At 71.6% G+C, this 57,671-nt stretch carries 47 protein-coding genes (2 of these 47 only partly in view); 32 read left to right on the forward strand and 15 right to left on the reverse strand.

Features of this window, described 5'->3' with window-relative positions:
- Positions 1 to 108 carry the end of a GNAT family N-acetyltransferase gene (locus AMIS_RS15650; RefSeq protein WP_014443300.1) on the forward strand. It extends 393 nt beyond the left edge of the window, so 108 of the gene's 501 nt are visible here — the last part of the coding sequence; its start codon lies off the left edge, out of view; the stop codon is at positions 106 to 108.
- On the opposite strand, the gene AMIS_RS15655 is transcribed toward AMIS_RS15650, so the two are convergent.
- The gene (locus AMIS_RS15655) at positions 83 to 1,228 is read right to left on the reverse strand and encodes a hypothetical protein (RefSeq protein ID WP_014443301.1); all 1,146 of its coding nucleotides are present in this window, start codon (positions 1,226 to 1,228) and stop codon (positions 83 to 85) included. The two genes, AMIS_RS15650 and AMIS_RS15655, sit on opposite strands and share 26 nt — an antisense overlap.
- Positions 1,225 to 2,322 carry a transcriptional regulator gene (locus AMIS_RS15660; RefSeq protein ID WP_063711217.1) on the reverse strand — a complete coding sequence of 366 codons (1,098 nt, stop codon included), beginning with the start codon at positions 2,320 to 2,322 and terminating at the stop codon, positions 1,225 to 1,227. Before AMIS_RS15660 ends, AMIS_RS15655 begins: the two co-directional genes overlap by 4 nt.
- Positions 2,323 to 2,500: 178 nt before the next feature.
- Between AMIS_RS15660 and AMIS_RS15665 the strand changes: the two genes are divergently transcribed.
- Positions 2,501 to 3,370, forward strand: coding sequence for a hypothetical protein (locus AMIS_RS15665; protein WP_014443303.1), 870 nt, complete (start codon positions 2,501 to 2,503; stop codon positions 3,368 to 3,370).
- 249 nt (positions 3,371 to 3,619) lie between these two features.
- Here the strand turns inward: AMIS_RS15665 and AMIS_RS15670 are convergent, their stop codons facing one another.
- Complete coding sequence (locus AMIS_RS15670) at positions 3,620 to 4,489, reverse strand: S1 family peptidase (RefSeq protein WP_157434881.1); 870 nt, start codon at positions 4,487 to 4,489, stop codon at positions 3,620 to 3,622.
- Positions 4,490 to 4,602: 113 nt separating this feature from the next.
- Between AMIS_RS15670 and AMIS_RS15675 the strand changes: the two genes are divergently transcribed.
- Together AMIS_RS15675 and AMIS_RS15680 are read left to right on the forward strand one after the other, a co-directional pair.
- Entirely contained in the window at positions 4,603 to 5,259 is a 657-nt protein-coding gene (locus AMIS_RS15675) for a response regulator transcription factor (protein WP_014443305.1), read from the forward strand.
- Complete coding sequence (locus AMIS_RS15680) at positions 5,259 to 6,350, forward strand: HAMP domain-containing sensor histidine kinase (protein ID WP_014443306.1); 1,092 nt, start codon at positions 5,259 to 5,261, stop codon at positions 6,348 to 6,350. Before AMIS_RS15675 ends, AMIS_RS15680 begins: the two co-directional genes overlap by 1 nt.
- On the opposite strand, the gene AMIS_RS15685 is transcribed toward AMIS_RS15680, so the two are convergent.
- Positions 6,344 to 7,945, reverse strand: coding sequence for a methyl-accepting chemotaxis protein (locus AMIS_RS15685; protein WP_014443307.1), 1,602 nt, complete (start codon positions 7,943 to 7,945; stop codon positions 6,344 to 6,346). The genes AMIS_RS15680 and AMIS_RS15685 overlap by 7 nt on opposite strands.
- A gap of 531 nt (positions 7,946 to 8,476) precedes the next feature.
- Here AMIS_RS15685 and AMIS_RS15690 point away from each other — a divergent pair.
- Positions 8,477 to 8,980, forward strand: coding sequence for a MepB family protein (locus AMIS_RS15690; protein ID WP_014443308.1), 504 nt, complete (start codon positions 8,477 to 8,479; stop codon positions 8,978 to 8,980).
- 167 nt (positions 8,981 to 9,147) lie between these two features.
- Here the strand turns inward: AMIS_RS15690 and AMIS_RS15695 are convergent, their stop codons facing one another.
- On the reverse strand, positions 9,148 to 9,627 hold the full coding sequence (locus tag AMIS_RS15695) for a MarR family winged helix-turn-helix transcriptional regulator (protein ID WP_014443309.1): 480 nt from the start codon (positions 9,625 to 9,627) through the stop codon (positions 9,148 to 9,150).
- Between the two features lie 42 nt (positions 9,628 to 9,669).
- On the opposite strand from AMIS_RS15695, the gene AMIS_RS15700 reads away from it, so the two are divergent.
- Positions 9,670 to 10,608, forward strand: coding sequence for an alpha/beta fold hydrolase (locus AMIS_RS15700; protein ID WP_231859317.1), 939 nt, complete (start codon positions 9,670 to 9,672; stop codon positions 10,606 to 10,608).
- A 111-nt stretch (positions 10,609 to 10,719) separates the two neighbouring features.
- Here AMIS_RS15700 and AMIS_RS15705 read toward each other — a convergent pair whose 3' ends face one another.
- Positions 10,720 to 12,171, reverse strand: a complete 1,452-nt coding sequence (locus AMIS_RS15705; protein ID WP_014443311.1) for a cryptochrome/photolyase family protein — start codon at positions 12,169 to 12,171, stop codon at positions 10,720 to 10,722.
- A gap of 782 nt (positions 12,172 to 12,953) precedes the next feature.
- Between AMIS_RS15705 and AMIS_RS15710 the strand changes: the two genes are divergently transcribed.
- On the forward strand, positions 12,954 to 13,496 hold the full coding sequence (locus tag AMIS_RS15710; RefSeq protein WP_014443313.1) for a hypothetical protein: 543 nt from the start codon (positions 12,954 to 12,956) through the stop codon (positions 13,494 to 13,496).
- Positions 13,497 to 13,511: 15 nt separating this feature from the next.
- On the opposite strand, the gene AMIS_RS15715 is transcribed toward AMIS_RS15710, so the two are convergent.
- From AMIS_RS15715 to AMIS_RS15740, 6 genes are all read right to left on the reverse strand, one after another.
- Positions 13,512 to 14,654, reverse strand: a complete 1,143-nt coding sequence (locus AMIS_RS15715; RefSeq protein WP_041830909.1) for a serine hydrolase domain-containing protein — start codon at positions 14,652 to 14,654, stop codon at positions 13,512 to 13,514.
- A gap of 48 nt (positions 14,655 to 14,702) precedes the next feature.
- Complete coding sequence (locus AMIS_RS15720) at positions 14,703 to 15,779, reverse strand: ABC transporter ATP-binding protein (RefSeq protein ID WP_014443315.1); 1,077 nt, start codon at positions 15,777 to 15,779, stop codon at positions 14,703 to 14,705.
- On the reverse strand, positions 15,776 to 16,759 hold the full coding sequence (locus tag AMIS_RS15725; protein ID WP_014443316.1) for an ABC transporter ATP-binding protein: 984 nt from the start codon (positions 16,757 to 16,759) through the stop codon (positions 15,776 to 15,778). Before AMIS_RS15725 ends, AMIS_RS15720 begins: the two co-directional genes overlap by 4 nt.
- Before the next feature lie 5 nt (positions 16,760 to 16,764).
- The gene (locus tag AMIS_RS15730; protein WP_014443317.1) at positions 16,765 to 17,706 is read right to left on the reverse strand and encodes an ABC transporter permease; all 942 of its coding nucleotides are present in this window, start codon (positions 17,704 to 17,706) and stop codon (positions 16,765 to 16,767) included.
- Positions 17,703 to 18,710 (reverse strand): ABC transporter permease, encoded by a 1,008-nt coding sequence (locus AMIS_RS15735; protein WP_014443318.1) that lies wholly within the window; start codon positions 18,708 to 18,710, stop codon positions 17,703 to 17,705. The genes AMIS_RS15730 and AMIS_RS15735 overlap by 4 nt, the downstream gene beginning before the upstream one ends.
- A gap of 63 nt (positions 18,711 to 18,773) precedes the next feature.
- Positions 18,774 to 20,432: an ABC transporter substrate-binding protein gene (locus AMIS_RS15740; RefSeq protein WP_014443319.1), complete on the reverse strand. Its 1,659-nt coding sequence runs from the start codon at positions 20,430 to 20,432 to the stop codon at positions 18,774 to 18,776.
- 355 nt (positions 20,433 to 20,787) lie between these two features.
- Here AMIS_RS15740 and AMIS_RS15745 point away from each other — a divergent pair, with 355 nt between their 5' ends.
- Positions 20,788 to 21,240: a pyridoxamine 5'-phosphate oxidase family protein gene (locus tag AMIS_RS15745; protein WP_014443320.1), complete on the forward strand. Its 453-nt coding sequence runs from the start codon at positions 20,788 to 20,790 to the stop codon at positions 21,238 to 21,240.
- Positions 21,241 to 21,277: 37 nt separating this feature from the next.
- Entirely contained in the window at positions 21,278 to 21,880 is a 603-nt protein-coding gene (locus tag AMIS_RS15750; RefSeq protein ID WP_041829810.1) for a TetR/AcrR family transcriptional regulator, read from the forward strand.
- A gap of 183 nt (positions 21,881 to 22,063) precedes the next feature.
- Here the strand turns inward: AMIS_RS15750 and AMIS_RS15755 are convergent, their stop codons facing one another.
- Positions 22,064 to 22,672 carry a helix-turn-helix domain-containing protein gene (locus AMIS_RS15755; protein ID WP_083888644.1) on the reverse strand — a complete coding sequence of 203 codons (609 nt, stop codon included), beginning with the start codon at positions 22,670 to 22,672 and terminating at the stop codon, positions 22,064 to 22,066.
- Positions 22,673 to 23,037: 365 nt separating this feature from the next.
- On the opposite strand from AMIS_RS15755, the gene AMIS_RS15760 reads away from it, so the two are divergent.
- The 5 genes from AMIS_RS15760 (at position 23,038) to AMIS_RS15780 (ending at position 27,450) form a co-directional block, all read left to right on the forward strand.
- Positions 23,038 to 23,274: a hypothetical protein gene (locus tag AMIS_RS15760; protein ID WP_014443323.1), complete on the forward strand. Its 237-nt coding sequence runs from the start codon at positions 23,038 to 23,040 to the stop codon at positions 23,272 to 23,274.
- A 104-nt stretch (positions 23,275 to 23,378) separates the two neighbouring features.
- Positions 23,379 to 24,314 (forward strand): LLM class F420-dependent oxidoreductase, encoded by a 936-nt coding sequence (locus tag AMIS_RS15765; RefSeq protein ID WP_014443324.1) that lies wholly within the window; start codon positions 23,379 to 23,381, stop codon positions 24,312 to 24,314.
- A gap of 41 nt (positions 24,315 to 24,355) precedes the next feature.
- Entirely contained in the window at positions 24,356 to 25,558 is a 1,203-nt protein-coding gene (locus AMIS_RS15770) for a MalY/PatB family protein (RefSeq protein WP_014443325.1), read from the forward strand.
- On the forward strand, positions 25,552 to 26,769 hold the full coding sequence (locus AMIS_RS15775; RefSeq protein ID WP_014443326.1) for an amidohydrolase family protein: 1,218 nt from the start codon (positions 25,552 to 25,554) through the stop codon (positions 26,767 to 26,769). The genes AMIS_RS15770 and AMIS_RS15775 overlap by 7 nt, the downstream gene beginning before the upstream one ends.
- A gap of 36 nt (positions 26,770 to 26,805) precedes the next feature.
- Positions 26,806 to 27,450 (forward strand): mycothiol-dependent nitroreductase Rv2466c family protein, encoded by a 645-nt coding sequence (locus tag AMIS_RS15780; protein WP_014443327.1) that lies wholly within the window; start codon positions 26,806 to 26,808, stop codon positions 27,448 to 27,450.
- 24 nt (positions 27,451 to 27,474) lie between these two features.
- Here AMIS_RS15780 and AMIS_RS15785 read toward each other — a convergent pair whose 3' ends face one another.
- Positions 27,475 to 27,975: an Lrp/AsnC family transcriptional regulator gene (locus tag AMIS_RS15785; protein ID WP_014443328.1), complete on the reverse strand. Its 501-nt coding sequence runs from the start codon at positions 27,973 to 27,975 to the stop codon at positions 27,475 to 27,477.
- 93 nt (positions 27,976 to 28,068) lie between these two features.
- Here AMIS_RS15785 and AMIS_RS15790 point away from each other — a divergent pair, with 93 nt between their 5' ends.
- The 15 genes from AMIS_RS15790 (at position 28,069) to AMIS_RS15860 (ending at position 44,053) form a co-directional block, all read left to right on the forward strand.
- Complete coding sequence (locus tag AMIS_RS15790; RefSeq protein WP_014443329.1) at positions 28,069 to 29,298, forward strand: MFS transporter; 1,230 nt, start codon at positions 28,069 to 28,071, stop codon at positions 29,296 to 29,298.
- Positions 29,299 to 29,535: 237 nt separating this feature from the next.
- A complete protein-coding gene (aroB, locus tag AMIS_RS15795; protein ID WP_197538027.1) occupies positions 29,536 to 30,693 on the forward strand; it encodes a 3-dehydroquinate synthase in 1,158 nt (385 codons plus the stop codon).
- On the forward strand, positions 30,690 to 31,367 hold the full coding sequence (locus AMIS_RS15800) for an HAD-IA family hydrolase (RefSeq protein ID WP_014443331.1): 678 nt from the start codon (positions 30,690 to 30,692) through the stop codon (positions 31,365 to 31,367). Before aroB ends, AMIS_RS15800 begins: the two co-directional genes overlap by 4 nt.
- On the forward strand, positions 31,361 to 32,308 hold the full coding sequence (locus AMIS_RS15805) for an SDR family oxidoreductase (RefSeq protein ID WP_051042019.1): 948 nt from the start codon (positions 31,361 to 31,363) through the stop codon (positions 32,306 to 32,308). The genes AMIS_RS15800 and AMIS_RS15805 overlap by 7 nt, the downstream gene beginning before the upstream one ends.
- Positions 32,305 to 33,324, forward strand: a complete 1,020-nt coding sequence (locus tag AMIS_RS43675; RefSeq protein WP_014443333.1) for a BadF/BadG/BcrA/BcrD ATPase family protein — start codon at positions 32,305 to 32,307, stop codon at positions 33,322 to 33,324. The genes AMIS_RS15805 and AMIS_RS43675 overlap by 4 nt, the downstream gene beginning before the upstream one ends.
- A complete protein-coding gene (locus tag AMIS_RS15815; protein ID WP_014443334.1) occupies positions 33,315 to 34,268 on the forward strand; it encodes a sugar phosphate isomerase/epimerase family protein in 954 nt (317 codons plus the stop codon). Before AMIS_RS43675 ends, AMIS_RS15815 begins: the two co-directional genes overlap by 10 nt.
- The gene (locus AMIS_RS15820; RefSeq protein WP_014443335.1) at positions 34,262 to 35,770 is read left to right on the forward strand and encodes a glycosyltransferase; all 1,509 of its coding nucleotides are present in this window, start codon (positions 34,262 to 34,264) and stop codon (positions 35,768 to 35,770) included. The genes AMIS_RS15815 and AMIS_RS15820 overlap by 7 nt, the downstream gene beginning before the upstream one ends.
- Positions 35,755 to 36,510: an SDR family NAD(P)-dependent oxidoreductase gene (locus AMIS_RS15825; RefSeq protein WP_041829811.1), complete on the forward strand. Its 756-nt coding sequence runs from the start codon at positions 35,755 to 35,757 to the stop codon at positions 36,508 to 36,510. The genes AMIS_RS15820 and AMIS_RS15825 overlap by 16 nt, the downstream gene beginning before the upstream one ends.
- A complete protein-coding gene (gene mca / locus AMIS_RS15830) occupies positions 36,507 to 37,394 on the forward strand; it encodes a mycothiol conjugate amidase Mca (protein ID WP_014443337.1) in 888 nt (295 codons plus the stop codon). The genes AMIS_RS15825 and mca overlap by 4 nt, the downstream gene beginning before the upstream one ends.
- On the forward strand, positions 37,394 to 38,458 hold the full coding sequence (locus tag AMIS_RS15835; protein WP_014443338.1) for a glucose 1-dehydrogenase: 1,065 nt from the start codon (positions 37,394 to 37,396) through the stop codon (positions 38,456 to 38,458). Before mca ends, AMIS_RS15835 begins: the two co-directional genes overlap by 1 nt.
- Positions 38,459 to 38,524: 66 nt before the next feature.
- Positions 38,525 to 39,925, forward strand: coding sequence for a cytochrome P450 (locus AMIS_RS15840; RefSeq protein ID WP_014443339.1), 1,401 nt, complete (start codon positions 38,525 to 38,527; stop codon positions 39,923 to 39,925).
- A gap of 1 nt (position 39,926) precedes the next feature.
- Positions 39,927 to 40,550, forward strand: coding sequence for a class I SAM-dependent methyltransferase (locus AMIS_RS40580; protein ID WP_014443340.1), 624 nt, complete (start codon positions 39,927 to 39,929; stop codon positions 40,548 to 40,550).
- Complete coding sequence (locus tag AMIS_RS15850) at positions 40,547 to 42,019, forward strand: FAD-dependent monooxygenase (protein WP_014443341.1); 1,473 nt, start codon at positions 40,547 to 40,549, stop codon at positions 42,017 to 42,019. The genes AMIS_RS40580 and AMIS_RS15850 overlap by 4 nt, the downstream gene beginning before the upstream one ends.
- 84 nt (positions 42,020 to 42,103) lie before the next feature.
- Positions 42,104 to 42,538: a nitroreductase/quinone reductase family protein gene (locus AMIS_RS15855; protein WP_041829813.1), complete on the forward strand. Its 435-nt coding sequence runs from the start codon at positions 42,104 to 42,106 to the stop codon at positions 42,536 to 42,538.
- 81 nt (positions 42,539 to 42,619) lie between these two features.
- A complete protein-coding gene (locus tag AMIS_RS15860) occupies positions 42,620 to 44,053 on the forward strand; it encodes an MFS transporter (RefSeq protein ID WP_014443343.1) in 1,434 nt (477 codons plus the stop codon).
- Positions 44,054 to 44,132: 79 nt separating this feature from the next.
- On the opposite strand, the gene AMIS_RS15865 is transcribed toward AMIS_RS15860, so the two are convergent.
- Positions 44,133 to 46,583 carry an excinuclease ABC subunit UvrA gene (locus tag AMIS_RS15865; protein WP_014443344.1) on the reverse strand — a complete coding sequence of 817 codons (2,451 nt, stop codon included), beginning with the start codon at positions 46,581 to 46,583 and terminating at the stop codon, positions 44,133 to 44,135.
- Between the two features lie 275 nt (positions 46,584 to 46,858).
- Between AMIS_RS15865 and AMIS_RS15870 the strand changes: the two genes are divergently transcribed.
- The 3 genes from AMIS_RS15870 to AMIS_RS15880 form a co-directional block, all read left to right on the forward strand.
- The gene (locus AMIS_RS15870) at positions 46,859 to 48,142 is read left to right on the forward strand and encodes a helix-turn-helix domain-containing protein (RefSeq protein WP_014443345.1); all 1,284 of its coding nucleotides are present in this window, start codon (positions 46,859 to 46,861) and stop codon (positions 48,140 to 48,142) included.
- Positions 48,143 to 48,369: 227 nt separating this feature from the next.
- Complete coding sequence (locus tag AMIS_RS15875) at positions 48,370 to 48,948, forward strand: YceI family protein (protein ID WP_014443346.1); 579 nt, start codon at positions 48,370 to 48,372, stop codon at positions 48,946 to 48,948.
- A 271-nt stretch (positions 48,949 to 49,219) separates the two neighbouring features.
- Positions 49,220 to 57,671 carry the 5' portion of a non-ribosomal peptide synthetase gene (locus AMIS_RS15880; protein ID WP_014443347.1) on the forward strand. The gene runs 131 nt beyond the window's last position, so only the first 8,452 of its 8,583 coding nucleotides appear in the window; it begins with the start codon at positions 49,220 to 49,222; its stop codon lies beyond the right edge, outside the window.

Here is a 57,671-nt window from a genome sequence, read left to right on the forward strand (position 1 = left end):
CTGTACACGTCCCTGGGTTTCCGCTCCACCAAGGTCACCCAGTGGCTCGCCGCCCTGAACCGGGTCGAGGAGCAGCTGCGATTCAACGGCGGGCACCCGCGAGACTGAGCGGGGCGTGCCCGAAGCTGGCCTCCCGCCATCGGGTGATCCCGAGTTCCGTGAAGGCCTCCGGGTAGTCGCACCGGTTCTCGCGGGCGTCCTGGGCCCGGGCGGCGAACGCGGTCTGGTCCTCCGCCCAGGCCCGCAGGAACGCGACGCAGTCCGCCGGCCGGATCCGGTCGAGCTGGTACAGCGCCTCGTTCAGCGACTTCACGGCCTGGACGTGTTCCCGGGCGCCGTGCTGCCGGCGGATGTCCATGATCAGCTCCGCCCGCTCCTCGATGAAGCCCTCCCAGTAGTCGGCGGTCGCCCGGGACGCGTCGAACCCGTCGTTGAAGAGCCCGTAGAGCCCCTCGGCGACCAGATCCCCGAACTCCTCGAAGGCGGCCCGCTGCGGATCGTCGAACGGATCGAACTCCAGCTGCCGCACCTCACCCACGTCGGCGACGCCGTTGCGGCGGGCCTCACCGGCGAGCGCGAACCAGTCCTCGTTGTAGGCGTCCGGGAAGACGTCGAGCAGGTCGGCCCCGACGTTCACCCCCAGCGCGGCGCCGCTGACGAAGATGCCCTGCGGCCGGCCGATCGCGCGGATGGCGTGGCAGACCACCGAGTTGTCCGGGAAGCTGACCGTCCGCAGGCCGGCGTACCTGTTCCCGTCGAGATGGTGCGCGACCCGGGCGACGAGGTGCGGGGTGAGCCGGATGATGTCGTCGTCGACGAACATGATCTTCTGCCAGCCGAGGTGACGGGCGAGCAGCAGGCCGAGGTTGCGTTTCAGGCTGAGGTTGCTCGACCGGCCGGCGCTGAGCGCCCGGAACCGTTCCGCCGAGGTGGCCGGGGTGAGCCGGCCGGCCCCGTCGTCCGGGATCGCCGCGAGCAGCGCCCGGCAGCCGGGGATGCGGGCCACCTCGGCCGCCGCCTTGTCCAGGTCGCAGTCGTGCGAGGCGAGGACGACCAGCACGGCGCCGCAGTCGGCGGCCAGCTCCGCGACCGTACGCAGGCGGTGTGCCCGGCGTGCGGCGGGCACCACGATGGCCTCGATCGGGCCGCCGTTCGGGCGCAGGCCGGGCTCCCAGGCGACGCGGCGGAGCAACTGGTTGTGGTGCGCCCGCTGTCCAGCGCGGCTCATGAGCGGTCCTTCCGGGATTTCGGCGCCACGGCGGGCTCGTCCGGCCAGGTGAAGAGGATGTTCCGGGGGTCCTGCAGGTCGGGGGAGAGGGCGCGGCCGTGGAAGACGGGCACCCGGATCAGCAGGCCGTAGACGCTCTCCGGGAAGCGACGGGCGAGGAAGGCCTCGTTGGCCTCCCGCACCTGAGCGTCGGTGAGCGTGCGGACGGCGCCCAGCACGCCGCGGCTGTGGATGCCGTTGCACAGCGTCAGGGTCCGGCTGGAGTTGAACGGGTTGGGCACCCGCGCCAGCAGCGCCACGTCCTCCTCCAGCTCACGGGTCTGCTCGTCGCCCTCGGACCAGACCGGCAGGAAGCGTCTCTCGTCGGCGCCGTGACCGACCGCGAAGATCTCTCCGGTCGTCAGCTCGGGTGTGTCGATCTGCCGGACCGGGAGTTCCTCCAGCATCCGCAGCAGCCGGCGGGTGACCGGGTTCCAGCCGATGCCACCGATCAGGACCAGGTGCCCGGAGAGGTCGTCGGCCTCAACCTTGGACGCCGGTTTGAAGAACACCGGAAGCGTCGGGTCGTTCTCGGCCCGGATGTGACCGTGCAACTCGATCAGGGCGTCCAGGTCGGCGAACTGATGAGCCGCGGTGTGGTTCGGATGGGCCTCGTCCGCGAACGGTCCGATCGCGGCCAGCCCGGCGTCCGGCACGACGATCACGACCGGGCCGCCGTCGGCGAAGAACCAGGAGCGGTGCGAGGCGGCACGGGCCGCGTCGGCGGGGGCCGGCCCGACGCGGGCCTGGTCGATCAGCTCGGTCAGCTCGGTGAGAACCTGCCGGCGCTCCTGCTCCTGCTCGGGGGAGAGCCGGGAGGCGGGGAGCAGCCGCCGGGGCGTGCCGGTCAGCGTGTGCAACCGGGCGTACGGCTCGGCCCGGTTCTCCGGCAGCAGGACCGGCTCCTTCGGACGCTCCCACGAGGACACCGCCGCGGCGCTGACCTGTTTGCCGTCCTCGGTGAAGACCGCGGCTAGCTCGCTCTGGGTGAGCCGGACCTGCTCGCGGAGCCCGCGCAGCCGCTGAGCCAGCTGGATCGCACCTGGTGTCGCCACGAGCGCCACCTCCCGGATTCTGTTACCCGTGATTCAAGTGAGGCCTTGTTGACAGCGAGTGGTCAGAGTAGATTCGAGTTGTCTCGAATCGATTGAAGTTGACTAAACTTTAATCTACTTGAGACAACTTGAGTCAACGAGGGTAGCATAGCGCGAAAGCACACCGAGGGTGGCCGGTATGCGAAGCGACACGCCCCAGCCGCTGGAGACGAAGGAGCGGCTGATCGACGACGGACTTCAGGCCGTGACCGTGAAGTACCGTCAGAAGCTGGCGCGCGACCTTTTGCTGGTGCCGGCGCGCTTGCCGATGGAGTGGCTGACCCCCCGCCAGCGCGCCTTCCTCGCGCTCCGCAAGGACGCGGTGATCACCGCTACCGCCCACGCGGCGGGCGTCGAGCTGGTCCACCACGTGATCCACCTCTGTGACGGCCTTGTCCCCGCGCTCGTCGACGACTTCCTGGCCGGGCGTGACATCGACGGGCCGGCGCGTGCCGGGCTGCGCCAGCGGGCGCCGGCGATCGTCCGCGACGTGCTGCTCCGGTCCTGCCCCGCCTGGCCGGCCTACGGCATCGAGGCGTTGACCCCCGAGGTCCGGGCCGCCATCGACGAGGCGCTCACCGACCAGCTGGCCCGCAGTGCGAACCCGGACCCGCCGATCATGGCGCTGCCCGACGCCGGGCCTGCCGACCAGCGGCACCACGAGGAGCGGGTGCTCTTCCTGACCTCCAGCACGCACGACCGGCACCGGCGGGTCCAGGGCCATCTCTGGGAGGAGCAGGCCCGCCACGGTGTCAACGTCGCGATCACTCTGGTGTCGTGCGGAGCTGTCGCGGTGCTCTATCTGGTGATCGTCCTGGTCGCGCGGACCGTCGACCCGACCATGACGGTCAAGGAGGCCATGATGCTGGCCGGCGCCGCACTGACCAGTGGCGGGCTCGGCATCCTCGGCGCGAGCCTCAAGGAGAAGGTGACCCGTGGCCGGTCCGGGACCGAGTCGCCGCCTGCCCGATCCGGCGACGCAGACCAGGCCCGGCCAGAGCCCCGCTGACCAAGCCGCAGAGGACTGTCGCGGTGAGCGCGACGGCGAACGACCCGCCGGCCCCGGGAAGGCGGGCCGCGAGCAGGCCCACGCCGGCCGCCACCGAGCCGATGACGGCGACGGCCAGAATCACGTAACCCACCGCGGCCGCCGGGTAAGGGCGGGCGGGGCGATGCGTCCGGGCTGCCACGATTCGTAACTTACGGGGTTGCCGGCGACGGCGGCACCACCGAACGGCCCATGCCGCATCGAGGAATGTCACCCACGAGGTGACCGCCGGCGTACGGCCAGCGCCCCCACCAGCACAGCGGCCAGGCCCACGCCCCCCAGCACGACCGTCGAACCCGGTCCCGTGTCCTTCGCTGCCACGCTCTCGTTCACCCAGCCGGCGAGGGAGTCGACCCGGGCGCTGAAATCCGGGCCGGTGTGCGGGCAGCTCGGCCCGGAGCTGACCACCGCCACCAGGGTGACCCGGCCGCCCGGCTCCTGGCGGAAGTACGGCCCGCCCGAGTCGTGCGGGCACGGGCTGGTGTCCGCCCGCGGCGAGCGCCCGGACGCCTCGATCAGCGTGTCGCCGACCGCGTCCACGGTGAACGTCCCGGTCTGCAACACCTTCGGCGGCCGGGTCCCGTCGCCGTCGCCGGTCAGCCCGAACCCGGCCAGCCGCAGCACCTCACCGGGCCGCGGCGCCCGGTCGGCCAGCGGGATCGGCGGGACGTCGGTGATCGCCTCGGCCAGCTCGGCCAGGGCCACGTCGGCGCCCTCGGCCTGCACCGCGTCGACCACCTCGACCTCGTGACCGCCCGGACCGCCCGGTTCGGCGCGCCCGACGATGGCGGTGGTCCGCTCGGCGACGGTACGGCCGATCCGCCGCCCGCCCGCGTCCCGGAAGCAGTGACCCGCCGTGATCACCCAGCGGGGCGCGATCAGGGCGCCGGAGCACCAGCTGTCCCGGGTGCCGCCGCCCTCGGCCGGCAACCCGGTCATCGTCAGCATCACCGCGAACCGGTAGGCCCGGTCGGGAGCGTCGTCGCCGTACGCGATGGCGGCGGCCGGTCCCGGATGCCAGGGCACGGCGGCGGCAGAGGCGGCGAGGACGACGAGCAGGTTCCGAAGAGACACGAGCATGCCGCCCATGCTCGGCGCCGGGCGGTCGGGTGAGCGTCAGCGCCGTCTTTATGAGCCGCTTACGGTCGGCGTGCGAAGCTGACGACCGGTACGCCGGACGGGGGAGGACAGGCATGCGGGTGCTCGTGGCGGACGACGAACGTCTGCTCGCCGACGCCGTCGCGCAGGGACTCCGCCGGCTGTCGATGGCCGTCGACGTGGTCTACGACGGCGACAGCGCCCTGGAACGCGTCGCGGTGAACCGGTACGACGTCGCCGTCCTGGACCGGGACATGCCCGGATGCGGGGGAGACGAGGTGTGCCGCCGGGTCGCCGCCGCGCAGCAGGGCACCAAGGTCCTGATGCTGACCGCCGCGGCCGGCATCCGCGACCGGGTCGAGGGGCTGGGGCTGGGCGCCGACGACTACCTGACCAAGCCGTTCGCGTTCGCCGAGCTGGCCGCGCGGGTGCAGGCGCTGTCCCGCCGATCCGGCGTCGCGCTGCCGCCGGTGCTCGACCGGGCCGGCATCGTCCTGGACAGCACCCGCTACACGGTCACCCGGGACGGGCAGCTGCTGTCCCTGTCGTCGAAGGAGTTCGCCATCCTGCACGTGCTGATGCGTGCCGAAGGTCGCGTGGTCAGCACCGAGGAGCTGCTGGAACAGGCCTGGGACGAGCACGCCGACCCGTTCACCAACACGGTCCGGATGACGGTCATGACGCTGCGCCGCAAACTCGGCGACCCGCCGGTGATCCACACCGTCCGCCGGGCCGGCTACCGGATCGGCTGATGAACCGTTCCGCCGCCCGCCGGGTGCTGCTCGTCTGCGCGATCCTGCTGGTCGCGGCGCAGGCCGTGCCGGCGATCGCGGACCAGGTCCTCGCCCTGTGGCGCGAGTTCGGCCCCGGCTGGTGCACGTTGCCGATCGGCCGGGCCCCGGACGCGAACACCTCGTTCGTCTGCACCCAGATCTTCCGGCGCCCGAGCATCCCCGGCCTGCTCGCCCGGCTGGTCGTCCTCGCCGCCGCGCTGGCCGCCTGCTACCCGCTGGTCCGCTGGTGCCTGCGCCCGGTCCGGGACCTCGCGGCCGGCATCGACGCGGTCGGCCCGCAGAACCTCGGCCACCGGCTGCGTCCCGGATCGGGCCGCGACGAGGTCGCCGTGCTGGCCCGCGCGATCGACGACATGATGGACCGGATCGCGGTCGGTTACGAGGCGCAGCGCCGGTTCGCCGCCGACGCCTCCCACGAGCTGCGCACCCCGCTCGCCGTGCAGCGGACGCTGATCGAGGTCAGCATGGCCGACGAGCTCACCACCGAACAGCTGGAACTGCTCACCGAGCAGCTGCTGGTCACCAACGAGCGCAACGAACGGCTGATCGAGGGGCTGCTGGTGCTCAGCGAGAGCGACCGCGGGCTGATGACCCGCACCCCGCTGCGCCTCGACGAGATCGCCGCCGCCGTCGTGGACAGCCACCGCAAACGGGCCGCCGAGGCGGGTGTCACGATGTCGAGCACACTTCGGCCCCGTACCGTGGTGGGGGAAAAGGTGTTGCTGGAACGGCTGGTCACCAACCTGGTGCAGAACGCCGTCAAGTACAACCGGCCGGGCGGGACCATCGACGTCCAGGTCGGCGACGAACCGGCCCTGATCGTCCTGAACACCGGCGACGACGTGCCACCGGAGGACGTGCCCGCGCTGTTCGAGCCGTTCCGGCGCAAGAGCGCCACCCGCATCGACCACAGCGGCGGCGCCGGTCTCGGGCTGGCCATCGCCCGCTCGATCACCCAGGCGCACGAGGGCCTGATCTCGGCGTCCTCCACCGGCCACGACGGGCTGCGGGTCGAGGTGACGTTCCCGCCCGTGCCCCGGAGTCAGTAACGGAACGCCGACACCAGGCCGCTCAGCTCGGTGGAGAGCCGGGCCAGCTCCCCGGTGGTCTGCTGCGACCGGCCGGCGCCCTCGCTGGTGTCGCGGGCGGCGTCGGCGACACTGACGATGGTCTGCGCGATGCTGGACGTGCCGGCGGCGGCCTCGGCCACACTGCGGTTCATCTCGGCGGTGGTGGCGGTCTGCTCCTCCACGGCCGAGGCGATCGTGGTCTGGAAATCGCTGATCCGGGCGATCACCCGGGAGATCTCCTCGATCGCGGTGATCGCCCCGGAGGTGTCGGCCTGGATCGTCTCCACCCGGCGGGAGATGTCCTCGGTGGCCCGGGCCGTCTCCTGGGCCAGATCCTTGACCTCGGAGGCCACCACCGCGAAGCCTTTCCCGAGCTCACCCGCCCGCGCCGCCTCGATCGTCGCGTTGAGCGCGAGCAGGTTCGTCTGCTCCGCGATCGCGGTGATCACCTTGATCACGTTGCCGATCTCCGCCGACGAGTCGCCCAGCTTGCCCATGGTCCGCGAGGTGGTCGACGCCAGCTGCACGGCCTCGCCGGCGACCTGAGCGGCCTCCGTCGCGTTCTGCGAGATCTCCCGGATCGAGGTGCTCATCTCGTCGCCGCCGGCCGACACCGTGCTGACGCTGCGGGAAACCTCCTCCGCGGCGTCCGACACGTGCTGCGCGACCCCCGCGGTCCGCTCGGCGGACGCGGCGATCTGCGCGGACACGCTCGTCATCTCGTCGCTGGCGGCCGCCAGCGACGTGGCCGAACCGTCGATGGTGGCGACCGTGCCGCGCAGCCGGACCATCGCGGCGTCGAGCGCCCGTCCCATCTGGCCGGGCTCGTCGGCGCTGCTCAGCCCACTGGTACGGGTGAGATCGCCGGCGGCGAGCGCCTCGCACACCGCCCTGACCCGGGAGAGCGACCGCACGATCGCGGCGGCCACCGCGCCGCCCAGGGCGAGCGCGAACACCAGCCCGACGGCGAGCAGCACGATCGACAGCCGCCGCGACGACGTGGACTTCGACTGGGCCGACGTGGCGTTCGTGGCGGCGTCCGCGGCCTCCGCGGCGGTGAGGCTGTCGACGGCCGCCATCATCCTCTCCACGACCGGGGCGATCTCGTCCTCGTTGACGGTGGTCCAGGTGGCGTAGTCGTTGTCGGCGGCGGCGGCCGACTGCCGCTCGTCCACCACCTGCTGAAACTCCTTCCACAGGTCATCCAGCGTGGTCAGCACCCCGGGGTCGCCGGCATAGGTCCCGTCCCGGTAACTCGCTATCGCGTCGTCGACGGCGGCGATGTCGTCGGCGGTGGCGTCGTTGTACTTCTCGCTCGTCGCGTCGTCCGGTGCGATCGCGGAGGTGGCCACGTCCAGCCGGGTCTGGACGATGGCGGCGCGGATCTGGCCGACCTGGGTCACGTTGACGACGTTGTTGTCGTAGATCGCCTGGGCGGCGTCCGCGGCCTTGTTCAGCGCGAGCAGCGTGACCAGTCCGACGACGAGCGCGACGAGCGTGGCGACACCGATCGCGGTGAGGATTTTGACGCGCACGCTGAGATCAGCGAACCGACGTGTTGCGGGGTTGACCACAACCTCACCGTACGAGCGGGAATCGCCCGCTGTGAGGGATTCGTTGTGATCTCGTTGGTCGCCGCTTCGGATCGGTTCCCCTGCCGGCCGGGGATGAACCCGAGTGGCGCCTCATGGTCTCGAGTCACGGCTCGCGGTCCTCGGGCTCGTGCTCTTCAGGCTCGCGCTCCTCGGGCTCGTGGTCCTCGGGCTCGCGCTCCTCAGGCTGGCGGCCCCGAAGTTCGCGGATCTTGGAAACTCCGATGCTGGCTGGCGCTCAGGGCGGACAAAACGGGCGCCCGGCAGCACTGTTGACCAGCTCGTCTCGCCCGGCTGGTCAACAGTTCTGCCGGCAGCATGCTCGAACAGCGCTGAGAGCCGGCCGGACCGGCCGGTCCACAGTGTCGGCACAGCGGCTTCGACCACCCGGATCGGCGCCGCCGCCCTCGACCGGCTCGCCACTACTCTTCGGGCATGAGCGCACTATCGCCACGGGCCACGACAACGCACGGCCATCCCCCGGAGACCGACCCGTGGACTGATAGCGACCCGGTGCACGACGATCTCCGCGCCGCGAAGGAGCTGGTCTACGACCCCGCCGGTCTTGTCTGCTCCCGCCCTGTTCCCGAGCCGGAGAGCGCCGACTACGGCGCCCATTTCCTCCGCATCAACGGTTCGTCCGTCAGATTCCGCACGGGCAGAACAACACCGACGAAGGCCGGACAGTTCGTCACCCTGTGGGCTAGGTCGGAAAGCGGTCCGATCCGGCCCCTCGACACCACGGATGCCGTCGATCTGGTGGTGGTCAGCACCCGGGACGCCCAGCAGTTCGGCCACTTCGTCTTTCCCATGGAGGCCCTCCGTGAACGCGGCATCGTCGCGAACAACGGTTCCGGGGGGAAGCGGGGCTTCCGCATATATCCGCCCTGGGCCACCACGACGAGCCGTCAGGCCGCCAACTCGCAATCATGGCAACTCGGCCACTTCCTGCCCGTGAACGACGGCACGTCGCTCGACGTCAACCGCGCCCGAGCGCTGTACGTTCCGCGCCGTTGAAATCTCCCAACGGCTCCAGTTGACCGGTCGGCGCCGGCAGATCAGGACGAAGACGAGCCCGTCGTGGATGTCGAGCCGGCGTTCCCAGCGCACCGCGCGCCGGCGGAACTGATGCAGCAGGGCGGAGGTCTGCGACGGCGTGATGTCCGAGCTCGCTGTTCCGGTCCTCAGGCCGACCCGTCGAGGTCTCCTGCGATCCACCCCGGTGTGTCGAAGCGAACGGGAGCCGCGCCTACCAATGTCGCCAGCTGTCCTTCGAATCTCGCGAACTCGGCAGCACCCAGCCGCTGCTCCCACCGGGTGCGCAACTCGTCGAAGACTGCTTCGCCTTCGCGCATGACTTCGAATCCGAGCGGAGTGACCTGGAGGCGTTTGCGGCGGGCATCGCGGGGATCGGGTTCGCGAATGACGTACCCGCGTTCCTCGAGGACAGCGATGGTCTTGGCTGCTGACTGTTTGGCGACGGAGAGGCTCCGGCCCAGGTCGGATGCGCTGTCGGCTCCGGCCGCGATGGCGCGCATCGCGAAGTCGTGAACGGGCCGGACGTCCTGGTAGCCCCGCCGAGCAAGCTCTTCGGTCGCGGCGTCCACGAGGCCTCGAAAGCCACCGAGCAGCAGTAACGCGAGATCAGCGCCAGAGCGGGACATGGCAGAAGGCTACGACACCCCGCCTGGACAAAGACAGCCAGGGTGTCTATCGTCGAAATCGACACCCCGGCTGTCTTTATGAGGAGAAGCATGACTCCCGCCCGTACACCCCAGGGCATCACGCACCACCGCGCTGACGTCAACGGCACCAGCCTCCACTACGTCAGCGCCGGCACCGGCGGCTCGCCGATCCTGCTGGTCCACGGCTTCCCCGAGAGCTGGTGGGCATTCCACAGACTGATTCCCCTGCTGGCCGCCACCCATCGGGTCTTCGCCGTGGACCTGCGCGGCTTCGGCGACTCCGGCAACGAGCCGGGCGCCTACGACAGCGCTACCTCAGCCGCCGACCTGCACCACCTGATCACTCACCTCGACGTCGGACCCGTCCATCTCACCGGACAGGACATCAGCGGAGCGACCGTCTTCCGCCTGGCCACCACGCACCCCGAGCAGGTGCGCAGCCTCACCGCCATCGAGATGGGCCTGCCCGGATTCGGCTTGGAGGCGCTGGCCGACGTAACCCGTGGGGGTGCCTGGCACATCGGCGTCCTCGCTGCCCCGGACATTCCCGAACTCCTGCTCGCCGGACGCGAGAAAGAGTTCCTCGGCCGCTACGCCTTCCCTTCGATGACCGCTGTACCGGAGGCGATCGGGGACACCGACATCGAGGAGTTCTCTCGCGGTTACCGGCGATCCGGCGGCTGGCGCGGTGCCACCGGCCTTTACCGCTCCATGCTGCAGGAAGGCTCCGAGATCAGGAGGCTCGCCGAGTCACCCGGCCTCCACCAGCCCGTACTCGCCGTCGGTGCCGGAGGCGGCGCGTTCACCCGCGACACCATGTCACAGGCGGCATCCACGGCAATCAGCGACGTTCAATTGGTGGACGTCGGCCATTACGTCGCTCTGGAAGCACCTGAGGAACTGGCAGCAGCCATACTGAGCTTCATCGACGGCGTCGACAAAGCGTCAACCCCCGGCTGACCGACAGGGGAGCGATACGCGCGGGAGGGGCCGGACGCTGGTGACCGGGGCCGGCGAAGGCCCGCTCATGGATTCAGAGTCCTGCGCCTCTGCGCGGGCGCGAGACGGGGGCTAAGGCGCCCGTGAGCCCCGCGCCTCCTCCTGCTCCACCACCGCCTCCAGATCCGCCAGCCGGCGTAACCCCTGCAACGGCTGCCGCATCCGATGGTTGCCGGCCAGCTCCCGCTCGTGGCGTGCCAGGAAACTCCAGTACCCCGCCGTGTACGGGCAGGCGTCCTCCCCGAGGCGTACCTGCGGCCGGTAACGACACCCGCCGCAGTAGTCGCTCATCCGGCTGATGTAAGCCCCACCCGCCGCGTACGGCTTGGTGCTCATCCGCCCGCCGTCGGCGAACTGGCTCATACCGATCACGTTGGCGGTCATCACCCACTCGTACCCGTCGACGAACGACCGGTGGAACCAATCGGCCAGCGCGCCGGGCCGCCAGCCGCGCTGCATCGCGTAGTTGCCGAGCACCATCAGCCGCAGAATGTGGTGCACCCAGCCGCGATCACGCACCCCGGCGAGCACATCGGACAGGCAGCGCGCCTCGACCGCGTCGGCGTCCAGCCGCTGGAACCACGCGGGCAGCTCCTGCCGCGCGCCCAACTCGTCGGCATTCCGATAACCGGGCTCGAAATACCAGTACAGGTGCCAGATGAAGTCGCGCCACCCGAGAATCTGCCGCACGAAGCCCTCCACCGATTGAAGATCAACACCCTTCTTCCGGTACGCGGCCTCAGCGTGCTCGACCACCTCCAGCGGATCGAGCAGTCCCAGATTGATCGACGCGCTCAACATGCTGTGCGCCATCAGCGGGTCACCGGCGAGCATGGCGTCCTCGTACGGACCGAAGAGCGGCAGCCGATACTCGACGAAGTGCCGCAGCCGGGCGAGCGCCTCCGCGCGGGTGGCCGGGAACAGCCGCGGCCCGTCGTTCCCGACGAACCTGATCCCGTCGTCACGCTCCCACCGGTCCAGGTCCTCGCGCACCTCAGCGTCGATGTCGTCCTCGGTGATCTGCGGCGGCGCCGGCACGTCCAGGCTGGCCGGCGGCGGCTCCCGGTTGTCGGCGTCGAAGTTCCAGCGCCCTCCGGCCGGCTCGGCGCCGTCCATGAGGATGTCGTGCCGTCGCCGCGCGTCCCGATAGAAGTCCTCCAGCCGCAGGTGGTCACGCCCGTGCGCCCACGCCACGAAGTCCTCCGGCGCGGTCACGAACCCGCGCGGCGCCAGCATCTCGACCCGGGGCAGCCGCCGTACGAGTCCCCGCGCCGCCCGGGACGTCGGATGGCAGACGGTGACCGGCTCGGTGACGGCCTCGGCGTAGGTCTCGGCCCGCACCAGCCGCACGTTGTCGTTGCCGCGCGCGAGGTGGCGCAACGCGGAGAGGACGAGGTGCGCCTTCTGCCGGTGAAAGACCCGGCGGCGGAAGACACCTTTCGACTCCACCAGCAGCACAGGCTGCTCGGGAGAGTCCAGAAAGTGCGGCCCCAGCTGATCAGCGAACAGCCACCGGCGTCTCATAGAAGCATCATGCGGCAGCCACCACGGCCACCGCGGCGTTCTCGCGATGCTCAGTACCCTCATCCATGGCTGTGAATTAGGTCATGCCCAAATCCCTCCGCTGCTTTGATGACCACCTTTCACATCATCAAGTCGAGCTGCGCCACCTACCGCGAAATGCTGATAGAAGGCCTCCGCAAGCGTTACTCGTAGTGGCGGCCCTCGTTCGCCGAATAGCGGCCCGGCACAGGTGTGGTCTGCCCTTCCCGGCGGTGGCTCGATATGCAGTTCCCGACGGCGTGGCGACGGGCCGGACCCCGCTGTCGCGACCCTCGCCCGTGGTTCTCCGTCCGGGGCGGAGCCATGATCTGCGCTGTTTTGATCAGGCTTGTCAGGCGACGTTTCGTGGTCGGATCGCGGGGTCTCGGGCACCGATCGGGCGAGCGCCGCAGCGCCGTCCTCGGCCTCTCGCAACTGGCGCAGACGCCGGGCATGGCGTTGTGTGAGACCCCACGAGCGGTGCCGCTCATGCTCCCGCCGGAACTGCTCGGCAGCCGGAGAGTAATTGCGGCGCAGCGTCCGGCCCCGCAGATGCCGGGTGGGAAACAATGAGAGCTGCGCCATCACTCAACAATCCCCGCCCAGCCGCCGGCCAACGAACGATCCCGCCCGAATTTCACATCGCAGAATGTTCGCCGAACCGCTTGATGATCCGCCAAATAGGCGTCCCGGAACCGCCGCTGCCAATCTTGGTAATCCGGTGCGACGCCCTGAATCGGAATGCTCAAGTATCGTGATTCGCCGTGACGGAGTTCAGCGAAGGTTCGGAGAAGGCGGTGCCGAGAGCCGAGGCCAACCCTGCGGCCCGGACGGCGGCGGCGCTCGACGCCGGGCTCGGCCGGGATCGCCCGCGGATCGTGGTGCTGTGCGGCTCGGCCCGCTTCTACGACCACTTTCAGGAGGCGAACCACCGGCTGACGATGGCCGGAAAGATCGTGCTGTCGATCGGCTTCCCGCCCGCGGCAGCGGAGCAGGACCACGGGCACGCGCACGGCGAGGGCACCCGAAACGGCGAGGGCACCCGAAACGGCGAGGGCACCCGAAACGGCGAGGGCACCCGAAACGGCGAGGGCACCCGGAACGGCGAGGGCACCCGGAACGGCGAGGGCGTGGAGCCGGACTCCGCCGAAAAGGCGGCCCTGGACGACCTGCACAAGCGGAAGATCGACCTGGCCGACGAGGTGCACGTGCTCAACGTGCACGGCTACATCGGCCAGTCCACCCGCTCCGAGATCAAGTACGCCGAGGCGGCAGGGAAACCGATCACCTACTCGGAGCCGACGTGACCAGCGGGGAGGCCGTCAGCGCATGCCCAGGGCCGCGTAGATGATGCGCTCGGCGGTCACCGTCTGGCCCTCACCCTTGGCGTCCGTCGAGGTCACCGAGTAGATCAGCCGGAACCCTCCGTCCCGGCTGGCGCCGATCGCGCTGGAGTACCCGTACCGTGCCCCCGACTTTGCCCACAACACCTCACCGGTCGGCAGCGTCGTCGCCTCCAGCCCGGCGCTGTGGGTGGCCGGCCCGCCGCTCACGTCCTTCACGGCGGGCAGTGTGAACATCTCCTCCAGCAGGGACGCCGGCACCACCCGGCCGGTGAAGAGCGCCTCCGTGAACACGTCCAGATCGGCCACGGTGGAGATCATGTCCCCGGCCGCGGGCGTCAGGGTCTGGCTCCACTTCGTCACGTCGACGAGGGTGGATCCCACCACCTGGTATCCGTGCGCGTGCGGCCCGCGGATCGCCGGATCGAGTCCCGGCACGTACGTGTCCCGCAACCCCAGCGGCCCGGTGATCCGCCGCCGCACCTCACCACCGTACGAATGCCCGGTGATCTTCTCGATCAGCATTCCGGCGACGATGTAACCCATGTTCGTGTAGTGCTGCTCATCGCCGGGCCCGAACTCGCGCGGGTTGCGCAGCGCCGTCCGGACGATCCGTTCCGGCGTCCACACGTCGTACCGGTGTGCCAGCGCCCACGCGATGTCGTCCGGCAGGGCCGGGCTGGGCAGCCCGCTGGTGTGGTTCAGCAGCTGCCGCACGGTGACCCCGGAGTACGACGCCGGGAGGACGCCGGGCAGGTGCCGCCGGACCGAGTCGTCCAGGCTCAGCCGGTTCTCCGCCGCCAGTTGCAGCACGACGGCAGCGGTGAAGACCTTGGTGACGCTGCCGATCCGGAACCGCGCGTGCGCCGGAACCGGGGCGTTGGTCCGCAGGTCGGCGACGCCCGACGCGCCCTCCCAGCAGCCTGCCGCCGTGGTGACCCGCACCTGCGCGCTCGTCGCCGCGTCGTCGGGCAGTCCCGCGATGGCCTGCCCCATACCCGCCGACTCCAGCGAGCAGATCGTGGAAACCCGCGGCCGAACAGCAGCAGCGGGGGACCCCACCCCGAGAACCAGTGCCGAAGCAACCGAGACAGCGACGATGCCCACCTTATTGATCTCCATGACGACCACCCTGCCGAAACCCGGCAACGAGGACATCCGGGTCACCACTTAGGGGGTCTGAATCAGTCCGTCCCCGACGTCAGGCGCCCCCTCGGCGGCGCCCGGCCGCACGATCTCCGGCCGCACCTCGTGCATCCGCAACTCTCCACTGAGGATCTCCTCGGCGAAATGGCACGCCACCCGCTGCCCCGAGTCGTCGAACACCCGCAGTTCCGGCCGTTCCGCGGCACACCGGTCCTGCGACCAGGGACATCGGGTACGGAACCGGCACCCGCTCGGCGGGTTCGCCGGTGACGGCAGGTCACCGGCGAGCAGGATCCGCTCCCGCCGGTCCTCCACGTGCGGGTCCGGGATCGGCACGGCGGAGAGGAGCGCTCTCGTGTACGGATGCAGCGGTCGCTCATAGAGCAGGTCCCCACCCGCCTCCTCGACCAGCGCCCCGAGATACATCACGCCGACCGTGTCCGAAATGTGTCGGACCACGGCGAGGTCGTGCGCGATCACCAGGTAGGTCAGCCCGAGGGAGGCCTGCAGGTCGCCGAGCAGGTTGATCACCTGTGCCTGGATCGACACGTCCAGCGCGGAGACCGGCTCGTCGGCCACGATCAGCTCGGGTTCGAGGACCAGGGCGCGGGCGATGCCGATCCGCTGCCGCTGGCCGCCGGAGAACTCGTGCGGGTACTTGTTCAGTGCCGACGCCGGGAGCCCGACCGCGTCCAGGGTGGAGCGCAGACGCGTACCCACGTCGATCTTGTGGGCTTTGAGGCCTTCGACCAGCAAGGACTCGACGGACTGGCGGGGGTCGAGGCTGGCCATCGGGTCCTGGAAGACCATCTGCATGCGCCGCCGGAATCGTCGCATCTGCTCGCCCTTGAGCGCGCGCACGTCCGTACCGTCGAAGGTGATGCTGCCGCTGGTCGGCTCGACCAGTCGCAGCAGGCCGCGCCCGAACGTCGATTTGCCGCACCCGGACTCGCCGACGAGACCGTAGGTCTCACCCCGCCGGATCTTCAGGGAGACACCGTCGACGGCAAAGACAAATCCGACGGTACGGTCGAAGAGCAGTCCGCTTTTGATCGGGAAATGAACCTTCAGGTCATCGATCTCCACCAGGGCGTCGCTCACGCCGGCACCTCCTGCGGGACGGGATTCGTGCACCGCAGCGCGCCACCGCGGGCGATCGGCTCGAGCGGCACTGTGGCACCGATGCAGTCGTCGATCACCCGGTCGCAGCGCGGCGCGAAGGCACACCCCTCGGACCACGGGATGGTGTCGCCGACCGAGCCGCGGATCTGGTGCAGCCGCCCGCCCCGGGACACGTCGAGCCGGGGGACCGACTGCAGAAGCCCATTCGTGTACGGGTGGAGCGGCGCCCCGAAGAGATCGTGCCGGGTGGCCCGCTCGACCACCTTGCCGGCGTAGAGCACGTTCACCGTGTCGCAGAGCCCGGCCACCACGCCGAGGTCATGGGTGATCATCATGAGGGCCGTCCCGGACTGCTCGACCAGCTCCTTGAGCAGCGTCAGGATCTGCGCCTGGATGGTCACGTCCAGCGCGGTGGTCGGCTCGTCGGCGATCAGCAGGCGTGGCTTGCAGGCCAGCGCGATGGCGATCAGGGCCCGCTGCCGCATGCCACCGGAGAGCTGGTGCGGGAACTCCTTGAGCCGTCGCGCCGGGTCCGGGATGCCGACCGCGTCGAGCAGTCCGGCGGCCTGGCGCAGCGCCGCCTGCCGGCTCTGTCCCTGGTGGCGTTCCAGCACCTCGGCCACCTGCAGGCCGAGCGGGATCACCGGGTTCAGCGAGGAGAGCGGGTCCTGGAAGATCATGCCGATGTCCCGGCCGCGCCGGTCCCGCAGGTCCTGCGGCCGTAGCGTGAGCAGGTCGGCGCCGTCGAAGCGGACCTCGCCGGCGACCCGGTTGCCGCGCCGGGGGAGCAGTCCCATGATCGCCAGACTGGTCACCGACTTGCCGCAGCCGGACTCGCCGACCAGCCCGACCGTCTGGCCGGGCTCCACGGTGAAGCTGACCCCGTCCACCGCGGTGAACGGCTCGGCCCCCCGGCGCTGGAAGACGACCGACAGATCGCGTACGTCGAGTAGTGCCATGACACTCACCGCCGGTTCTTCGGGTCGAGCGCGTCGCGCATGCTCTCGCCGAGCAGCGTGAAGCCGAGGGCCACCAGGATGATCGCGAGGGCCGGGTAGTAGGCCAGCTCGGGACGGACCTCCAGGTACCGGACGCCGTCCACGCCGAGCATCAGGCCCCACTCGGCCCGGTTGATGTCCGGGTCGCCGAGGCCGAGGAACGACAGCGCGGCCGCGTCGAGGATCGCCACCGCGAACGTCAGGGTGGCCTGCACGATGACCGCGGTGAGCGAGTTCGGCAGCATGTGCCGGGTCACGATGTGCCGCTGCTTCACCCCGAGCGACCGGGCCGCCAGCACGTGGTCGCTTTCCCGCTGCGCGAGCATCGACCCGCGTAACAGCCGGGCGAAGATCGGCACGTTCACCACCGCGACCGCCACGATCACGGTCCACTGAGTGGACTCGCTGGCCAGGGCGACGAGTGTGATCGCGAGCAGCAGGCTGGGCAGCGCCAGCATCACGTCGGTGACCCGCATGATCAGCACGTCCACCCAGCCGCCGATGGCGCCGGCGATCGCGCCGAGCAGCACCCCGAAGATCAGGCCGATGAGCGTGGCGAGGACGCCGACGAAGAGCGTCTGGCGGGCGCCGTAGATCATCCGGGACAGGAAGTCGCGGCCCAGCGGGTCGCTGCCGAGCGGATGCCCGGCGGTGGCGCCCGGCACCGAGTCGACGGTCAGCTTCTCGGTCAGCTCGGGGAACCGCTGCACCGGGTCGTGCGGCGCGACCAGCGGCGCGAAGATCGCGATGATCAGGAACACCAGGATGATCACCGCGCCGGCGATCGCCGTGGGGTCACGGGTCAGCCGGCGGGCGGCGTCGCGGAACAGGCTGACCCCGCCGGCCTCCGCGGTCCGGGTGGCCAGCTCGTCGATGCGGCGGCGTTTGTGCTCGGCCAGAGTGCTCACTGGACACGCACCCTCGGGTCGATGAACGCGTAGGAGAGGTCGACCACCAGGTTGACCACGATGAAGACGACCGCCGCGAGCAGGATCAGCGCCTGCAGCACCGGGTAGTCGCGGCTGCCGCTGATCGAGTCGGTGATCAGCGTGCCGAGGCCGCCCCAGTTGTAGACCTTCTCGGTCAGCACCGCCCCGGCCAGCAGCGCGCCGGTCTGCAGGCCGATCGTGGTGACCACCGGCAGCAACCCGTTGCGCAGCACGTGCCGCTTGCGGATGGTGGCGTTGCGCAGGCCCTTGGCGTCCGCGGTACGGATGTAGTCCTCGTCCAGCACGTCCAGCACGCTCGCCCGGGTGATCCGCACGATGATCGCCAGCGGGATCGTGGCGAGCGTGACGGCCGGCAGCACCAGGTGCCAGAGCGCGTCGGCGGACGCGTCGAACTCGCGGGTGAGCAGCCCGTCCAGCACGAAGAACCCGGTCACGTCGGTGTTGTCGGTGCCGGTGCTGATCCGCCCGGACGGCGGGAAGAAGTGGATGTCCTGGGTGAGCCAGTCCTTGAGCAGGTACCCCAGGAAGAAGATCGGGATGGAGATGCCGATCAGCGTGACGATGATCGTCGCGTTGTCGAGCAGCCGGCCACGGTGCCGGGCCGCCAGGTAACCGAGCGGGATGCCCAGCCCGACCGCGATCAGGATGGCCGCGAGAGCCAGCTCGACGGTCGCCGGGAAGGCCCGGCTGATCACGTCGGTCACCGGTTCGCCGGTACGGATGGAGTTGCCGAAGTTGCCGGTCACCACGTTCTTCAGGAACCGGCCGTACTGGACCCAGATCGGCTGGTCGTAACCGAGGGCCCGGATCAGCGCCTCGCGGGTCTGCGGGGTGGCGCGTTCGCCCAGCAGCGCGTCGACCGGCCCGCCGGGCAGGCTGCGCAGCCAGAAGAAGACCAGGGTCATCAGGGCGATCAGGGTGACGAAGAGTTGGATCAGGCGGCGCGAGACGACTCTCACCATGATGTTTCCTCCGGAATCGGCGCTGCCGCGGCCCGGAGCCCGGGTCGCGGCAGCCCTCGGCGCCTACTTGGTGAGCGAGACCGTGTCGAACTCCTCCGCGGTGAGCGGGCTCGGCACCAGGCCCTGCACCTCCTTCGTGGTGACGATCGCCGGCGGTGCGTGCCAGATCGGCACGGCCGGCAGCCACTTGGCCGCGAGGTCGCGGTTGACCTGCTCGAACGCGGTCCGCTTGGCCTCCTGGTCGACAGTCGCGTCGGCCTTGCCGACGGCGGTGAACATGTCGGCCATCGCGTCGTCGCCGAACTCGACCTTGGGCCGGCCGAAGAACGTGCCGACGAAGTTGCCCGGGTCGTTGTAGTCACCCGTCCAGCCGAGGATGTGCAGGTCCTGCTTGCCGAACTGCTGCACGTCGTCCTTGAAGCCGCCGTTCCACGGCCGGGGCACTCCGTTGACCTTGATGCCCGCGGCCTGCAGGTCGTTCGCCAGGACCGTGAAGATCTCCTGCGGGTTCGGCATGTACGGCCGGGACACCTCGGTCGGGTAGTAGAAGTTGAGCGTCAGCCCGGTCGCGCCGGCCTCGGACAGCAGCTGCTTGGCCTTGTCCACGCTGTAGTCGTACTTCTGCACGTCCGGGGCGTAGCCGAGCACCGACTCCGGCAGGAACTGGTCGGCCACCACGGAACCGCCCGGTCCCTTGGTCTGCACCAGTTGCGCCCGGTTCAACGCGTACGCGATCGCCTGCCGTACCCGGAGGTCTTTGAGTTTGGGGTTGTTCTTCTGGTTGATGCCCAGGTAGAGGATGTTGAAGGCGGGGCGCTCGAGCACCTGGTATCCCTCGTCGGCGAGGGCCTTGCGGTCGGCCGGCGCGGGGAAGTCGATCGCCTGGACCGTGCCGGCGCGCAGTTCCTGCTTCCGGGTGTTCTCATCCTTGATGATCTTGATGATCACCTTGTCGACCTTGGCTTTCTCACCCCAGTAGTTCGCGTTCTTGTTCAGCGTGATCTCGCCGGTCGCCTTGTTCCAGCCGCCGAAGGTGAACGCGCCGGTCCCGGTCGGGTGCTCGTTCGCGAACGCGCTGTAGGAGAAGGAGTCGCCGTTCTGGGTCACGGTGTCGGAGCCGTGCTGTTTCATCGCGGCCGGGCTCGCGATGGAGAACGCGGTGAGCGCGAAGGCCCCCGGGAACGCGCCCTTGTACTTCTTCATCGTCACGACAGCGGTGGAGGCGTCAGGCGCCTTGCAGTTGTCGTAGACGGCGTCCGGGTTGCCGGCGAACCCGCCGAAGACGTCGGCGTAGTAGATCATCTGGGACTGGGCGGCCTCGCCCTTCATGTTGTACCAGCGGTCGAAGTTCGCGCAGACCGCGGCGGCGTCCAGGGTGGTGCCGTCGTGGAACGTGACGCCCTGGCGCAGCTTGAACGTCCAGATCTTGCCGGTCGGGTCGTTGGACCAGCTCTCCGCCAGGCCGCCCTGCAGCTCCGCGGTGCCGGGTTTGTGGGTGACGAGCGTTTCGTACATCTGCCGGATCGGCCGGAACGACTCACCGTCGTCGTTGAAGATCGGATCGAAGTTCTTCGGGTCGCCCGCGCCGGCGAAGATGAAGGTGCCGCCGGTGGCGTTGCTCTGATCCTCGCCGTTGTCACGGTCGCTCTCCGCGCAGCCTGCCACGCCGATCGTCATCGCCGCGATGACACCGGCGGCGATGACCGTCCTTGGTGCACGCATCGTGCTCACCCCGTCCTGTGGGTACGGACTTTGGCGAGAGACTAGCCATTTATGATGATCAACTCCCCTGATCGGTATCGGATTGTGCTCTTCCGGTGGTCATAGCACCTCCGTCATCTTCCCGGTGATATCGGTCAAGATCAAAGCCAATTGACGTGTGTACGGGTGGAGCAACCGTTCCCGCCGACCGGGACCGTTCCCGCTGGAAGCCGCTCTGACCAGCACCGCAGTGGCCCGTGCCGGCGCTCCGGGGTGGCTCGCGGCCGCGGCGCCGCCGATTCCGGAAAATGATCTTCGCTGGCCCCGCCCCGGTACCGGAATGCGGCCCCGGGCACGGCTGGCACACTCTGCTGCCATGAGTAGATGGGCCGACATCGAGAACGACGAGCCGGAGTTCGCCGCGCGAGTGCGAGGGCTGTTCGAGTCGCACGACCACAAGTTCATGGCCACCCTGCGCAAGGACGGCGCGCCGCGGATCAGCGTGGTCGAGGCACGTTTCACCGATGGGGACGTGGTGATGGGCATGATGGGCCGGTCGCTGAAGGTGGCCGACCTGCGCCGTGATCCGCGCCTGGTGCTGAGCAGCGCGAGCGACGACGTGTCGGCCGACCCCGCCGACTGGCCGGGTGACGCCCGGGTGTCCGGCCGCGCGATCGAGGTGCTCGACCCGGCGCGCCCGCAGGTGCCGTCCAACGTCTTCCGCATCGACATGAGCGAGGTCGTCCTCAACTACATCTCCCGCTCGGAGGGGCTGGTCGTGGAGACGTGGCGGACCGGCAAAGGGCTGGAGCGCCGGCCGCTGGGCTGATCTGGACAGGGTTTCTGATTGGTGGTTCAATAACTTCGTGCCGAGACCCCGGAAAGTCTCCGACGCCGCCCTCATGGACGCGGCAGCCGACGCGCTGGGCCGCAAGGGACCGCGTTTCACCATGGCCGACGTGGCCGAGCTGGCCGGCGTCGCCACCGCGACGGTCGCCATGCGGTTCGGGTCCAAGCAGGCGCTGCTGCTGGCCATGACGGCGGTGGCGAAAGACGATCTGATCGCCCGGATGCGGGCCGCGGCGGACGCCGAGACCGACCCGGTGCGGTCGATCGCGGCGGCCGCCCTCTCCGCGCTGGCCGGCGGGGGTGATCCCTCGGCGACCGCGAACCACCTGTCCCAGCTGGGGGCCGACCTGGTCGATCCCGACCTCCGGGCGTCGCTGTCGCGGCTGCGCGACGACTATCGCGAAGAGCTCCGCGTGTTGCTGGAGAAGGTCCCGTTGCCGAACGCGCCGTCGGCGGTGCAGGCGGCGAGGATCCTGGCCGGGCTGGTGCACGGTCTGCAGCTCGACTGGGCGCTGGCTCCGGACGGCGACATGCTCACGACGATCGGGTCCGATGTCGACACGCTGCTCGCGTGGTGGAGTGGTGCGGCATTCTGTCAGCCCGATGCGGAGGGTGATTAGTCTTCCAGCGATTCCCATTTGTTTCCCGGACGTTTCTCGGATTCGCATCTCCCGAATTCTTATCGGCGTTTCCGGCTTTCTTCGCACCGAATTCCTCCCCTACTGAGGGGAAATCTGGGAATGGCGTCACGGCAAACAAAAAGTGCCACCGGCCGATAGCGACCGGTGGCACTTTTCGATCATTCACTCCCCGCTCGGGGATTCGTTTCCCTCGTCCACTTCCATGATGTATCCCCGGCCCCATGCGGTGCGGATCGCGAGCCCCAGCGGGGCGATCCGGCGGCGGATTCGCATGATGTGCAGATCGAGAGAATTCCGGCTGCACAGCTGACCGTCGTCGGTCAGCCCGGTCGTGAGGGTCTCGCGGGCGACCAGGTGGCCGAACCGCAGCACCAGGATCGTGAGCAGTGAGGCCTCGCTCGGCGACAGTGCCGTGGAGTGGTTCCGGAAGGACAGCACCCCATCCGGGTTGAGCTGGGGAATCTGGTGTGCTCCGGCCCGCGCGCGGAGGCCGGCGGCCCGCAGTCGAACGTCCTCGCGCGGTGCCGGGACGCGGACCCAGTCCTCGCGCGGATCGGTGCAGACCGGCGGCTGCGAGCCCGGGGCGATCACGAGCAGCCGGAGGACCCCGCGGGTGCGACATCGCTCCCGGCGCGCGGATTCTTCAGGCCATCTGATGATTTCGACATGATCGATCTTAGAACTCGGCGCGGTCTCCCTGGACGGCCGGGCGGTGATGGATCCGGCGTGCCGGGGCTGATCAGCATAAGCAATCTGACTGTGCTGTTTCATGGTCCCCCCGTGGGCCCTTTTCTGTCGAGTACATCGATATGTTATTGCCTGCCGTCCACCTATGTCACCCCAGTTGTCAGTCATTCACGACTCTCGGCGGCGCGCCCATAGCGAGGCGCTGCCCGCGGTGACTCTGTGGTCATCCGGAAAAGCTCCGCGGAGCATCATCGGAAAAGTCGCCGAAGAGAAACCGTCACTGAGAGTGACGGCTGTCCAGAGAAGATCGGCAAATGCCACATGGCTCCCAAGGTCAGCTAGACGGCGCAAACCGTCCTGACAGAACTCTGAAGGAAACGGTGGGGCCGTCCCGGCCGCGCTCCTAGGCTCACGCCGACCGAGCCCGGCGTCACCATCGAGGACGAGGCATGCGAGCAGACGGTGAACGATTCCCGCCACTGACCAGGTCGCAGCGGTACAGCTACGCCGCCGATCCGGACGTCCTGCGGTCCGACATGGCCCACCTCGCCGATCCCGGCGACCCCCTGCCGCCCGCGTCGCCCGCCCCGCACGGCTCCGTCACCTTCGCCGTGGTGCTGCTGGCGCTCTGCACCGTCCCGCCCTTGCTGCTGCTCGTGGTCCTGGCCGTGATCGTCCTGCCCTGACCGCTGGTCCCGGCGGGCGGCCCGGCATCTGTATCAGTGAATGTTCGACAGAGCGCCGACAGAAGTTGCGGTGCCCTCCGCCGGCCGTCGCTAGCTTGGCCTCCATGGAGTTGCGCATCTTCACCGAACCGCAGGAAGGCGCTCGCCACGAGGACCTGTCGCGCGTGGCACGGTTCGCCGAGGAGGCGGGCTTCCCGGCGTTCTTCCGATCGGACCACTACCTCAACACCGGCTCCGGCGCCGGCCTGCCCGGGCCGAGCGATGCCTGGATCACCCTCGCGGCGCTGGCCCGCGAGACCACCCGCATCCGGCTCGGCGTCCTGATGAGCGCCGCGACGTTCCGCGCTCCGGGTCCGCTGGCGGTCATCGCGGCGCAGGTCGACGAGATGTCCGGCGGCCGCCTCGAGTTCGGCCTCGGCGCCGGCTGGTTCGAGACCGAACACGACGCCACCGGCCTGCGATTCCCGCCCCTCGGCGAGCGGTTCGACAGGCTGACCGAACAACTCGAGATCATCACGGGGCTGTGGGACACCCCCGACGGCGAGCGTTTCGACTACCAGGGCGCCCACTACCGGATCACCGACTCGCCGGCGCTGCCCAAACCGGTGCAGCGCCCGCGGCCGCCGCTCATCATCGGCGGCAAGGGCCCGCACCGGACGCCGCGCCTCGCCGCCCGCTTCGCCGGGGAGTTCAACGTCTCGCTGCGCGACATCCCGACCTGCCGCGCGCAGTTCGACCGGGTGGACGCCGCCTGCGAGCGCATCGGCCGGGACCCGGCGGAGATCGTCCGGTCGGTCGCGCAGACCGTCTGCGTGGGCGCCGACGACATCGAGCTCCAGCGCCGCGCCAAGGTCCTGAACCGCGACGTCGACGATCTGCGGGCCAACGGGATCGCCGGAACGCCGGCGGAGGTCGTCGATCGCATCGGCCGGTGGCGGGAGGAGGCCGGGGTCACCCGGATCTACCTGCAGCTGCTCGACCTCACCGACCTGGCACACCTGGACCTGATCGCCGCCGAGGTGATGCGCCAGCTCGACTGACGCCGGCCGGAACCGAATCGACGACACGGGGGACGTTCGCGATGAGCACCACCACGACCGGCAGGGCCGACACCTTGGACCGGCAGTTCGACGCGATGGACCTGTCCCGGCTGCGGGCCAGGCCCGGCGCGAAATGGCGCTGCACACCACCGGACGTGCTGCCGGCCTGGGTGGCGGACATGGACTTCCCGGTGCCGCCACCGGTGCTCGCGGCCCTGCGCGCGGCGCTCGACACCGGCGACCTCGGCTATCCCGACTGGCCGTCCGGCGCGACGCCGGTCCGCGAGGTCCTCAGCGAGCGCATGGCGGCCCGGCACGGCTGGCGCCCGCCGCCGCACGAGATCCGCGAGTTCGCCAACGTGACCCAGGCGGTGCAGGTGATCCTGCAGACGGCCACCGCGCCCGGCGACCCGGTGGCCATCCACGTGCCGGCCTTCCGGCCGCTGCTCGCCGGGCTGTCCACGATGAACCGGCCGATGGTGCCGATCGCCCTTTCCGGCGCGGGCTGGGAGTTCGACGCCGACCGCTTCGCCCGCGACGTCGCCGCGACCGGGTGCCGCGCGCTGATCCTGGTCAACCCGCACAATCCGACCGGCCGGGTCTTCACCCGCGCGGAGCTGGCCGCGCTCGCCGCCGTCGCCGAGCGCCACGACCTGCTGGTGATCTCGGACGAGGTGCACGCCGATCTGACCTACGCGCCGGGGGAGCACGTGCCGTTCGCCTCGCTCCACCCGGACGTCGCCGCCCGCACCGTCACCGTCGCCTCGGCCAGCAAGGCCTTCAACCTCGCCGGCATGCGCGTCGCCGCCTGCCACATCGGGCCCCGCCGGGTTCGCGAAGCCCTGGCCGCGGCGCCACCGGAGCTGTACGGCGCGGTCAGCCTGCTGGGCGTCACCGCGACTGTCGCGGCCTGGACGAGCTGCGACGACTGGCTCGCCGGTGTGCTGGCCTATCTGGACGGCAACCGGCGCCTGGTCGACGAGACGCTGGCCGGCGTACCCGGCATCGTCTCGTACCCGCCGCAGGCGACCTACCTGAGCTGGCTCGACCTGACCGGGCTGGGCATGGGTCCGGACCCGGCCGCGCGGCTGCTGCGCGACGGCCGGGTGCTGCTCTCCTCCGGCCCGGACTTCAACCCGGGCGGCGACGGTTTCGCCCGGCTGAACTTCGCCGCCCCGCGTCCGGTGCTGCGCCGGACCCTGGAACGGCTGCTCGACGCGACGGCGCAGGCCGGCCGATGCTGATCACCGCCACCCGGATGCTGACCGGACCGGCCGGTCGGGTCACGACGGACGGCGCCGTGCTGGTGCGCGGCGCGACCATCGCCGCGGCCGGTCCGCGCGCCGAGGTGGCACGGCTGGCGGATCCCGGCGAACCGGTGTCCGACCACCCCGGGGCCACGCTGCTGCCCGGCCTCGTCAACGGCCACGTGCACCTGAGCCTGGACGCCTCGCCCGACCCGGTGGGCGGGCTGCGCGCCGCCGGTGCCGAGGCGCTGGAGGCCGACATGACCGAGCGCGCCGCGCGACTGGTGCGCGCCGGGATCACGACGGTGCGCGACCTCGGTGACCGCGGCGGCGCCGCGCTCCGGCTGCGCGCGCGGATCGCCGGCGGCGAGGTGCCCGGGCCGCGGCTGCTCACCTCCGGCGCGCCGCTGACCCCGCCCGGCGGCCACTGCTGGTTCTTCGGCGGCGAGGTGGCCGACGAGCGCGCGGCGCTGGACGCGGTACGCCGTCACGCGGAGGCCGGCGTCGACCTCATCAAGGTGGTCGCGAGCGGCGGTCATCTCACCGCCGGCGCCGCCCGCATGTGGGAGAGCCAGTTCTCCGCCGCCGAGCTGCGGCGCATCGTCGGCGAGGCGCACCGCCTCGGGCTGCCGGTCGCGGTGCACGCCCACGGAACGGAGTCGATCGCCGCGGCGGTGGACGCCGGCGTCGACACCATCGAGCACTGCACGTGGATGGACGGCAGCGGACGGCTCGAACGGCGCGACGACGTCGCCGCGCGGATGGCCGCCCGGGGGATCGCGGCGTGCTGCACCACCTGCGGCCCGGACTGGCGCGGCACCCTGGCGAGCCGGGGCCCGCGGGAGACCCGGGAGACCTACGGCCGCCTGGCGTGGATGGCGGAGTGCGGCGTCCCGCTGCTCCCCGGGACCGACGCCGGCGTGTCCCAGTCCGGGTTCGACGGGATGACGGGTCTCCTCGAGCTCTACCACTGGCTCGGTTTCTCCACCGCCCGCGTGCTCGAGCTGGCGACCACCGGCGCGGCACGGCTCATCGGCCTGGGCGCGACGACCGGGCTCATCGCCCCCGGCTTCGACGCCGACCTGCTGGTCGTGGACGGCGATCCGCTCGCCGACCTCGGCGCCCTGCGGCGGGTCCGCCTGGTCGTCGCCCGAGGGCGCGTTTCGACACCCGCCGGCGACGTCGCCGCCGGCCACCCGGCCCCGTGACCTACCGGACCACGGCCAAGGAGAGGAACCGGAATCATGACCGAGGACACCACGAGCGCACGGCCCCGCGTCGACATGTGGTTCGACCCGATGGACCCCTGGTCCTGGATCGTGTCGCGGTGGCTGCTGGAAGTCGAGCAGGTCCGCGACGTCGAGGTGGGCTTCCACGTGATGAGCGTGTCGGTGCTCAACGCCGGCCGCGACGTGCCCGAGCAGTACCGCGACGACCCCGAGGCGTTCCTGGCCCGGATGCAGGCGGCGTGGGGTCCGGTCCGGGTGGCGACGGCCGCCGCGGCCCTCAAGGGCGAGGAGGTGCTGCGTGACCTCTACTCGGCGATGGGCGTGCGCATCCACGAGCGCGGCGAGAAGGACTACGCCGTCGTGATCAAGGAGGCGCTCGACGAGGTCGGCCTGCCGTCCGACCTCGCCGCCGCGGCGGGTTCGGACGAGTACGACGGGCGCCTGAAGGAGAGCCACGAGCGCGGCATGCGGCCGGTCGGCAACGACGTCGGCTCACCGATCGTGCACATCGGCGGCGGCGCGTTCTTCGGCCCGGTGATCTCCCGGATCCCGCGCGGCGAGGTCGCGGGCCGGATCTTCGACTCGCTCCTGGGACTCTCGAGTTTCCCGCACTTCTGGGAGCTCAAGCGCTCCCGCACCGAGGAGCCCGAGTTCACCTGAGACCAGGACCGGGACGCCGGCCGCCTACCGCCAGCCCTCGTGGCGGGTGGCGGCCGGATGCTCCGCGGGCGGCGGCGTGACCCGCTGGTCGTCGTACTGTGTGGACAGCACCAGCGACGAGGTGAGCTCGCCGTGCCGGCCGAGCCGCTCCAGCAGGACCTCGAGGTGCTCCAGCGAGGTGGCGCGCACCTTCAGCAGGGAGCAGTGCGTCCCGCTGAGCTTGTGGATCTCGCTCACCTCGGGGTACTGCGCGGCCGAGGCGTTCTGGAGAAGACAGCGCCCGGACGCGCAGCGCAACTGCACGAAGGCGAGGAACGGGTAACCGGTGCTCCGCGGGTCGACCCGTGCCGCGTACCCCACGATCACGCCGGCCTCCTCGAGCCGCCGCACCCGCTCGGCCACCGCCGGCGGCGACAGGCTGACCCGCCGGCCCAGCTCCTTGAAGGACAGCCGGGCATCGGCCTGCAACTCTTTGATCAACTGCCAGTCGAGCGGATCCAGCGATCTTTCCGAACGTAAAGCCATGGCGGAAGAATAGCGTTGATGTCGCGATGATCGGCAGCAAAGATCTTTCATTTGGTATTCAAAAGCGACATTGCACTTTTCTAGCATTGTCGCATGGGAATTCTTCTGGAAAAGGACCGGGACGCGGTCGCGATCCGGTGCCGCGCCATGCCGCTGCTCTTCGCCGCCGTGGCGCTGACGAACACCGCCATGGTCGCCTCCACCACCGTCGCCACGCTGATCGTGGCCGATCACGCCGGCTCCGGGGTCAGCGGGTTCGCGAACGCCGCGGCGGTCCTCGGCTCGGCGGCGGGCGCCTTCGGCCTCGGCGCCCTGACCGTCCGGCACGGCGGCCGCCGTGCGCTGCTGACGGTCTACCTGCTGGGTTTCCTCGGATGCCTGGTGGCCCTTCTCGGCGGCGCCGGCGGGCTGCTGCCGGCCCTGCTGGCCGGCATGGTCGCCATCGGTATCGGCAACGGCGGCGCCCAGGTCTGCCGTTACCTGGCGACCGAGCTCTACCCGGAGGACCGTAAGGCGTTCGGCCTGTCGGTCATCGTCTGGGCCGGCACCGTCGGCGCGCTGGCCGGGCCCACCCTGATCGCCCCGGCCGGACGGCTGGCCGTCGGCCTCGGCCTTCCGGAGCTCTCCGGCGCCCTGCTGCTGGCGGCCGCCATGACGGCCGCGTCGGTGCTCATCACCCTCGCGCTCCCGGCCGCGACCGGCGCTGCCGCGCACACCGGACGGCCACCGCTGACCTGGCGGGCGCTGGGCGCCGCGCTGGGCCGCCCCGCGGTCCGCCTGCCGTTGACCGCCATGCTCGGTGCGCATCTCTCGATGGTCACGATCATGACGATGACCCCTCTGCAACTGCACGAGCACCACCAGGGGCTGGGTACCGTCGGCTGGGTGCTCAGCGCGCACATGGTCGGCATGTTCGCCCTCGCGCCGCTGTCCGGCCGGATCGCCGACCGCTTCGGCGGCCGGGTCGCCATCGGCGGCGGGACCGCCATGCTGGTGGCGGCGGCGCTTCTCGTCGTCACCGCGCCCACCGCCTACTCGCTCGCCCTGCCCGCCGCGCTGTTCCTGCTCGGGTACGGCTGGAACCTGGTCTTCGTCGGCAGCAGCGGCCTGCTCAGCAGCGGTCTGGAGACGGCCGAGCGGGTCGAGGTGCAGGGCGGTGTCGACGCGATCGTCTTCGTGGCCGCCATCGCGGTGAGCCTGGTCGCCAGCGCCACGTTCGCCGGAGGCGGGTTCGCGGTCGTCGCCGTGGTCGGCGGCGTGATCGCCCTGGCCCCGGTGCCGCTGCTCGTCCGTGGCGTGCGCTGGTCGCTGCCGCGGGACTGAGCGGACAGTTCTTAACAGAACCTGTCAGCGAAACCCCGAAGCGGTGATCGGCGTGGATAAATTGTTGCGGGAACTGTAACGGCTTGTAAGGCGGAGCGGGTGCGACCGGCGCGGTCGCCGTGTCCGCCTCGCCGCGGGCGGGAGAAGGCAGCCGAGTCCCACCCGACCGCATCCACCTGACCGATCCACCGAACCGGGGGAATCGTCATGCCTGCCCTAGTGCGATGCCATCACGACGTGGCGCTCTCGTCAGCTCTTCCCGAGGCCCCATGCAGCTTCACCGCCAGCCGGACCGACAGCTATCCGGTCCACGTCTGCCGCGACGAGTCCGCGGCTCTCGGCCACCTGCTGACCGAGATCGGTGACCGGCGAGTGGCCCTGATCAGCGACGACCTCGTCGCCGGCCTGCACGCTCGCGGCCTCGCCGCCCGGCTGCGCGCCGCCGGGGTCGACGTCACGATGACCACGTTCCCGGCCGGCGAGGCGAGCAAGTCGCTGATGACCGCCTGCGACGTGCTCGACTGGCTGGCCGGCACGGCTCTGGCTCGCCGGGACATCGTGGTCGCCGTCGGCGGCGGAGTCGTCATCGACACCGTCGGATGGGTCGCGAGCGCCTACATGCGCGGCGTGCCGTACGTGAACGTGCCGACCACGCTGCTCGCGCACGTCGATGCCGCCCTGGGCGGCAAGGTCGCCGTCGACCACGCCTCCGCCAAGAACCTGATCGGCGCCTTCTACCAGCCCAAGGCCGTCATCTCCAACGTCGGCTACCTGTCCACGCTCAACCGCCGGCAGCTGGCCTCGGGCCTGGCCGAGGTGGTCAAGAAGGCCGTGATCGGCTCGCCCGAGCTGCTCGCCCTCGTCGAGCACGAGGCCGAGCGGGTGCTGGCCCGCGACCTCGATGTCCTGGAGCGCCTGGTCCGCGCCGCCAGCCGGGTCAAGTGCGCGCTGCTGGCGCAGGATCCGTACGAGGAGGACCTGCGCCGCCCGCTGAACTTCGGGCACACCGTCGGGCACGCCGTGGAAACCGTCACCGGGTACGGGCCGGTCCTGCACGGTGAGGCCGTGGCGTTCGGCATGGCGGTCGCCGTCGAGATCGCCGTCGAGCGCGGGCTCGCCGAGTACGTCCTGCGCGACCGGCTCGTCCAGCTGCTGAGCCGCATCGGCCTGCCGGTGAGCCTCACCGGGTTCACCGTCCCGGTCGACCCCGGCGAGGTCGTGACGGCGCTGGGGCAGATCCGCAAGATCCGGGACGGTCAGATCCGGTACGTCCTGCCGCTGTCGGTGGGGGAGACGGCGATCGTCAACGACGTGACCGACGCCGAGGTCCACGCGGCGATGCTGCGGATCACCGCGGCCCGGCAGCCGGGCCGTCAGGCGGAGCCGGTCCGATGACGGTGAACGGCACGATCCTGCATGCCGCCGCGGTGCTGTTCGATCTCGACGGCGTGCTGGTGGACTCCGGCGCGACGGTGGAGCGGTCGTGGCGGCGCTGGGCCGTACGCCAGGGGCTGGATCCCGCGGCGGTGCTGGCGGTGTGCCACGGCCGGACGACCGCCGCGACCATCGCGGTGGTCGCCGGTCACCTCGACGCGGCTGCCGAGGCGCGCCGCATCGAGAGCGAGCAGGCCGCCGACAGCGCCGAGGTGCGAGCCTGTCCCGGCGCCGCCGACCTGATCGCCGAGATGCCGGCCGGCCGCTGGGCGGTGGTCACCTCGGGCAGCCGGGCGCTGGCGTCCTCGCGGCTGCGGCAGGCGTCGATCCCGGTGCCGGACGTGCTGATCACCTCGGACGACGTACGCCGCGGCAAGCCCGACGCGGAGGGCTACCGTGCCGCCGCCGGCCTGCTCGGCGTCGAGCCGTCCGACTGCGTGGTCATCGAGGACGCGCATCCGGGTGTGACGGCCGCCCTGGCCGCCGGCTGCCGGGTGATCGGCATCGCCGGCCCGGCGCTGGGCCCGACGGAGGACGTCGACGTCCTGGTCGGCGACCTCGCCGCGGTCACCGCCACCGCCACTGCCGCCGGCGCCGGCGTCGACCTGCGGCCCCGGGCGGGTGCGCGATGGTGAGCGCACCGGTGGTGATCGTCGGGAACGGGCTGATCGGCGCGGCGTGCGCGGCCACCCTGCGCGGATCAGGCCACCCGGTGATCACCGTGGCCCGCCGGGGTGAGTCCGGGCCCGGCCACCTCTCCTGCGACCTGACCGACGCCGCGGGCCGGGCCGGCCTGGCCCGGCTGCTGCGGGATCGGCGGCCCGCCCGGGTGGTGCTGACACACGGGCCCAGCGACGTCACCTGGATCAACGCCCACGAGCGGGAGGCCGCCGCCACGCACACCGGTGTGGCGGCGCTGGTGGCCGAGTCCGGCGTTCCCGCCGTGCTCGTCTCCACCGACAACGTCTTCGCCGGGGACCGAGGGCACCACCGCCCGCACGACCCGATCGCCCCGGCCAACGCCTACGGGCGGATCAAGGCGCAGGCCGAGCAGGCCGTCGTCGAGGCGGGCGGGACGGCCCTGCGGGTCAGCCTGGTCTACGGATGGGCGGGTCCGGCGTACCGGGAGACCTACGGCGGGCGGTGCCTGCTCGCCGCGGCGGCCGGGCAGCCGATGGACGCGCCGGTCGATCAGGAGTTCACCCCGGTGCACATCGACGACGTACGGCGGGTGGTGGCCGCCCTGTGCGCGGCCGGCACCCTGCCCGGCGGGGTGGCGCACCTGGCCGGTCCGGCCCAGCTGAGCCGCTTCGCCTTCGCCCGGCTCGCCTATCGCCTCGCGGGCGCCGACGAGAACCTGGTGCGGCAGTGCTCGCGCGCGGGCACCGAGTGGGCGACGCGGCCGAGGTACTCCTCGCTCTCCTGTGACGGGTTCGACCACCTGCCGGGACTGGACGGCTGGTCGCCGATGTCCGCCGCGCGGGGCCTGGCCCTCATGGTCGCCGAGATGCCCGCCACGGTGGGGGCCGCGGTGGGTCACGCGGCCGGTCTCGCGGCGGGCGGGGGACCGCGGTGAGCGCCCGGCCCGCGCTGCTCGCCGTTGACGCGGGCGGCACCCACACCAGGGCGGTGGTGTGCCACGACGGACGGTCCCGCAGCTGGGAGCTGGCCACCATGAACCGGCACGCCGTCGGGGCGACCGCCGACGACGTCCTGCTCAGGCTCTTGTCCGCGGTGCGGCACGAGATCGGCGACCGGCCCTGCGTGGGCTGGCTGGCCAGCGCTTCGGTGGACCCCGACGAGCCCGCCGCCGAGCTGCGGCGGATCACCGCGGGCGCGGTGCGGGCCGGGCTCGACGCGCGCCTGGTCGTCTCCAACGACGTGGTGCCGCTGCTCTGGGGGCTGCCCGGAGTGGCCGGGGAGGGCATCGCGGTGATCTGCGGAACCGGCTCCGGTTTCCTCGGCGTCGACCGGACCGGCGCGGCCGCACGGGCCGGCGGCTGCGAATACCTCGGCAGTGACGAGGGTGCCGCCGTCGACATCGGCCGGCGCGGCCTACGTGCCGCGGTCCGCGCCGGTGACGGCCGGGGACCGGCGACCGTGCTGACCGGGCTGCTCGCGGACGCGACGGGGACCCGGGCGCCGCAACTGGCCCGGGCGATCGCGGCCCAGCCGTACCCGAAACAAAGGCTCGCCGACCTCGCCCCGATGGTCTGCGCCGGCTGGCTCAGCGGTGACCAGGTCTGCGGCGGCATCGTCTCCGACGCCGTCACCGATCTGGTCGCGGGCGTACGCGCGGTCCGTGACCGGCTGCGCCTGACCGGTGGATACGCCGTCGTGACCGTCGGCGGGGTGTTCGCCGGATGCCCGCCGTTCCACGACCTCATCGAGAGCCGGCTGCTGGACTTCGAGGGCGCCGGGCAGGTCACGTTCACCAACACCAGCGCCCGGGTGGTGATGGCCGCCCTGGAGCACCTGCTGGACGACCGGGACGAGGTCGCGCTGCCGGCCGCGATCAGCGACCGCCACGCCTGGATCGTCAGCTCGGCGCCCGCCGTGGTGACCCGTGCGGAGGAGGAGATGTGCGCCTAGGACTCTGTCTGGCCGCGTTCGGCGGCGAAGGCCTCGGCAGCGCCCTGAAACAGCTGCCGGACGACACGCTGGCCCTCGACGTGCCCACCGACACCACGCTCGGCCTGATCGACGTCCGCCGGTGCGCCGACGACCGGGCGTACCTCGACGAGATCGCCGCGGCCCTGAGCGGGCACACCGTCGGCGTCGTCAGCAACAGCCGGGACGCGCAGCTGCTGCTCGGGCCGCACGGACCGCACACCGCGGCGGTCTGCCCGGGCGACCCCGGCACCCGGATGGCCCATGCGCTGCGGTGCGGCCTCGGCACCATCCGCCTCGCCGAGCGGCTGGGCGCGCCGGCGGTGCGGCTGCTACCCGGCTGCCCGGACTTCGGCCGCTGGCTGTCCTGGTGGGGCAGCGACGCCGGATGGGCCGACAACATCGCCGTCTTCCGCGACCGCGCGGCTCCGCTGATCACCGCCGCCCGTGAGGCCGGCGTCCTGATGATGCTGGAACCGCACCCGAAACAGATCGTCTACGACCGGGCCAGCGCCGAGCTGCTGTTCGCCATGTGCGGCGACTGGGACGACGTGCTGCGGCTCTGCGTCGACCCGGCCAACCTCGCCGCCATCGGGCACGACGCGATCGGCGCGGTGCGCGGATGGAACGGGCGGATGGCCGCCGTGCACGCCAAGGACCTGCAGCGTCACTCCGCGCCGGCGCCGCCCGCGGGGGCCGGCTGGTCCCGGTACGGTCCGCAGCCGCCGATCCGGTTCCGGGCGCTCGGCCTCGGCGAGCTCGACTGGCCGGCCATCGTCGCGGCGCTTCAGGACGAGTGTTTCGAGGGCGTGCTCTACCTCGAGCACGAGGACACCCTGCTGCCGCGGGAGCAGAGCATCCGGCGGAGCCTGGACCTGCTGCGCGCGATCGTCCCGCAGCACGCGGCGCAGGGCCGGACATGGTGAGCCCGGACATGGTGAGCCCGGCCTGGGTCGTGACGCCCTCCGGCAGGTCGCGGGCCATCCACGTCAACGCCACAGCGACCGGCGGCGGTGTCGCCGAGCTGCTGCACCGCATGGTCCCGGCGCAGGCCGCCGCCGGATTCGGCGCCGGCTGGCTCGTCATCGGCGGCGACGCCGAGTTCTTCGACACCACCAAGCGCATGCATCACCTGCTGCACGGCCGGACTGACCCGTCCGCCCTGGACGCCGCGACGATGATCCGTTACCGGGCGGTGCTGGCGCCGCAGGCCGCGTGGCTGGCTGAGCGGGTCACCCCCCGCGACGTGGTCTGCCTGCACGACCCGCAGACCCTCGGGCTGGCCCCGGTGCTCAAGCGGGCCGGGGTGCCGGTGGTCTGGCACTGCCACATCGGAACCTCCCGGCACGCCGATCCCGGCCCGGCCGCGATGTGGCGGGCCTTCGCGCCGGAGCTGTCCGTCCTCGACGCGGTGGTGACCACCCTCCCGGAGTACGCCCCGCCGATTCCGCTCGCCCGCCGGCACGTGATCACCCCGGCCGTCGATCTGTCGGCGGCGAAGAACCGGCCACTCACCGGTGAAGCGGTGGCCGCCCGCCTGGCCGCGATCGGCCTCACCGCCGAGTACCCCGAACGCGCCGAACGCGCCGAACGCGCCGAACGCGCCGAACGCGCCGAACGCGCCGAACGCGCCGAACGCGCTGGACGCGCTGAACCCGCCGAGCCCGCCCAACTGGCCGAACTCGCCCAGCCCGCCGAAGCCGGCGAGCCCGCTGGAGCGGCCGGAGCCGCCGCACGCGGCGCTGCGGCCGGTGCGGTGGTGGAGCACCTGGCTCCGCTGCCGCCCGGCGCCCGGGTCGTCGCGCAGGTGTCCCGCTGGGACCCGCTCAAGGACATGCCCGGCGTGCTCGGCCTGATTCCGCTGCTGCCCTCCGACGTGCACGTCGTGCTGGTCGGCGCCGACCCCGCCGACATCCCCGACGACCCCGAGGGCGCCGAGGTGCTGCGGCAGGTGCGAGCCGCCCGTGACCGGCTGCCGGTGGCCGACCGCGCCCGCGTACACCTGGTGCTGACCTCCCTGCGGCAGGACGAGGAGGCCGCGCTGGTCGTCAACGCCGTGCAGCGGCGGGCCGACGTGGTGCTGCAGAAGAGCCTCGAGGAGGGCTTCGGGCTGGCGGCCACCGAGGCGATGGCGAAGGGCCGGCCGGTCGTGGCCGGGGCGGTCGGCGGCCTGCGCCACCAGATCGTGGACGGCCACAGCGGCGTCCTGGTCGATCCGCACGACCCCGCGGCGGTGGCGTCCGCCGTCCGCCGCCTGCTCGACGACCCCGCGCTGCGCGACAGACTCGGCGCCGGGGCGCAGGCCCGGGTCTCCGCCGCCTATCTGCTGCCGCGTCTGCTCAGCGATTACGAACGACTGCTGCGATCGCTCGCCGGCCGTCCCGCCGGCGACGACGTCGTGAAGGAGGAACCGTGGCCGACGAGGTGACAGCCGTGGTGACCGCGGCCTGCGGCACGATCGGCAGCGCGGTGATGAGACAACTGCTCGTGCACGGCGTCGCCGACCGGGTGATCGGCGTCGACGTGCGCGACCCGGACTGCGAGTTGCCGCCGGGGGCGGAGATCTGGAAGCACGACCTGCGCGACCCCGGCGACCTGGCGCGCCTCGCCGGCCGGCTGCCGTCCACCGTGGACATCCTGGTCAACGTCCTCGGCGGGGAACGCCATCCGGCCCTGCGTCTGGTCGAGGACGTCGCGTGGCCGCCGCCGGAGGTCTGGGACGACATCGTCGATCTCAACCTGTCGGTCGCCTACCGGGTCACCAAGGCGCTGCGGGGCCACCTGATCGCCGGTGGCGCCGTCTGCAACGTCAGCTCGATCGCCGCCGCGATGCCGTGGGCGGTGTCGCCCGCGTACGGCGCGGCCAAGGCGGCGCTCGAACACTGGAGCAGCTCCCTGGCGGTGCTGCTGGCCGGCGACGGCGTACGCGTCAACATGGTCCGCCCCGGTTTCGTGTGGAGCGAGCAGTGGCGGGCCGTGGATCGCGCCGAGTTCGACAGGGTCGCGCAGGACCGGGTGCCGCTGCGGCAACCTGCGGCCGGCCGCGAGCAGACCGCGTGCGACGTCGCCGACGCGGTGGCGTTCCTGTGCTCGCCGGCCGCGGCACACGTGACCGGGCAGGCGATAAACGTCGACGGCGGCGCCGCCCTGGTGCGGGCCGCCCGGTGACCGCCGTGACCGGCACGTCTCCGCTGCGGCTGCTGGCCGTTCACGCCCACCCCGACGACGAGTCCAGCAAGGGTGCCGCCACGCTGGCCCGGTACGCCGCGGCCGGTCACAGCGTCCTGGTCGCGACGTGCACCGGTGGCGAGGCCGGCGACATCCTCAACCCGGCGATGGACCGCGAGGAGATCCGCGGGCGGCTGCCCGAGGTGCGCCGGGCCGAACTCGCCGCTGCCGTGGGCGTCCTCGGCGTCCGGCAGCGCTCGCTCGGTTTCGTCGACTCCGGCTGGCCCGAGGGCGACCCGCCGCCGGTGGCCGCGCACACCTTCGCCGGCCTGCCGCTGGCCGAGACGACAGCCGCCCTGGTACGCCTGATCCGCGAGTTCCGCCCGCACGTGCTCGTCACCTACGACGAGATCGGCGGGTACCCGCACCCCGACCACGTCCGCAGCCACGAGGTGGCGGTGGCCGCGTTCGACGAGGCCGCCGACGACGCGGCGCATCCCGGCGCCGGCCCGGCCTGGCAGACGCTCAAGCTCTACTACGTGCACGAGTGGTGCGGCGCCAAGATGCGCGCCTTCCACGACGCGCTGCTGGCCTCCGGCCGGCCGTCGCCGTACCACGAGTGGCTCGCCGAGTGGACGCCGCAGCGGGACGTCACCGGCCGGATCACCACGCGGGTGCCGTGCGGCGACTACTTCACCCACCGCGACGACGCGCTGCGCGCGCACGCCACCCAGATCGATCCGGGCAGCCACTGGTTCGCGGTGCCGCTGGCGCTGCAGCGCGAGCTGTGGCCGACCGAGGACTTCGAGCTCGTACGGTCGCTGGTGCCGGTGCGCCTGCCGGAGGACGACCTGTTCGCGGGGATAGGGGCGGGGGTGCGGTAGTGCGGGCCCTGACCGTGGACGCCGGTGTGCCGGGCTCCCTGTCGTTGCGGGAGCTGCCGGATCCGGACCCGCGGGAGGGGCCGGTGCTGGTGCGGACGCTGTCGGTCGGGCTGTGCGGCACCGACGAGGACATCGTCCGTGCCGCGATGGGCGCCGCCCCGCCCGGCTCCGCGCACCTGGTGATCGGCCACGAGAACCTCGGGCGGGTGCTGTCGTCCGCCGACGACGCGCTGCGGCAGGGTGACCTCGTCGTGGGGTTCGTCCGCAGGCCCGACCCGCTGCCGTGCTCGGCCTGCGCCGCGGGGGAGTGGGACATGTGCCGCAACGGGCGGTACACCTCGCGGGGCATCACCCGGCTGCACGGGTTCGCCCGGGACCGATGGCGATGCTCGGCGGGCGGGCTGCTCCGGCTGGACGGGCGCCTGGCGCGCAGCGGTGTGCTGGTGGAGCCGGCGTCGGTGGTCGCGAAGGCGTGGGAGCAGATCGAGCGGATCAGCAGCCGCGCGCACTGCGACCACGGCCGGGTCCTGATCACCGGGGCGGGGCCGGTCGGGTTGTTCGCGGCGCTGATGGCGACCCAGCGTGGGTTCGAGACCCACGTCTACGACGTGGTGCCGGCCGGGACCAAACCGGAGCTGGTCGAGGCGCTCGGGGCGACGTATCACCGGACACCGGTGGCGGACAGCCGGCTGGCCGCCGACATCCTCGTCGAGTGCACCGGATCCCCGCCGGTCATCGCCGCCCTGCTCGGGCTGGGCGGCCCGGCGACCATCACCTGCCTGCTGGGGATGTCGCCGGGGGAGGCGGTCATGCCCGTCGACGTGGCCGCCCTCAACCATCGCCTGGTCCGTCTCAACGGGGTGGTCTTCGGGACCGTCAACGCCAACCGCCGCCACTACGAGTCAGCGGCGGACGCGCTGCTCGCCGCCGACCCGGCGTGGCTGGACCGGCTGGTGACCCGCCGGGTGCCGATCGAGGAGTACGCCCGCGCGTTCCACCGCGAGGCCGGCGACGTGAAGGTCGTCCTCGAGGTCGACGAACAAGCTTGTCAACTCCTGTCATGACTTCTTGTCATGCAACCTGACGTCATCTATCGTCGTGGATGACAAGCGAGTCAAGCGGGAGGTCCCATGCCCAGGCAGGTCGCATTCCCCGGCCCACCGCACGTCCCCGTGATCGGCTGGCCACTGCGGGCGGTGCGCATGCTGGCGGACCCGCTGCCGTTCTTCACCACCATGCTGGAACGCCACGGTGAGATCAGCACGACGTCGCGCCGGGCTCCCAAGCACGTCTTCGTCTTCGGCCCGCGCTACCAGCGGCAGCTGTTCGGCAACCCCGACGCGTTCATCGCCGACGCGTTCCGTGAGTTCCGGATGCCGCCGCGCTCGGCGATGGCGCGCCTGACGGCCGGCCTGCTCAAGCTCAACGGCCCGGCGCACACCCGGCACCGCTCCCTGATGCAGCCGGCGTTCCACTCCCGTGCCGTGGCCCGGCACCACGAGACGATCGTGAAGGTCACCAACGAGGAGTTCGACCGCTTCCGGACCGGCGAGGTGCGCCGGGTCGACCACGACCTCTCCCGGCTGATGCTGCGGATCGGGATGAAGACGCTGTTCGACGTGGCCGAGACCGACGACGTGGACCGGCTCAACGGGCTGATCGGCCGGCTGCTCTCCTCGGCGTCCGCGCCGCTGACGCTGCTCATGCCGGTGAACGCGCCGGGCACGTCGTACCGGCGCACGCTGCGCGCCGCCGACGAGGTCGACGCCGCGGTCCGCCGGATCATCATCGCCAAACGCGACGCGCCCGGTGACGACATCATCTCGATGCTCATCGCGGCTCGCGACGAGAACGGCGTGGGGCTGACCGAGGACGAGCTGGTCGGTGAGGCCTACACGGCGTTCTGTCACGACAGCAGCGCCTCCGCGCTGACCTGGACGCTGCTGATGCTCGACCAGCACCCCCAGGTTCGCAACGACCTCTGCGACGAGCTCGCGGCGGAGCTGGGCGGCGCGCCGCCGGAGCCCGGCGTCTTCGGCCGGCTGCCGCTTCTGGATCGGGTGATCAAGGAAGCGCTGCGGCTGTTCCCGCCGGCCTCGATGGGTCTGCGCTACGCCGCCCGGGACACCGAGCTCGGTCCGTACCGGATCCCGCGTAACGCCACCATCTTCTTCAGTCCCTACGTGACGCACCGGCTCCCGTCGGTCTTCGACGAGCCGCTGCGGTACGCGCCGGACCGCTGGACCGGTCCCAGCCCCGACTCGTTCGGCTACCTGCCGTTCGGCGCCGGCCCGCACGGCTGTCTCGGCCGCTCGTTCGCGCTGCTGGAAATGAAGATCGTGCTCGCCATCGTCCTGCAGCGGTTCCGCCTCGCGGTCGTCGACGGATCCACGATCGACGCGAAGATCAAGATCTCGCTGGTGCCGGATCAGGGCCTGAGCTGCCGCGTCGAGCAACCCGGAGGCGACCGCAGTCGCGCCGAGGTGCTGGGCAACATCCGTACCGCCGTCGACCTCACCGGGGCGCTGTGACATGCGCGATCCGGGTTTCGTCGACGTCTTCAACCGTGAGGCCGACATCTACGACGAGCGGCACGGCGCCACCTGCGGCATCGCGCACCGCCTCGCCCTGGAGGCGGTGACCGCCCGGGGCGCCGAGCCGTCGCACATCGTCGACATCGGCTGTGGCACCGGCGCGCTGCTGGAGGCCGCCGCACGCCACTGGCCCGGTGCCCGGCTGTCCGGGGTGGACCCGGCCGACCGCATGATCGGTGTGGCCGGCGCCCAGCTCTCCGGCGCCGCCCTGCACGTCGCCACCGCCGAACGCCTGCCGTTCCCCGACCGCTGCGCCGACCTCGTGCTGAGCACCACCTCGTTCAACCACTGGAGCGACCAGCGTGCCGGGCTGGCCGAGGCCGCCCGGGTGGTGACGCCGGCCGGCCTCGTCGTCGTCGTGGAGCACGCCCCGCCGGACCCGGCGACAGCGGTCCTGCTGACGCTCGCCGGCCGGATGGTGCGCCACCACACCGAACACGACATCACCGAGATGGCCTGGGACGCGGGTCTCGCCCCGCTGAGTGTGACGACCGAGGCGGGCGGGTTCCTGCGCCTGATCGCGCAGCCGACCGCCACCGCACTATGGAAGGAGCCGTCGTGACAGTCCTCATCGTGGGCGCCGGTCCGGCCGGGCTGACCCTGGCGGCCGAGCTGAGCCTCGCCGGCGTGCCGTGCCGCATCCTGGAGCAGCGCTCCGAGCGCTACCCGCACTCCCGGGCGTTCGCGCTCACCCCGCGCTGCCTCGAGATCCTCGACATGCGTGGCGAGGTCGACGAGTTCCTGACCCGCGGGCTGCCGTCGCACGTCATCTCGCTGGGCACCAAGGGCCGCGGCATCGACATGTCGCGGTACGTCGACAGCCGGCACAAGTACATGCTGATCCTGCCGCAGGTCGACACCGAGGAGGCGCTCGAGGCCTGGGCGCTCAAACGGGGCGCTGTCATCGAGCGCGACACCGAGGTCATCGGGCTCAGCCCGGACGAGGAGGGCGTCACCGTCCGGGTACGGGATCCGGAGGGTGAACGCACCGAACGGGCCTCGTTCGTGGTCGGCTGCGACGGCGCGCGCAGCACCGTACGCGAACTGCTCGGCCTGTCGTTCCCCGGCACGCCGTCGCAGTTCTCCGCGATCATCGCCGACGTCAAGCTGGCGCACGTCCCCGACGAGCAGGTCTTCGCCCGGCACACGCACCGCGGGATGGTCGCTGTCATGCCGTTCCCGGACGGCCACTTCCGCCTGATGATCCAGGACCACCAGCGGATGCAGGTCCCGGTCTCCGAGCCGGTGACGCTCGCCGAGATCCGGCGCAGCGCCGCGGAGATCCTCGGGGTGGACCTGGGCATCCACGACCCGCGCTGGCTCAGCCGGTTCCGCAGCGAGCAGCGGCTGGCGTCGCGGTACCGGGTGGGCCGGGTCCTGCTCGCCGGCGACGCCGCGCACGTGCACACGCCGGCCGGCGGGCAGGGGCTGAACCTCGGCATCCAGGACGCGATGAACCTCGGCTGGAAGCTCGCCGCGACGGTGCACGGCTGGGCGCCGCCGGACCTGCTGGACACCTACGAGGGCGAGCTCCGGCCGCTGGCGTCGAAGGTGCTCAAGGAGACCGAGAACGTCTTCCGGTTCAACACCGCCCGCGGCCCGCTGATGCGGTCGGCGCGCTGGCTGGTCAAGCAGCTGCTGCTGGTCCCGGACCTGCAGCGCAGGGTGGTCACCGAGATGGCCGGCACCGAGGTGCGCTACGGCTCCGGCGATCACCCGATGGTGGGCCGGCGGCTGCCCGACGCGCAGCTCATCCTCGTCTCCGGCACTGTCACCTCGGTGTTCCGGCTGCTGCACGCCGGCAAGCCGGTGTTCGTCGACCGGACGCCCGGCGGCCGGCTGGCGGCGCTGGCGGCCCGGCTCTGGCCGGGACACCTGATCACCGCACACGCCAAGCTGGACGGCGCCGACATCCCTGCCGCGGTCCTGGTACGCCCGGACGGTCACGTGGCGTGGGCGTCCGACCGGGCCGACGAGCCCGGGCTGCGCGAAGCGCTGATCCGCTGGCTGGGCCGGCCGCAAGGCTCCTGAGCCGCGCCCGATCCCAGCGGCCCCCGTCTCGCAGCGACCCGCCGCCGGGCCGCTGCCGGTACGACCACATCAGGAGGTCACCCCGTGGCAGGCACCATGAAAGACCGCTTCACCCGGTTCATCAGCCGGGCCAACGTCCGGGTCTACCGCACCACCGGCGGCCGGCTGTGGAACAGCATGCTCGGCATGCCGGTGCTGTTGCTGACCGTCAACGGCCGGCGCACCGGCATCGCGCGCACCAAGCCGGTGATCTACTTCGAGGACGACGGCTCGTACGTCGTCGTCGGCTCGCTCGGCGGTGAGCCGACCGAGCCACTGTGGTTCCGCAACCTGCGTGCCGCCTCGACGGCGGCCGTGCAGGTCGGCGCCCGTACCACCGACGTCGACGTGCTGGTGGTGGAGGGCGAGGAGCGGGAGCGGCTGTGGAAGAAGGCCACCGAGCTGGCCTCGTTCTTCACCGCGTACCAGGCCCGGACCGACCGGGTCTTCCCGCTGGCGAGGCTGACTCCGCGGGCCTGACGCCAGCCGAGTGACTCCATTGTCATGCGCCTGTCACAGCGATAGTGTCAACCGAAGTCAATACGATGACAGGGGGAAGCCATGGCTCAGCGGGCCTCGCTGGCGACTCGGGAACGGCTGATCCTAGGCGTCCTGCTGATCGTCCAGTTCATGCTCATCCTGGACGTCGCCATCGTGAGCGTGGCGGTGCCCAGCATGCAGGAGAGCCTCGGCATCAGGGCGGGTGACCTGCAGTGGGTCTCCACCGCGTACACGCTGACGTTCGGCGGCCTGCTGGTCGCGGCCGGCCGCATCGCCGACCTGTTCGGCCGCCGCCGGATGTTCATCATCGGCACGGCGGTCTTCACGGTCAGCTCGCTGCTCTGCGGCGCCGTGCAGGAGTCGTGGCAGCTCTTCGCGGCGCGGGGTGCGCAGGGCGTCGGCGCCGCCCTGGTCTCGCCCGCGATCCTGTCACTGCTGCTGACCAGCTTCGCCGACGAGAGCAAGCGCAACCGCGTGCTCGGCCTCTGGGGCGCCGTCGGATCCGGCGGCGCCATCGCCGGGCAGCTCATCGGCGGCGTCATCACCGACAGCCTCGGCTGGCGCTGGGTGTTCCTGGTGAACCTGCCGATCGGCATCATCGCCTGTCTCGTCGCGCCGCTGCTGCTGGCCCGCGACGGCGAGCGGTCCGGCGACCGCCTCGACACGACCGGAGCTGTCACGCTGACCCTCGGCCTGCTGTTCGCCGTGTTCGGTGTCAGCCGCATCGCCGACCACGGCGCCGACACGGTCGTGTTCGGGGTGTTCGTCGTGGCCGCGATCCTGCTGGCGGTGTTCGCCCGGCACGAGCGCCGGTACCCCGATCCGCTGGTCCCGTTCGACATCTTCGACAACCGCAGCCTGGTCGGCGGCAACCTGCTGTCGATCGTCAACGGCGTCATGGTGATGACCGCGATCTTCTTCTCCACCCTCTACATGCAGCACGTCCTGAACTTCTCGGCGTTGCAGGCCGGTCTGGCGTTCGCGCCGGTCACCGTGGTCATCCTGATCATCTCGGGGATGACCGGCCGGCTGACCGACCGCTTCGGGATCCGCGCCCTGCTGGTGACCGGCGCCATCTTCACCGGCTTGGGCATCCTCGGCCTGATGGCGATGCGGGTCGGTGGCGACTACTGGCTCACGGTGCTGCCGGGACTGCTCCTGCTCGGCATCGGTCAGGGCCTCGCGTTCGCGCCGGCGACGAGCGCGGCGACCCACGGCGTCCCCGACGACCGGCAGGGCCTCGCCGGCGGCCTGGTCACGATGTCCCAGCAGCTCGGTGGCGCGGTCGGGTTCGCCGTGCTGGCCACCATCGCCGCGGCGGTGCTGCCCGATCCGACGACCTCGGATCCGTACGCGCTCATCGACGGGTACCGGCTCGGCTATCTCGTCGGCCTGGTGCTGCCCGTTCTCGGCGTGATCTTCGCGCTGTGGCTGACGCCCGGCCGGACCGCACCGGCCGCCTCGGCCGATCAGCCCGCCACGGCCAACACCTGATTTCCTTGGGTACGCCCGAGGTGTCCCGCCGCGCCCGGCCTACGCCGGGCGCGGTTCGTTTCCCCCGCCTCGCCGTGGGTCAGGACAACACCTTGCGCAGGTAGCGCGCCGTCGGGCTGTCCGACGCCGCCACCTCCAGCGGGGTGCCCTGCGCGCTGATCCGCCCGCCGTCGGCGCCGCTGCCCGGCCCGAGGTCGACGATCCAGTCCACCGCCGCCGCCACGTGCAGATCGTGCTCGGCGAGAATCACGGTGCTGCCCTCGGCCAGGATCGCGTCGAAGGTCTCGACCAGACGCGCCACGTCCGCCGGATGCAGGCCGGTGACCGGCTCGTCGAGCAGCACCAGGCCGGGACGCCTGCCGCGCGCGCCACGGTTGATCGTCGCGGCCAGCTTGAGCCGCTGTGCCTCGCCGCCGGACAGCTCGGTGGAGCTCTGTCCGAGCTGGAGGTAACCGAGGCCCACCTGGCGCAGTGTCGCCAGGGTCGTGGCGAGCGGTGCGGGATCGGTGAACAGTGCCGCCGCCTCGTCGACCGTCAGGGCGAGCACCTCGTCGATGGTGACGCCCTGATAGCGGACCGAGAGCACGTCGGCGGCGAACCGGCGGCCGTCGCACTCGTCGCAGGTCACCGTGACGTCCGGCAGGAAGTGCATGTCGACCGAGCGGCGGCCGTACCCGGCGCAGGCCTCACAGCGCCCGCCGCCGGAGTTGAACGAGAAGGACGAGGCGTTGAGGCCCTTGAGCCGGGCGGCGTCAGTGCCGGCGAACAGCGTACGGATGGCGTCGAAGGCCTTGGAGTACGTCGCCGGGTTCGACCGTGGCGTGCGGCCGATCGGATCCTGGTCCACGACGTTGACCCAGCCGAACGCGTCCGCGCCGTCGACCCGGCCGACCGCCGGGATGCGCCGTCCCTCGATCGCCGCGATCGTCCCGGCGGCGACGCAGTCGTGCAGCACGCTGCTCTTGCCGCTGCCGCTCACCCCGGTCAGGCAGGTCAGCACGCCCTGCGGCAGCGCCAGCCGGTCGATGCGCACGTTGTGGCTGCGCAGGTCGTGCAGCACCAGCCAGTCGTCGCCCGGTGTCCGGCGCGCCCGCTCGACCCGAGGGCCGGTCGTCGTCAGGTACGGCGCGGTGCGCGATCCGGGCTGTGCCGCGAACTCGCCGGCCGGGCAGGACGCGACGAGCCGGCCCCCGAGCTCACCGGCGCCGGGACCGATCTCCACCACCCAGTCGGCGCCGGCGATGAGGTCGGTGTCGTGCTCCACGAGCAGGACCGTGTTGCCGGCGTCGCGCAGGCCGCGGATGATCTCGGAGAGATGTTCCTTGTCGGCCGGGTGCAGCCCGCACGTCGGCTCGTCGAGCACGTAGACGATGCCGGTGAGCCCGCTGGCCAGCTGGCCGACGACCCGGGCGCGCTGCAGCTCGCCGCCGGACAGCGTCGGCGCGGGCCGGCTCAGCTGCACGTGCCCGAGGCCCAGCCGGACCAGCAGGTCGAGGCGCCCGCCGAGTTCGGGGAGCAGAACCCGGGCGATCTCGGTCCGGGTCACGTCCAGCCCGTCGGTCACGCCGGCGGCCCACGCCGCGGCGTCGGTGACGGTCCCGGTGACCACGTCCGCGTACGAGCGCCCGTTCACCTGCTGGGTGCGGCTGCTCTCGCCGTAACCGCTGGCGTCGCAATCCGGGCACTCCACCATGCGCATGTAGGGCAGATAGCGTTTCTTGGCGTTCTCCGTTCCGGCCGCCGAGAACAACCGCTCGACCTCGGCGACCGCGCCGCGCAGCGGCTTGTTCCAGCGGTACGTCACCTCGGCGTCGGAGTTCTTGTTCGGCAGGTCGATGCTGACCGAGATCGACTCGTCGCCGGTGCCGTAGAGCAGCGCGTCGCGCAGACCCTCGGGCAGCTCCCGCCACGGCTTGGCGAGATCGGCGCCGAACCGCTCGGCCAGGAACGGCACGGCGGCCTGCTCCCCGGAGTGGAAGCGGTCGAACCACGTGGACGCGCCGCTGGTCAGGGGCGCGTCCGGATCGGTGATGATCAGATCCGGGTCGGCGTGCAGGGTGGCCCCCGCGCCCCGGCAGCTCCGGCACGCGCCCTCGGTGCTGTACCGGTCGAAGTGCGCCGACGCCAGAACGGCGCCGTCGGAACCCTCCCCGAGCACCCGGGAGAAGAGCAGACTCAGGTACGCGTCGATGCCGGTCACCGTCGCCAGGGTGGACCGGGCGTTGCGGTTGAGGTGGCGCTGGTCAACGGCGAGGGTCGCGCCCAGCCCGGTGATCCGGTCGACCTGAGGCCGGTCGCGGGGAGTGATGTACTGCCGGACGAACGGGGCGAGACCCTCCAGGTATCGCAACTGCGCCTCGGCGTGCAGGGTGTCGATCGCCAGCGAGGTCTTGCCGCTTCCGCTGACCCCGGTGAACGCCACCACCGCGCCGCGGGGCACCCGGAGATCGATGTCGCGCAGATTGTGCGTGCGGGCGCCGGTCACCTCGATCCACCCGGAGTCGCCGACGTGTGCCGCAGGATTCCGCATGTCGTCCCCTCGACGTTCGGATGCGCTGTCCGGCCACCATAATGGAGGATGACAAAACTTGACAATCAAACCTGTCAGGGGCGCGACAGCGCAGCTGAGGACCGGCGAAGGTGAAAGGCCCTGCCATGACAGCGGCAACACTGCGCGGTGTGGCACGACACCCTTTTCCGGTGACACGCAGGCCTCTAAGCTGGACGCCCGGGGTCTGACGACCCGTCCACGGCTGGAGAGGTCGTCCCACATGATGAGGCAGCCGGCATGGTGAGGCAGTCGGCATGGTGAGGCAGCCGGCGTTCGGCCGCCGTCTCCGGGCGCTACGCCTGCGACGTGGTCTGTCCCAGGCCGATCTGGCGCGCGGCGCCCTGTCGGCGAGCGCGGTCTCGCTGCTCGAGGCCGGCCGCCGCGAGCCCACCCAGGCGACCGTCGAGGCGCTCGCCGCGCAGCTGGGCTGCAACCCCGCCCTGCTCGCCGACGGCAGTGACACGCTGGTGGTGGCCGACGCCTCGCGGCTGGTCGCGCTCGGCGAGATCGCCGTGCAGGAGGGCCGGGCCGAGGAGGCCGCGAAGCTGTTCGAGGACGCGTTGTCCGAAGGGCTCGGCGATCCGCTGCGGGTGCTGCGCGCCCGGCTCGGCCTGGCCGGCTCGGCCGAGATGACCGGGCGCTTCGGTGACGCGCTGACGGCGCTCGAGCGGCTGGCGGCCGACTTCGCGGCCGAGCGGGTGAAGCCGCCGCTGGCCGTGACCGTCCCGCTGGCGCGGGTGCAGCGCGCGGCCGGCCGGCCGGCCGACAGCCGGCGTACGGCGGCGGCCGCGCTCGAGCGCATCGAGCAGCTGGGCCTGACCGGCCTCCGGGAGTACGTGCAGCTCGCCAGCGTGGTCGTCGGCGGGCTCGCGGACGCCGGCGACATCACGGCGGCCGCCGACACCGCCACCGCCATGCTGGCCGGCACCGAGCCGGTCCGGAGCCGGCGGGAGCAGGCCGCCGCCTACGCCGCGGCCGGTCAGATCGCCGCCGGCGAGGGCTGTGAGCTGGAGGCGCTGCAGCTCACCGAGCGTGCCGCCCGGATCATGCGGCAGGGCGAGGGGATGAGCTCGTCGGCGGCGCTGCGGATGTCGCTGGCGTGGCTGAAACTGCGTCAGCCCTCGCCCGACATGGCCGGCGCCGAGGAGTTGCTCGTCGACGCGCGCGCCGAGCTCGAGCACCTCGGCGATCTCAACACGCTGGTCTGCTGCGAGACGCAGCTGTCCCAGGTGGCGCTCGCCCAGCAGCGCGCACAGGACGCCCGGCGCTGGGCGGAGATCGCCCTGGCCCGCAGCGGCCCGGAGGTGGGCGGTTTCGAGCTGATCCACGCCGGGATCGCCCTCGGGGAGAGTCACTTCGCGGCCGGCGCGGCGGATGCCGCCGTCGCCTGCTACGCCGACGCCGCCCAGCAGCTGGCCCAGTTCGGCCACTCCCAGATGACCGCGATGGTGTGGAGCGAGCTCGGCAGGCTCTTCCACGCAGCGGGTCAGCCGCAGGAGGCCCTGCACGCGTACGACCAGGCAGTCGGCGTTCGCTGACCGGGCCTCAGGCACCCCTGTCAAGATTCCTGTCACGCTCTCGGGTGAAGCGCAGTCATGGCTTTGAGCTGCGCGGGTTTACTGTGGAGTGGATTTGCTGTTAGTCTCCCGTCACAGCTGAACCGGACAATTTCTGTCTCACAGTCAACTGGTCTGCCCGGTGCCGCGCCCGCCCGACGGCGGCGACGCGCCCGCGAGTGGTCCTCCGTCGCAAAGGGAGCAATGACATGACTCTGGCGTCCGTCGTGCCCACCGGTCTCGCCGCCGGCACCTGGCACATCGACCCGTCCCACTCCGAGGTCTCCTTCAGCCTGCGCCACATGGGCCTGTTCAAGGTGCGCGGCTCGTTCGCCGTGTTCACCGGCCAGGTGGTCGTGGACCCGGAGGTCGAGAAGTCGTCCGTCGTCGTCGAGGTGCAGATGACCTCGGTCGACACCCGTGACCCGAACCGGGACGGGCACCTGCGCTCGCCGGACTTCTTCGACTGCGAGAAGTTCCCGGTCATGACGTTCCGGTCGTCGTCGGTGCGCGTTGACGGGGACCGTCCGGTGCTGGTCGGCGAGCTGACCGTCAAGGACGTGACCCGTCCGTTCGAGCTGGCCGTCGAGCCGATCGGCGTGATCGGCGACCCGATGGGCAAGCAGCGTTCGGGCTTCCTGGCCACCGGCGAGCTGTCGCGGGCGGACTTCGGGATCACCTTCAACATCCCGATGGCGGGCAGCGACGTCGTGATCGGCGACAAGGTCCAGGTGTCGATCGAGGTGCAGGCCGTACTCGATGACGGTCAGGCCGCCGACCAGGCCTGACCGTCCGGCCGTCGAGCCGGCGCACGGCACGGTCCCCCGTCCGGACCGTGCGCCCCGAGTCGCCGAGGTTCCGCGAGGAGCCTCGGCGACTCTTTGCGTCAAGTGGTCTGCAACTGACTTGACCGACGCTTGACTATTTTGTGGAGTAGACCTGACAGATTTTGTTGATTTCCCCAGTCATGCTGCCTAGGGTCGAGAACAGCCCGGCCGACCGTCGCCGTCCACAGGCGACCTCGCGGCCGGTGCGCTCTGCGGCGACGAGAGGGGCGGCATGCGTATCCCGTACGGTCTGGCCCGCGGTCCGGCGAACTTGTCCGATCTCCTGCACCTGCGGGTGCAGCGGCAGGCCGACCACGAGGCGTTCACGTTCCTGGACGACGGCGGCTCCGACGCGACGACCAGGGTCACCTACCAGCAGCTGCACGAGCGCGCCGCTCAGGTCAGCGCCGCCCTGCGAGACGGCGGCGTGCGGCCCGGCGACCGGGCGATGCTGCTGTTCGCCCCCGGCACCGACTACGTCGCGGCGTTCTTCGGCTGCCTGTACGCGGGCGTCGTGGCGGTGCCGGTCTATCCGCCCGACCCCCAGCGCTGGGAACGCGGCGTGCGCCGGCTGCGCGCCGTGGCCCGGGACGCCGAGCCCCGCTGCGTCCTGACCACCGGCGTGATCGCGGCGTTCGCCGGTGAGATGCTCGCCGAGCAGGCGCCGGAGCTGGCCGCCACCAAGTGGATCAGCTGCGACGAGCTCGGGCAGTACGACACCGACGTCACGCCGGTCCCGGTCGACGGCGGGCACCTGGCGTTCCTGCAGTACACCTCCGGCTCCACCACCGATCCGCGCGGCGTACGCCTGACCCACGCGAACCTGCTGCACAACCTCGGCCTCATCAGTGACTTCTTCGAGCTCGACGCCGGCAGCCGTGGCGTGATCTGGCTCCCCCCGTACCATGACATGGGTTTGATCGGCGGGGTTCTCGGGCCCGTGCACGGCGGGTTCCCGGTCACCCTGATGTCGCCGATGGCGTTCCTCTCCGACCCGATGCGCTGGCTGCGGACCATCTCCGAGACCGGGGCGACCGCCAGCGGCGGACCCAACTTCGCCTACGAGCTGTGCGCCCGCCGGGCCACCGAGGACAACACCGCGGGGCTCGACCTGTCGAGCTGGCAGGTGGCGTTCTGCGGCGCCGAGCCGATCCGGGCCGCCGCGATGGACCGCTTCGCCGAGACGTTCGCCCCGTTCGGCTTCCGCCGCGAGGCCCTCTATCCCTGCTACGGGCTCGCCGAGGCCACCCTGATCGCGACCGGCGGGCGCCGGGTGGACGCTCCGGTGATCCGCGAGTTCTCCGCCGATGACCTCACCGCCGGTCGCGGAGTCCCCGCCGGTGGCGGGCGCGCCCTCGTCGGCTGTGGCACCGCGGCGCCCGACCAGGAGCTGCTCGTCGTCGATCCGCAGACCCGCACCCCGGTTCCCGGCGGCGTGGTCGGCGAGGTCTGGCTGCGCGGGCCGAGCGTGGCCGACGGGTACTGGCGGCCCGACGGCGACGGCGACGAGGGCGAGGGCGGCGACACGTTCGGCGCCCGGCTGGCCGGGCCGGTCGAGGGCCGGGACGGCGAGAACCGGGACGGCGAGACCCGGGACGGCGGCTGGCTGCGCACCGGCGACCTGGGCTTCCTCGACGACGGCGAACTGTTCGTCACCGGGCGGCGCAAGGACTTGATCATCATCGGCGGCCGCAACCACTACCCGCAGGACGTGGAGCTGACCGCGCAGACCAGCCACCCCGGACTGCGGCCCGGCGGCGTCGCGGCCTTCGGGATCCGCGCCGGCGGCGGCGAGGCGCTCGTCGTCGTGCAGGAGGTCGGCAGGCAGCACGAGGACGACGCCGGCCCGGAGATGGAGCAGGCCGTCCGGCGTGCGGTCGTCGCCGAGCACGACATCGCGCCGCACGACGTGGTGCTGGTACCGGCCGGAACCGTCCCGAAGACCTCGAGCGGGAAGATCCAGCGGCTGCTCTGCCGCGACGAATACCTGGCCGGCCGGTTGCCGAGGCTGGGCCCGGCCGCCGAACCGCAGGACGGGAGCGGCGCGGCGTTCGACAGCGACGCGTGGAGCGCCTCGACCGGGCAGCAGCGCGTCGACGACGTACGCGGCCTGATCGTCGTTCTGCTCGCCGAGCAGATCCGCACGGCGCCGCAGCGGATCGAGGTGACCGCGCCCCTGACCACGCTCGGACTCGACTCGCTCGGCGCCGTGGAGCTGGCCGACCGTCTGCGGGAGAGCACGGGCGTCGAGATCCCGGTCTCGGAGCTGCTCACCGGCACTGCCGAGGACATCGCCACCGCGCTGAGCGCCCGGCCGCCGTCCACACCGCCCGCAGAGGCCGCCGACACCGCCGGTCCGCAGATGAGCGACGGACAGAAGGCGCTCTGGTTCCTCCAGCAGCGCGATCCGGCGAGCACCGCCTACGCCGTCGCGCGCGCAGTCCGGCTCGGCGGCGACCTGGACCTCGACGCCCTGCGCGCCGCGCTGGACACGGTCGTCGACCGGCACGAGATCCTGCGCACCTGCTTTCCGGCCGACGGCGACGAACCGCGCGCGACGTTCACCGACGCCCGCGCGCACGTCGAGGTGGCCGACGCGGCCGGCGCGGATCTGCCGGCCGAGCTGCGGCGCGCCGCGGCCGAGCCGTTCGACCTGGCACGCGGCCCGCTGCTGCGGGTCCGGGTGTGGCGCGAGGAGTCCGGGCACCACGTCCTGCTGCTCGGCGCCCACCACCTGATCGTCGACCTGATCTCGCTCACCGTGCTCGTCGCCGAACTCGGCGCCGCCTACCGGGCGGCCGGATCCGGCGGGACCGCCGGCTTCGCCCCGGCGCCCTCCTTCGGCGCCTTCGCCCGCTGGCAGCGGCTGCACGGCGAGACCGGCGTCTGGGAGGCCGACTGGGCGCACTGGCGCACCCGGCTCGCCGGACCCCTGCCGGTGCTGTCACTGCCGGCGCCGGCGAGCGTGCCCGCGTCCGGCGACTCCGGCGACCGGCCCGGTCTCGTGCGGTTCGCCGTCGGTGGCGAGCTCGCCGAGCAGCTGCGCGACTTCGCGGCCCGCCGCTCCACCACCGCCTTCGCCGTGCTGCTCGCTGCCTACACCGCCCTGGTGCACCGGCTGAGCGGGCAGGACGACGTGATTGTCGGAACCCCGGTGGCGGTCCGTGACCAGCCCGGCCGCCGCGACGTCGTCGGCTACGCGGTCAACCCGGTGGCGATCCGCAGCGACCTGTCCGGCTCACCGACCTTCGAGGACCTTCTCGCCGCGACCGCCCGGCAGCTGCGCGAGGCCCTCGACCACCGGTCGCTGCCGTTCCCGGTGCTGGTGGAACGGCTCAGCCCGCAGCGGGCGGCCGGTCGCACCCCGGTGTTCCAGACCATGTTCGTGCTCCAGGGGGGATCCGCGGCGCTGGCCGGGCTCGCCGTGGACGCCGAGGACGCCGGGTTCGACCTGGCCGGCCTGCCCGCCGCGCCGGTGCCGCTGCCCGCGACCGACAGCCAGTTCGATCTCACCTTCGCGGTGGCGACCACCGCGGCCGGCATCGCCGGGCGCATCGAGTACGACCCCGCGCGGCTGGACCCGGCGATCGCCGCGAACCTGGGCGAGCGCTTCGCGGCGCTGCTGCGCGACGTCCTGGACACCCCGGCGGTACGGGTGAGCGGGCTCTCCGGGCTCACCGACGCGGAACAGCGGCTGATCCTGCACACCTGGAACGACACCGCGACGCCGCTGCCCTCCGGCCGGACCCTGCACGAGCTCGTCTGGGATCAGGCCGCCCGCACCCCGGACGCCCCGGCGCTGCGCCGCGGCGACACCCTCGTCACCTACGCCGGGTTGCGCGATCGGGCGTCAGCGCTGTCCGCACGGCTGCGCGCGCGGGGCGTCGAGCCCGGCGACCGGGTCGCTGTCTTCCTGCGACGCGGCCCGGACCTGGTGATCGCGCTGCTCGCGGTCCTGGAGGCCGGGGCCGCGTACGTGCCGCTCGACCCTCGTTACCCGCGCTCGCGCACCGCGGACATCCTGGCGGACTCCGGCGCGACGCTGGCCCTCGTCGACGAGGGGCTGCGCGACAGGCTGCCCGGCTCGCTGCCGGTCCTGGTCCCGGGAGCGCCGGCCGAAACGCCGTCAGTGGTGACACCGCCGGCCGAGACGCCGTCAGTGGTGACGCCGCCGGCCGGGTCGCCGGCCCGGCCCGCCGATCTGGCGTACGTCCTGTTCACCTCCGGCTCGACCGGGCGTCCCAAGGGTGTCGCGATCCCGCACTCCGCCGCGGTCAACCTGGTCGGCTGGGCGCTCGCCGAGTTCCCGCCCGGCGACCTGAGCTGCGTGCTCGCCGCCACCTCGGTGACGTTCGACCTGTCCGTCTTCGAGATCTTCGCCCCGCTCGCCTGCGGTGGCACCGTCATGATCGCGGAGAACGCGCTGGAGCTGGCGAACCTGCCCGGCCGCGAGGACGTCACCCTGGTCAACACCGTGCCGTCGGCGATCGAGCAGCTGCTCGACACCGACGGTCTGCCGCCCACCGTGCGGGTCGTCAACCTCGCGGGCGAACCGCTCGCCGGCGAACTGGTCGAGCGGGTCCGCGCCGCGACCGATCACGACCGCGCCGTCTACAACCTGTACGGCCCCTCGGAGACCACCACCTACTCCACCGCCGCCCGGCTGATCCCCGATGTCGCGGTGTCGGTGGGCGGGCCGGTGGCGAATACCCGGGTTTTTGTTTTGGATGCGGGTTTGTCGCCGGTTCCGGTGGGTGTTTGTGGGGAGTTGTTTATTGGTGGTGCGGGGGTGGCGTGGGGTTATTGGAATAGGTCTGGTTTGACGGCGGAGCGTTTTGTTCCGGATGTTTTCGGTGGTGGTGGGGGGCGTTTGTATCGCACTGGTGATGTGGTGCGGTGGCGTTCTGATGGGTGTTTGGAGTTCGTGGGTCGGGTTGATCATCAGGTGAAGGTTCGGGGCTTCCGGATCGAGTTGGGTGAGGTGGAGTCGGTGGTGCGGGCCCATGTGGGGGTGCGTGCTGCGGTGGTGGTGGTTGCGGGATCGGGTGCGGGTGCCCGGTTGGTGGGTTATGTGGTGCCGTCGGTGGGTTCTGAGGGTGGGGATCTGGTGGCGGGTTTGCGGGAGTTCTGCCGGGGGCGGTTGCCGGATTACATGGTGCCTTCGGGGTGGGTGGTGTTGGCGGATCTGCCGTTGACGCCGAATGGGAAGGTGGATCGGCGGGCGTTGCCGTCTGCTGATGTTGCGCAGGGTGTGGTGGCGCGTTTTGTGGAGCCGGTGTCGCCGGTGCAGCGCCGGGTTGCCGCGGTGTGGCGGGATTTGCTGGGTGTGGCCCGGGTGGGTTTGCACGACAATTTCTTCGACCTCGGCGGCCATTCCCTGCTCGCCGTCCGGATGGTCGCCCGGCTGCGCGCCGAGACCGGTGTGGACATGCCCGTCGACGCGATCTTCGAACATCCCTGGCTCGCCGGGTTCGCCGACGCCGTGCAGGCTCGCGGCGTTCCGGGCGGCGTGCGGGCGCCGGAACCCATCCGGGCACAGCCCCGGCCTGCCTCCGGCCCGTACGAGTCACCGGCGACCGACGGCCAGGAACGGCTCTGGTTCCTCCAGCAGTTCGACCCTGACGCCGGGCTCGCCTACCACCTGCACGGCACGTTCCAGGTCGACGGGCCGATCGACCCGGTGGCGCTGCAGCGGGCGGTCAACGACGTGACAGCCGCTCACCACGGTCTCGTCTCGCGCTTCGTGCCGACCGGCGCCCAGCTGCGCCAGATCACCGACCCGTCGACGGCCGTCGTGATCGGACTCGCGGACCTGCGCGCCCTGCCGGCTGAGGAACGCGCCCGGGCGGCTCGTACCGTGGTCCGCGACCAGGCCCGCCGGCCGTTCGCGCTGGACCGGGGACCGCTGCTGCGGGTCACCCTGGTCCGGCTCGGCCCGCGGGAGAGCCTGCTCGCGGTGACCACGCACCACAGCGTCGCCGACGGCCTGTCGGTGCAGATCTTCGTTCGTGAGTTCGCCGAGCGGTACCGCCTGCACCTGGCCGGCGCCGCCGGTCCCGTCACCGAGCCGGCGCTGCGGTTCGCCGACTACGCGGCCTGGGTGCGCCGGCCGGACCGCCGCGACCGGCTCGCCGCCGACGAGCGGTACTGGACCCGGCAGCTCGACGGCATGCCCGACCTGGTCGCGCTGCCGACCGACCGGCCGAGGCCGCCGATCCAGACCTTCCAGGGCGCGACGCTACGCTTCGCGATCCCGGTCGAGCTGGTCCGCGCGGTGCACGAGTCCGCACGCCGCGAGGGGGTCACCCTCTACATGGCCACCCTCGCCGCGTGGATGGTCGTGCTGTCCCGGCACGCCGGTCAGGACGACTTCGGTGTCGGCACCCCGCTGGCGAACCGGCCGCTGCCCGAACTGGAATCGATGATCGGGTTCTTCGCCAACACCGTGGTGATCCGTGCCGGCCTCGACGGGCGGCCGACGGTCCGGGAGGTCCTGCGCCGGGTCCGCACCGCCTGCCTGGAGGCGTACTCACACGGCGAGATGCCCTTCGAGTCGCTGGTGGAGGCGCTGCACCGGCAACGCACGCCGGACCGCAACCCGCTGTTCCAGGTCATGTTCGGGTTGCACGAGACCACGCTGGGCCGGACCGCGCTGGGTGACGCGACGCTGACCCCGGTGCCCGAGGACCTCGGCGCCGCCAAGTTCGACCTGTCGCTCTTCCTCGAACAGGACGGCGAACGGGTGCAGGGCGTCCTGGAGTACCGCAGCGCCCTGTTCGACGAGTCGACGGTGCGCCGCCTTCAGCAGCACTTCGTCGCGGCGCTCGACGGTATCGCCGGCGACCCCGAGATGGCGATCGAGCAGTTGCCGCTGCTCTCCGCCGAGGAACGCCGCACGCTGGTGGTCGACGTCAACCAGACGGCCACCCCGCCGCCGGCGGCCGGGACCGTCCCGGATCGTGTCGCCGAGCAGGCCCGGCGTCACCCGGACGCCGTCGCCGTCCGCTTCGAGGACCAGGAGCTGACGTACCGGCAGTTGCAGGAACGCGTCGAGGTCCTGACCGCGGCGCTACGGCGGCGCGGCGTCGGACGCGGCGACCGGATCGCGGTCTGCGTCGACCGCGGACCCGACCTGGTGGCGGCGCTGCTCGCCGTGCTCGCCTGCGGCGCCGCGTACCTGCCGCTGGATCCGCACCATCCCGACCAGCGGCTGCGGCACGTCCTCGACGACGCCGCCCCGTCGCTGGTGGTGACCGACGGCCCGGCGATGTTCGCCGGCGGCCTGCCGGTGCTCGTGCTGCTGCCCGGTGAGGAGCCCGTGCCGGCCGGAGAGGCCGAGCCGGCCGACGACTCGCCGCACCCCGGCGACCTCGCCTACGTCATCTACACCTCCGGCAGCACCGGCGGCCCGAAGGGCGTCATGGTCGGCCACGCCGCCCTGATGAACTTCCTCACCGGCATGCAGGACCTGCTGCCCGTCGACCGGGACGACACCCTCGTAGCGGTGACGACGCCGTCGTTCGACATCGCCGCGCTGGAGCTGTTCCTGCCGTTGGTGCTCGGCATGCGGCTGACCATCGCACCCTGGGAGACCACCCGGTCCGGCACGGAGCTGGCTGCCCTGCTCGGCAGCAGCGACGCCACGGTGATGCAGGCGACCCCGGCCACCTGGCGGATGCTGCTGGACGCCGGCTGGACCGCGGCCGGCGGCTTCGTGGCGCTGTGCGGCGGCGAGGCGCTGCCGGACGATCTCGCCGATCGGCTGCGCGACGCCGGGGCCCGGCTGTGGAACCTCTACGGACCCACCGAGACCACCATCTGGTCCACCGCTGCACCCCTTTCCGCCGGTGTTCCGGTCTCGGTGGGCGGGCCGGTGGCGAATACCCGGGTTTTTGTTTTGGATGCGGGTTTGTCGCCGGTTCCGGTGGGTGTTTGTGGGGAGTTGTTTATTGGTGGTGCGGGGGTGGCGTGGGGTTATTGGAATAGGTCTGGTTTGACGGCGGAGCGTTTTGTTCCGGATGTTTTCGGTGGTGGTGGGGGGCGTTTGTATCGCACTGGTGATGTGGTGCGGTGGCGTTCTGATGGGTGTTTGGAGTTCGTGGGTCGGGTTGATCATCAGGTGAAGGTTCGGGGCTTCCGGATCGAGTTGGGTGAGGTGGAGTCGGTGGTGCGGGCCCATGTGGGGGTGCGTGCTGCGGTGGTGGTGGTTGCGGGATCGGGTGCGGGTGCCCGGTTGGTGGGTTATGTGGTGCCGTCGGTGGGTTCTGAGGGTGGGGATCTGGTGGCGGGTTTGCGGGAGTTCTGCCGGGGGCGGTTGCCGGATTACATGGTGCCTTCGGGGTGGGTGGTGTTGGCGGATCTGCCGTTGACGCCGAATGGGAAGGTGGATCGGCGGGCGTTGCCGTCTGCTGATGTTGCGCAGGGTGTGGTGGCGCGTTTTGTGGAGCCGGTGTCGCCGGTGCAGCGCCGGGTTGCCGCGGTGTGGCGGGATTTGCTGGGTGTGGCCCGGGTGGGTTTGCACGACAATTTCTTCGACCTCGGCGGCCATTCCCTGCTGGTCGCCCGCATGGCCGATCAGCTCAGATACGAATTCGGCGTCGACGTGCCGATTCGTGACGTCTTTCTGGACGCGACGGTCGAGGCCGTGGCGGCCGGGGTGGAACGCGCCCTCGGTGGCAGCGCTG

Origin of the sequence: Actinoplanes missouriensis 431 (assembly GCF_000284295.1) — a bacterium.
Lineage (GTDB): Bacteria > Actinomycetota > Actinomycetes > Mycobacteriales > Micromonosporaceae > Actinoplanes > Actinoplanes missouriensis.

Excerpts from the sequence above, each read along its gene's own strand:
- AMIS_RS15725 (WP_014443316.1), bottom strand. The coding sequence starts at position 16,759 with ATGGCACTACTCGACGTACGCGATCTGTCGGTCGTCTTCCAGCGCCGG.
- AMIS_RS15715 (WP_041830909.1), bottom strand. The coding sequence starts at position 14,654 with ATGGAGATCAATAAGGTGGGCATCGTCGCTGTCTCGGTTGCTTCGGCA.
- AMIS_RS15860 (WP_014443343.1), top strand. The coding sequence starts at position 42,620 with ATGGCTCAGCGGGCCTCGCTGGCGACTCGGGAACGGCTGATCCTAGGC.
- AMIS_RS15670 (WP_157434881.1), bottom strand. The coding sequence starts at position 4,489 with ATGCTCGTGTCTCTTCGGAACCTGCTCGTCGTCCTCGCCGCCTCTGCC.
- AMIS_RS15760 (WP_014443323.1), top strand. The coding sequence starts at position 23,038 with ATGCGAGCAGACGGTGAACGATTCCCGCCACTGACCAGGTCGCAGCGG.
- AMIS_RS15740 (WP_014443319.1), bottom strand. The coding sequence starts at position 20,432 with ATGCGTGCACCAAGGACGGTCATCGCCGCCGGTGTCATCGCGGCGATG.
- AMIS_RS15800 (WP_014443331.1), top strand. The coding sequence starts at position 30,690 with ATGACGGTGAACGGCACGATCCTGCATGCCGCCGCGGTGCTGTTCGAT.
- AMIS_RS15705 (WP_014443311.1), bottom strand. The coding sequence starts at position 12,171 with ATGAGACGCCGGTGGCTGTTCGCTGATCAGCTGGGGCCGCACTTTCTG.
- AMIS_RS15770 (WP_014443325.1), top strand. The coding sequence starts at position 24,356 with ATGAGCACCACCACGACCGGCAGGGCCGACACCTTGGACCGGCAGTTC.
- AMIS_RS15775 (WP_014443326.1), top strand. The coding sequence starts at position 25,552 with ATGCTGATCACCGCCACCCGGATGCTGACCGGACCGGCCGGTCGGGTC.
- AMIS_RS15780 (WP_014443327.1), top strand. The coding sequence starts at position 26,806 with ATGACCGAGGACACCACGAGCGCACGGCCCCGCGTCGACATGTGGTTC.
- AMIS_RS15765 (WP_014443324.1), top strand. The coding sequence starts at position 23,379 with ATGGAGTTGCGCATCTTCACCGAACCGCAGGAAGGCGCTCGCCACGAG.
- AMIS_RS15675 (WP_014443305.1), top strand. The coding sequence starts at position 4,603 with ATGCGGGTGCTCGTGGCGGACGACGAACGTCTGCTCGCCGACGCCGTC.
- AMIS_RS15870 (WP_014443345.1), top strand. The coding sequence starts at position 46,859 with ATGGTGAGGCAGCCGGCGTTCGGCCGCCGTCTCCGGGCGCTACGCCTG.
- AMIS_RS15665 (WP_014443303.1), top strand. The coding sequence starts at position 2,501 with ATGCGAAGCGACACGCCCCAGCCGCTGGAGACGAAGGAGCGGCTGATC.
- AMIS_RS15785 (WP_014443328.1), bottom strand. The coding sequence starts at position 27,975 with ATGGCTTTACGTTCGGAAAGATCGCTGGATCCGCTCGACTGGCAGTTG.
- AMIS_RS15695 (WP_014443309.1), bottom strand. The coding sequence starts at position 9,627 with ATGTCCCGCTCTGGCGCTGATCTCGCGTTACTGCTGCTCGGTGGCTTT.
- AMIS_RS15755 (WP_083888644.1), bottom strand. The coding sequence starts at position 22,672 with ATGAAACAGCACAGTCAGATTGCTTATGCTGATCAGCCCCGGCACGCC.
- AMIS_RS15680 (WP_014443306.1), top strand. The coding sequence starts at position 5,259 with ATGAACCGTTCCGCCGCCCGCCGGGTGCTGCTCGTCTGCGCGATCCTG.
- AMIS_RS15745 (WP_014443320.1), top strand. The coding sequence starts at position 20,788 with ATGAGTAGATGGGCCGACATCGAGAACGACGAGCCGGAGTTCGCCGCG.
- AMIS_RS15735 (WP_014443318.1), bottom strand. The coding sequence starts at position 18,710 with ATGGTGAGAGTCGTCTCGCGCCGCCTGATCCAACTCTTCGTCACCCTG.
- AMIS_RS15820 (WP_014443335.1), top strand. The coding sequence starts at position 34,262 with ATGGTGAGCCCGGACATGGTGAGCCCGGCCTGGGTCGTGACGCCCTCC.
- AMIS_RS15840 (WP_014443339.1), top strand. The coding sequence starts at position 38,525 with ATGCCCAGGCAGGTCGCATTCCCCGGCCCACCGCACGTCCCCGTGATC.
- AMIS_RS15790 (WP_014443329.1), top strand. The coding sequence starts at position 28,069 with ATGGGAATTCTTCTGGAAAAGGACCGGGACGCGGTCGCGATCCGGTGC.
- AMIS_RS15805 (WP_051042019.1), top strand. The coding sequence starts at position 31,361 with ATGGTGAGCGCACCGGTGGTGATCGTCGGGAACGGGCTGATCGGCGCG.
- AMIS_RS15875 (WP_014443346.1), top strand. The coding sequence starts at position 48,370 with ATGACTCTGGCGTCCGTCGTGCCCACCGGTCTCGCCGCCGGCACCTGG.
- AMIS_RS15865 (WP_014443344.1), bottom strand. The coding sequence starts at position 46,583 with ATGCGGAATCCTGCGGCACACGTCGGCGACTCCGGGTGGATCGAGGTG.
- AMIS_RS15655 (WP_014443301.1), bottom strand. The coding sequence starts at position 1,228 with ATGAGCCGCGCTGGACAGCGGGCGCACCACAACCAGTTGCTCCGCCGC.
- AMIS_RS40580 (WP_014443340.1), top strand. The coding sequence starts at position 39,927 with ATGCGCGATCCGGGTTTCGTCGACGTCTTCAACCGTGAGGCCGACATC.